Genomic DNA, 56,916 nt, shown 5'->3' with positions numbered 1-56,916 from the left:
TTCCGCATCCTCGTCGAGGCAGACCTTCAGATGCGAGCCCCGGTGGTCGTGCTGCACCTCGACGCCGCCTTTTTCGCCATAGATGCGCAGGCGCAGCTCGTTCAGATGGCCGGTCGCCCAGCGGGTGGCATGGATGACGCCGAGCGCGCCATTGGCGAAGTTTGCCGTCATGGCGAAGCTGTCATTCGCATCAAGCACATATTCGCCGATACGATCACCCTCGGCTTTGTGGAAGGTTCTGAGCCGGCACGACACATCGCTGATCTCCGTCGCCGCGCCATAGGCGGCGAAGTCGAGAATGTGAATGCCGATGTCGCCCAGCGTGCCGTTCGAGCCGTGCGCCTTGGAAAGCCGCCACAGCCACTGCGGCCCCGTGCGCCAGTCGCCCCAGGCCTTGGAGACGAGCCAGCTTTGCAGATACGAGGCTTCGATGTGACGTACGGCGCCGATCCGGCCGGAAAGAACGAGGTCACGCGCGGCGTGGATTTCCGCCACGTTGCGATAGCTCAGATTGACCATGGCCACGACACCCGCTTTTTCCGCGGCATCGGCCATCTCCGCAGCCTCCGCATAGCTGGTGGCAAGCGGCTTTTCGCATAGCACATGCTTTCCTTTGGCAAGGCAGGCCATGGTCGTCGCGTAGTGGACGGCGTCCGGCGTCACGTTCGTAACGGCGTCGAAGTCGTCCCAGGCGAGCGCTTCTTCGGTTGAGGAAAACTGGCGCTCGATCTTGTGCAGCGCGCAGAACTGGCTGAGCCGGTCGGGATCCGTGTCGACGGCTCCTACCAGATGGACACCGGGAATGGCTGCGAAGCGATTGGCATGCTGATTGGCCATCTTGCCGGTGCCGATGATAAGAAGGCGCATGTGGGTCGTTCCTATCTGTAGCCCTGCTCGCCGGGAGCGTGCAGTTTCGGGCCGCGCTCGACGATCTTTTCCGGAGCCTTTTCCACCGGCACGTTGGGTGCTTCGTGAACCGCCGTATAGGCAGGGGCGGGATTATGCGCCCAGCGCACGGCGTTGCGCAGCACCTGGCCGACCGTCGCGTCGTGGTAGGTCGGATAGGTCTCGTGGCCGGGACGGAAATAGAAGATGTTGCCCGCTCCGCGCCGGTAGGTGAGACCGGAGCGGAAGACCTCGCCGCCCTGGAACCAGGAGATGAACACCGTCTCCATCGGCTCCGGTACGGAGAAGGGCTCTCCATACATCTCTTCATATTCCAGCTCGAAGAAGGCGGGCAGCCCCCTCGCGATAGGATGGCCCGGATTGACCACCCAAAGCCGCTCGCGCTCGCCTGCCTCGCGCCACTTCAGCGCGCAGGGCGTGCCCATCAGCCGCTTGAAGATCTTCGAGAAATGTCCGGAATGGAGCACGATGAGGCCCATTCCTTCCCACACGCGCTTTGCCACGCGCTCGACAATCGCGTCATCCACCTGGCGGTGGGCCTTGTGCCCCCACCACACGAGCACGTCGGTTCCGGCGAGCCGCTCTTCGCTGAGCCCATGTTCCGGCTCCTGCAGAACGGCGGTCGAGACCTTCAGATCGCCATCTGCGGCTATCTGGCGGGCAATGGCGGTATGCATTCCTTCGGGATAGATTTCGCGCACGATCTCGTTTTCACGCTCGTGCACATTTTCGCCCCACACCAATACGTTGATGCTCATGGCATCCCTTATTGTCTTGATGGTTGTCGTTTCAGGATTCCCCGCCACTATTTCTCGAGCGCCCCTGCTCGAGCACAGACGCACCAACCGACCGACACTGTATGGAGGGTTTGGGACTGGAACCTCTGACGGCTCTGAAAATATACGCCCATAAGCCTCTTAGCAACGGCGGGCGGCCGTCAATCAACCCTTCTTGAAGAGCGAGCGGCAAAAAATACGCATTCTGCCGCCGGCACCGCAAACAGCGTCGCCGCCGCTCTGATCTTCAGCAAACGCGACGACCTACTGCCAGGGCAGCCGGTCGAGATCGACATTGCCACCGGAGAGGATCACGCCGACGCGCACGCCGGAGAAAGCGGCACGGTTTTTCAGAACGGCCGCGACCGTCACCGCGCTCGAAGGCTCGATGACGAGCTTCATGCGTTCCCACACGAGCAGCATCGCCTCCACGATCTCCTCCTCGGTCGCGGTGAAGATGTCCGTCACGTGCCGCGAGATGAAATGCCAGGTCAGGTCCTTGAGCGATGCCTTCAGCCCGTCGGCGATCGTCTCGGGTGCGTTCTCGGTGATGATATGGCCTGCCTTCAGCGAACGCAGCGCGTCGTCGGCCCTGGCAGGCTCGGCCCCGTAAACGGAGACCCCTGGCGCAATCGCGGCGATGGTGAGACAGGTGCCGGAAATCAGTCCGCCGCCGCCGATCGGGGCGATGAGAGCGTCGAGCGGGCCGCAGTCCTCGATCAGTTCCTTCGCGCACGTTCCCTGGCCAGCGATGACACGCGCGTCGGCATAAGGATGCACGAGGTCGGCGCCTGTTCTGGCCAGTTCCCGGTTCAGCGTCTCCTCACGCGCGTCCATCGATGGGGCACATTCGACAATGGTGCCGCCATAGGCGCGCACGGCCGCCTTCTTGGCGGCGGGCGCGGTGTGCGGCATGACCACCGTGGCCGGAATGCCGCGGCGCCGGGCGGCATAGCAGAGCGCCTGCCCGTGATTGCCCGAGGAATGGGTTGCCACACCTTTCGCGGCTTGCGCCTCCGGCAGGGAGAACACGGCATTGACGGCGCCGCGTGCCTTGAAGGCGCCAGTTTTCTGCAGGTTCTCGCATTTGAAGAAGAGCCGCGCACCGCTCAGCGTGTCGAAATACTCCGACGTGAGCACCGGCGTGCGATGGACATACGGGCGGATGCGTCGTTCCGCGGCTAGCACGTCGTCGTAGGTGGGGACGGGTCCTGAGGTCATGCCGCTTTCGTAGCCGGTGACGGACGAGGAGTCAGCAGGAATCAATCATAAGACAACGCGCCTCCCGCCAAATCGGTCACCCTGCGGGAAGTCCCTTAACAGGCGCCGAACGCTCCACCTTGACAGTTCCATCCTCTCGGTTACTTTCGTAACTATCTGGTTATTTATCGCTCAGCCAGACCGGCCCGCCGCGAAAGCCGGACCGGCGATTAAGGGAGGAAATCGATGGTTTCGAGAGTGAGCAGGCGCACGATTCTCGCCGGAGGGGCGGCAGCGCTGTCGGCTACGGCGATCGGGGCTCCACGCCTGGCCTTCGGTCAGGAGACGCGGTTGCGGCTCATGTGGTGGGGCTCCCAGCCTCGTGCTGAACGCACGTTTGAGGTCACCAAGCTTTATATGGAGCAGAATCCGGGCGTGCAGATCGACGGGGAGACGGTCGGCTGGGACGATTACTGGCCCAGGCTCGCCACGCAGGTGGCCGGGCGCAACGCGCCCGACATCATCCAGATGGATTACCGCTACATCTTCGAATATGCCCGCCGGGATGCGCTGGCCCCGCTCGACGAGTTTGTGCCGGATGTGCTGAATTTGTCTGGCTTCGACCAGGCCGCGCTTGACGGCGGTTCCGTCGACGGGGCGCTCTACGGCATCAGCCTCGGGGCCAACTCCTCCGCCATGATGATCAACAAGGCGGCCTTCGATGAGGTGGGAATCGACATTCCCGACAACTCCCTCACCTTCGATGAGCTGCAGCGCATCGGCATGGAAATCACCAATGCCGGCAAGCGCAGGAATTTCTACGGCATAGCGGACGGCTCGGGTCTCGAGCCCTTCTTCGAGAACTATGTACGCCAGCGCGGCAAGGCGCTCTACACGGAGGACGGGCAGCTCGCTTTCGACGCGGAGGATGTGCGCGAGTGGTTCGAGCTTTGGGCGGCCATGCGCGAGGCGAAGGCCTGCGTGCCGCCCGACGTGCAGGCGCTGGACAAGAACCAGATCGAAACCGGCATGGTTTCGCTTGGTCATGCCGCCGTCTCCTATGGCCACTCCAATCAGCTCGTGGGCTATCAGGCGCTGAACAAGGACCCGATCGTCATGCACGCCTATCCGCGCATCGCGGCCGGGGTGGGCGGCGGCCATTACCGCAAGCCTTCCATGTTCTTCTCGATTTCCTCGCAGAGCCAGAATCCGGAAGCGGCGGCGGCCTACATCTCCTTCTTCGTCAACGATCCGAAGGCGGCGGAAATCCTGGACGTCGAACGTGGCGTGCCTGAGTCGTCCGCGGTACGGGAATCGCTGGCCCCCAAGCTCGACGATACGGGCCGCGCGGCGGTCGAATATATCGGCGGGCTTGGCGACCTCGCCGGCCCCCTGCCGCCTCCGCCGCCGCTGGGCGCGGGCGAGATCGACAGGATGCTGTTGCGGGTCAGCCAGGAAGTGGCCTTCGGGCAGCACACGCCGCAGTCGGGCGCCGAGGCCTTCATCGCCGAGGCGGAATCCATTCTCGCACGGGGCTAAGGCTTTCGCCTTGCTCCATCGGCGCGTTCGGGACGGGGGTCCTGCAAGGGCATGTCGCGTACCGTGCTTAGACGGGAGGGCGGGGACAGGTTCCTGCCATGTCCTGCTCCGCCCCGAGCGGCTGCCCGGCATGCCCCGCGCTGAGGCAGAGTAGGGAGGGCAGGGCGCTTCCGTGCATCACCCAATGCGAAACCGCAGCTCATGACAACCATCGCCACTTCCGGGCCGATCAGTGCTCAATCCCGCGGCTGGCTCGCGCGCGCCTGGACGCGCAATGGTGCGGGGTACATGTTCCTTTTGCCGTGGTTCATCGGCTTCTTCGGGCTCACCGCGGGGCCGGCGCTGGTGTCACTCTATCTTTCCTTCACGAGTTTCGACCTGCTCACTGCGCCGCGATGGATCGGCCTCGACAACTACATCCGCATCGCGACGGCCGATCCGAAATTCATGGCTTCCATGCGGGTGACCTTCTTCTTCGTGCTGGTGTCGGTGCCCCTGAAGCTCATCTTCGCGCTCGCCGTCGCGATGGCACTCAATCGGGGCATTCGCGGGCTTCCCTGGTATCGCGCCATCTTCTACCTGCCCTCGCTGCTCGGCGCCTCCGTGGCGATCTCGGTGCTGTGGCGGCAGCTGTTTGCGGGCGACGGGCTCGTCAATTCCTTCCTCGCCAACTTCGGCATCGAGGGGCCGAGCTGGATCTCGAATCCCAACTATTCGATCTACACGCTCATCGTGCTGGCGGTCTGGCAGTTCGGCTCACCCATGATCATCTTCCTGGCCGGCCTCAGGCAGATTCCGCAGGACATGTACGAGGCGGCCGAGCTGGACGGCGCGTCCAAGTGGCGTCAGTTCTGGAAGATCACGCTGCCGCTCCTCACGCCCGTGGTCTTCTTCAACGCGGTGGTGCAGACCATCGAGGCCTTCAAGGCCTTCACCCCGGCCTTCATCATTTCAGGCGGCACGGGCGGGCCGATCAATTCGACGCTGTTCTACACGCTCTATCTCTATCAGGAGGCGTTCGGCTTTTTCCGCATGGGATATGCCTCCGCGCTCGCCTGGGTCCTCCTGGTGATCATCGCGCTGTTCACCGCCTTCTCCTTCCTCACCGCTCGCTACTGGGTGCACTACGATGACTGACATCGCGGCATTCGACGAGACGCAGCAGCGCGGCCTCACAAAGCGCAAGCTCTGGATGTCCGTCCTCCTGCACGGGCTGCTCATCGGCGGGTCGTTCATCATGCTCTACCCGCTCCTGTGGATGCTTTCCGCCTCGTTCCGGCCCGAGGAGGAGATCTTTTCCTCTACCTCGCTCATTCCGTCTTCGATTTCCTTCGATGCCTATCCGCGAGGCTGGTTCGGCCTGCAGGAAAGCTTCGGCACTTTCTTCTGGAACTCCTTCGTCATCTCGATCCTGTGCGTCATCGGCAATCTGATGGCCTGCTCGCTGGCGGCGTATGCCTTCGCGCGGCTCAATTTCTGGGGGCGCAATTTCTGGTTCGCCATCATGCTGGGCACGCTCATGCTGCCCTATCATGTCACGCTGGTTCCCCAATACGTGCTCTTCCTCAATCTGGGCTGGGTCGGCACGTTCCTGCCCCTCGTGGTGCCGAAATATCTCGCCGTCGATGCGTTCTTCATCTTCCTGATGGTGCAGTTCTTCCGCGGCATCCCGCGAGAGCTCACCGAGGCGGCGATGATGGACGGCTGCAGCGCCTGGCGCATCTACTGGAAGGTGATGCTGCCCCTGTCGCTCCCGGTGCTCGCCACCGCAGCGATTTTCACCTTCATCTGGACCTGGGACGATTTCTTCGGCCCGCTGATCTACCTGACCGACATGCGCGACTATACGGTGCAGCTCGGCCTGCGCTCATTCGTGGATTCCACGGGCCTGTCGGACTGGTCCGGGCTTTTCGCCATGTCCATCCTGTCCCTCGTTCCGGTGTTCTTCTTCTTCCTGTTTTTCCAGCGTCTGCTGATCGAGGGGATCGCCACGACGGGATTGAAGCGCTGAGGCCGAAAGGAAGGTGCCCATGATCCTAAAACTCTGCCATGTCGCGACATGGCGTCGCGAAAACAGGGAAAGCCCATGCCGGAGCGTCTGACGGTCGCCGTCGTGGGATGCGGGATCGGCCGCACCCACATCCTCGAGGGCTACTTGCCCAACAGCGACCGGTACCGCGTGGTCGCGCTCTGCGATGTGAATGCCGAGCGGCTTTCGGCGCTCGCCGGCGAGTTCGATATCGAGCGCCGGTGCACGGCCTTCGATGAAGTCCTCGCCATGGACGACATTGACGTCGTGGATATCTGCACACCGGCCTCGATCCACTACGGGCAGATCATGGCCGCGCTTGCGGCCGGCAAGCACGTGATCTGCGAAAAGCCGCTCGTAGGCTCGCTCAAGGAAATCGACGAGGTGATCGCCGCCGAAAAGCGGTCGAAGGGCAAGCTCATGCCCATCTTCCAGTACCGCTACGGCGACGGCGTGATGAAGGCCAGGAAGATCATCGACGCTGGAATCGCGGGCAAGCCCTATGTGGGTACGGCCGAGACGTTCTGGCAGCGCCTGCCGGAATACTATCAGGTGGCCTGGCGCGGCAAATGGGCGACGGAACTCGGCGGGGTTCTCATGTCTCACTCCATACATATCCACGACATGCTGATGTGGCTCATGGGGCGCCCGGCGGCGCTCTTCGGCCGGGTGGCGACCCGCATCCACGACATCGAGGTGGAGGACTGCGCCTCGGCCACCCTGGAGATGGAAAGCGGCGCGCTCGCCTCGCTCACCGCCACGCTGGGGGCGCGCGAGGAAATCTCGCGCCTGCATCTGGCCTTCGAGAACGTCACCTTCGAGTCGAGCCACTTTCCCTATTCGCTGGGTGACGACCCGTGGCGGATCGTCCCGCGCGACGAGAAGGTGAAAGCCGAGATTGACGCGCTGCTTTCCGGTTGGAAGCCTGTGCCGCGCCGCTTCGCCGGGCAGATGCGCGACTTTCATACGGCAATCGTGGAGGGCAGGGAGCCGCCTGTCACCACTAGCGATGCGCGCGCGGCCCTCGAGCTGGTGGCTGCGTTCTACCACTCGGCACGCACGCGGGAGGAGGCAAGATTCCCCATCGGCTCCGATCATCCCTATTACGAGAGCTGGATTCCGCAGCGCTCGCCATCCGGCTCTGCCTGATCTCGGAGACTTTGCTGATGTCCACCTCCGTCAAGCTCTCGAAGGTTTACAAGCGCTTCGGCAATGTCGAGGTGATCCACGGGATCGACCTCACGGTCGATCCCGGCGAGTTTACCGTCTTTGTCGGCCCCTCCGGCTGCGGGAAATCGACGCTTCTGCGCATGATCGCCGGGCTGGAGCCGATCTCCGGCGGTGAGCTGCTCATCGATGACGAGCTGATGAACGAGGTGCCGCCGGCAAAGCGCGGCATCGCCATGGTGTTCCAGTCCTACGCGCTCTACCCGCACATGACCGTTTACAAGAATCTCGCTTTCGGGCTGGAGACGGCCGGCATGCGCAAGAGCGAGATAGAGGATCGCGTGCGGCGCGCTGCCGAAATCCTGCAGATCGGGCAGCTTCTCGACCGCAAGCCGAAGCAGCTTTCGGGAGGCCAGCGCCAGCGCGTGGCGATCGGCCGCGCCATCGTGCGCGAGCCGCGCATTTTCCTGTTCGACGAGCCGCTTTCCAATCTGGATGCCGAGCTCAGGGTGCAGATGCGCGTCGAGATCGCCAAGCTGCATCGTGATCTCGGCAATACCATGATCTACGTCACCCACGATCAGGTGGAAGCCATGACCATGGCCGACAAGATCGTGGTTCTGCGGATGGGCCACGTGGAGCAGGTGGGTGCGCCGCTCGAGCTCTACAACAGGCCGGCCAATCGTTTCGTGGCGGGCTTCATCGGCAGCCCGAAAATGAACTTCCTGAATGCCGGGATCGAAGGCGCGGACGCCCGTTCAGCCGCCATCCGGGTGGGCGGCGGCAAGATCGCTCTGCCGCGCCCGGCCCGGTCCGCTTCCGCAGGCCAGAAGATAGAGTTCGGCGTGCGCCCGGAGCACATAACCATAGAACAGCGGGACGGGCGCATTCCCTTCGCCGCTGCGAAGGTGGACCTTGTGGAGAATCTGGGCGGGCAGACGCTTCTCTACACCACCCTCGCGGATGGTCAGAGCCTGACGATTTCACTCGACGGGCAGCGCGCCATAGAGGTCGGCGCCACCGTCGAGACCTTCATCGATCCTGCGACATGCCATCTGTTCGACGCGGAGGGCCGGATCATCTAAAGGCTGTCACCGACTTCAAAGGCGAGGCGTCGCCCGCGCGCCGAAGGACAGGAGTGAAATGGTGGATAGCAAGGCGCAACCGATGGTGGGCCGGCAGCGGACGGGCCGCGATCCGGTTCGCACGCAGGCAGTGATCCTGGAGGCGGCGACGGCGGAATTCGCCGAAAAGGGCATCGGCGGCGCGCGCGTGGACACCATCGCCCAGCGCGCGGGCACCAACAAGCGCATGCTCTACCACTATTTCGGTGACAAGATCGGCCTCTATGTCGCCGTTCTGGAGGCGGCCTACGCCGCGATCCGCTCGGCCGAACGGAAGCTGGACATCACCCAGAAGGAGCCGGAGGAAGCCCTGTCGGAGCTCGCGCGGTTCACCTGGCACTATTTCCTCGACCATCCTGAATTCATCAGCCTGCTGAACACGGAGAACCTCCACCGGGCCGTGCATCTGAAGGGATCGCCCCGGCTGAGGGAGATGCACTCCCATCTGGTGACGGAGCTGGAGCAGGTTCTGAAACGGGGGGTGGAGCTTGGCGTGTTCCGCGCGGGCATCGACCCGCTCAACGTCTATCTCACCATCGCCTCGCTCGGCTTCTTCTACCTGTCCAACCGGCACACCCTCTCGGTCATCTTCGGCCGCAACCTCACCGAGCCGGAGCGGCTGGCCGAATGGGAGGAGCATCTGGTCAGGACCGTTCTTGCCTCGGTCAAGGCAGAGTAGTTCCGTCGCCGCCGCAGGCGGCTACCAAATCCGCATATTGAACAGAGTACCGGCACGCTCGATCTGTGTCCGAGCCCGAATAAGCCATGGAAGTACGGCCGTCCCGCTTGACGCGAGCGCTCCGGTCCAGTAGGCAAGTAACTGGATAGTTACAATTCTGATCGGGTGCAGATATGGCAGAGCGCCGCGTCGGTATCATCATGCACGGCATCACCGGACGGATGGGCTACAACCAGCATCTGGTGCGCTCCATCCTCGCTATCCGCGACCAGGGCGGGCTCACGCTCTCCAATGGCGACAGGTTGCAGGTCGATCCGATCCTGGTGGGGCGCAATCGTGACCGGGTGGCCGCGATCGCCGACAGGCACGGCATCATACGCTTCACCGACGATCTCGATGCGGCACTTGCCAACAGGGACGACGAGATCTTCTTCGACGCCGGCACGACGCAGATGCGCGCCGGCCTCCTGGAAAAGGCGCTAGCGGCCGGCAAGAACGTCTATTGCGAAAAGCCCACCGCCGACAGCCTCGAGGCGGCCGTTGCCATCGCGCGCAAGGCCCGCGCCTCCGGCCTCAAGCACGGGGTCGTGCAGGACAAGCTCTTCCTTCCCGGTCTCATGAAGCTCAGAATGCTGCGCGACGTGGGCTTCTTCGGCCGCATCCTCTCGGTGCGCGGCGAATTCGGCTACTGGGTGTTCGAGGGCGATTGGCAGAAGGCGCAGCGTCCCTCCTGGAACTACCGCAAGGCGGATGGTGGAGGCATCATCCTCGACATGCTGTGCCACTGGCGCTACGTGCTCGACAACACCTTTGCGCCGGTGAAGGCGCTTTCCTGCCTCGGCGCCAACCATATTCCCGAGCGTGTGGACGAGGCCGGAAAGCCCTACAGGGCCGACGCAGACGATGCGGCCTATGCCACGTTCGAGCTGGAAGGCGGCATCGTCGCCCAGATCAATTCGAGCTGGGCCGTGCGCGTGCGCCGTGACGATCTCGTCACCTTCCAGGTGGACGGCACGCACGGCTCTGCCGTCGCGGGTCTGCATAAGTGCTGGACCCAGCACCGCGTGAACACGCCGAAGCCCGTCTGGAATCCCGACCAGCCGCAGACGATGAACTTCTTCGAACATTGGGAGGAGGTGCCGGACAACCAGCCACTCGAAAACGGCTTCAAGGTGCAGTGGGAAGGCTTCCTGCGTCATGTGGCGGAGGATGCGCCCTGGTCTTTCGGCTTGGAGGAGGGGGCCAAGGGCGTGCAGCTTGCCGAACTTGGGCTCAAATCCTGGGCCGAGCGCCGCTGGCTCGATGTGCCGCCGTTGGAGCTCTAGGGGCTGCCGATGCTCTATCTCCCCAACGCGGACCGCACCGTCTCCGCCTATGAGATCAGGAACACGCCGGCCGAGATCGTCAGGCGCGACGCCTCCGCCTTCAATCGCATCGCATACGCGGCGGCCCATGTGGTGGCCGACCCGATGGCCGACAACGATCCATGGCTCAGCCCCGCCATCGACTGGGACCGGACAATGGCCTACCGCCATCATCTCTGGGACCTGGGCCTCGGGGTCGCGGAAGCCATGGATACGGCCCAGCGCGGCATGGGCCTTGGCTGGCCGGAAGCGCGGGAACTGATTGCGCGTGCGCTGAAGGAGGCGCAAAGCCGCCCCGACGTGCGCATCGCCTGCGGGGCGGGCACGGATCATCTTGCTCCCGGCCCGGATGTCAACCTCGACAGCATCATCGCCGCCTATGAGGAACAGATCGAGGCGATCGAGGCTCATGGCGGCCGCATCATCCTGATGGCAAGCCGCGCGCTTGCGGCCGCGGCAGAGGGGCCGGGCGATTACATCCGGGTCTATGACCGCATTCTTTCGCAGGTGAGGGAGCCGGTCATCATTCACTGGCTGGGTGAGATGTTCGACCCGGCGCTCGAAGGCTATTGGGGTGCCGCGGACCACATGGAAGCGATGGAGGTGGCGCTCGAGATCATCGCCACCCATGCGGACAAGGTGGACGGCATCAAGATTTCCCTCCTGTCGAAGGAGAAGGAGATCGTCATGCGCCGCCGCCTGCCTGCTGGCGTGCGCATGTATACGGGCGACGATTTCAACTATGCGGAACTGATCGCCGGCGACGATCAGGGCCATTCCGATGCGCTTCTCGGCATCTTCGATGCCATCGCGCCCGCCGCTTCGGCGGCGCTCGCCGCCCTCGGCACGGGTGAGGAGAACAAGTTCTTCGACCTGCTCGACCCCACCGTCCCGCTCTCGCGTCACATCTTTCGGGCGCCAACGCGCTTTTACAAGACCGGCGTCGTCTTCCTCGCTTATCTCAACGGCCTGCAGGACCATTTCACCATGATCGGCGGGCAGGAGTCGGCCCGCTCGACGCTGCATCTGGCGGAGCTTTTCCGGCTCGCCGATGCTGCGCGCGTTCTGATCGACCCCGATCTTGCGGTCTTTCGCATGCGTCAGGTGATGGCCGTGCGCGGCGTGGAGCAGCCGCGTTGAAAGGCTGGTTTGGAGGCTTTTTGAACGGGGTAGCGCGGGAATGTATTTCTAAGCTACAATTCGAGTAAGCGGCGGGACAGCCGCGAATGGGAGGAGCACCGCAATGGCGGTTCTCGAATTGAGGCAGATTTCCAAAAGCTTCGGCGCGATCCGGGCGCTGGAGAATGTTGACCTCACCATCGAGGCGGGCGAGGTCGTGGGTCTGATGGGCGACAATGGCGCCGGAAAATCGACCCTGGTCAAGATCATCGCCGGCAACTTTCCGCCGACCAGCGGGAAAATTCTCATCGATGGCGAGGAGGTTCACTTCACGAAGCCGGTGGAGGCGCGCCGCAAGGGGATCGAGATCGTCTATCAGGATCTCGCGCTCTGCGACAATCTCACGGCCGCCGCCAACGTGTTCCTCGGGCGCGAGATCAAGCGCAGGGTCGGGCCGATCCGCTATCTGGATCACAAGGCCATGTACGAGCGCGCCGCGGCGATATTTGCCGAGCTCAAGTCGGAAACCCGCCCGCGTGATCTGGTCATGCGCATGTCGGGCGGCCAGCGCCAGGCCGTCGCCATCGCTCGCACGCGCCTCAGCGACCCCAAGCTGGTGCTGATGGACGAGCCGACCGCCGCCATCAGCGTGCGTCAGGTGGCCGAGGTGCTCGATCTCATCCGCCGGCTCAAGGAGACGGGCCACGCGGTCGTGCTGATCTCGCACCGCATGCCCGATGTCTTCGCCGTTTGCGAAAGGGTGGCGGTGCTGCGGCGCGGCCGCAAGGTCGCCGACAAGAAGATCGCCGATTCATCGCCTGAAGAGGTGACCGCGCTGATTACCGGGGCGCTGCAAGAGGCGTGAGAGGGGGAGCGGAATGAGCGAAAGCGCGGAACGCCGGTCAGTGGCCGACATCGCCGATGTGACGGGCCTGCAGACGGAGAAAGGCTTCCGGCGCATCATCAACACCCAGCCCTTCTGGGTGCTGGTGGCGCTGGTCCTGATCTGCATCCTCATGGGATCGATCAGCGACACGTTCCTCAGCGAGCGGAACCTCTTCACCACCACGCGCAACTTCGCCTTCATGGCCATCGTGGCGCTCGGCATGACCACCGTCATCGTCACCGGCGGCATAGACCTTTCGGTCGGCTCAATCATGGGGCTCTCCGGCATCATGGCGGGCATCACGCTTGCTGCGGGCTATCCTGTGTGGGCCGGGCTTGCCGCCTGCCTGCTTTCGGCGATGGCGGCCGGTGCGGTGAACGGCTTCCTGATTGCCTATCTGCGCATGTCGCCCTTCGTCGTCACACTGGGAATGCTGGCGATCGCCCGGTCGCTGGCGCTCGTGATCTCCAACAACCGCATGTTCTACGAGTTCGGCCCCGATCAGGCTCTGTTCATCGCCATCGGCGGCGGCAGCACGTTCGGCGTGGCCAATCCCTTCTGGGTGCTGATCATCCTTACGCTCGTTTTCGCCTGGCTCTACCGCTATTCCACCTGGGGCCGCTACGTATTCGCCATTGGCGGCAACTCCGAAGCGGCCAAGCTGAGCGGCGTGCCGGTGGAGCGTGTGCTCATGTCGGTCTATGTGGTTTCCGGGCTCACCGCGGGCATCGCCGCATTCCTGATGGTGGGATGGCTTGGCTCGGTGACGAACGCGCTCGGCCAGACCTATGAGCTTCAGGTCATCGCCGCATCGGTGATCGGAGGGGCCAATCTGATGGGCGGCGTGGGCTATGCCGTGGGCGCGCCGATCGGTGCCGCCCTCGTCGAGGTCATCCGCAACAGCCTTCTCCTGGCAGGCGTTGATCCTTACTGGCAGGGCACCTTCCTTGGCGCCTTCATCATTCTGGCCGTGTTGCTGGAGAAAGTCCGCGGAAGACGGGGGGAATAATCAGGTCAGTCATGACGTAAACCAAAGGGAGGAACATCATGAAACCGAAACACATTCTGCTTGCAGGTGCTGCCGTGCTCATGGCCACGGCAACGGCGGCGATGGCCCAGGATGGCTATCGCTTCGCGCTCGTGCCGAAGGCCATGAATAATCCCTTCTTCGATCTCGCCCGCGACGGCTGCAAGGCTGCCGAGGCGGAAATGGAAGGGATCGAGTGCTACTATATCGGCCCCAGTGAGCACACCGAGCAGGAGCAGATCCAGATCATCCAGGATCTGATCACGCAGGGCGTCGACGGCATCGCCGTCTCGCCGTCGAACGCGCCGGCGGCCGCCCGCGCGCTTGCCGCCGCCAAGGAAGCCGGCATTCCGGTCATGACCTGGGATTCCGATCTTCTGGAGGAGGACAAGGACATCCGCGCCACTTATGTCGGCACGCTCAACTATGACATCGGCGTCAACCTCGCGAAGCTCGCTCAGGAAATGAAGCCCGAGGGGGGCAACATCTGCCTGCAGTCGGGTGGGGCCGCGGCGGCCAACCACAATGAGCGCCTGCAGGGCATCCGCGATACGCTTGCAGGCACCAATGGCACCGAGCCTCCCGGCGAGCGGCTCACTGGCCAGAACGGGTGGACGGAGGTGGACGGCTGCCCGCTGTTCACGGACGACGACAGCGCCAAGGCGGTGCAGCAGCTCTCGGACATCCTCAACCGCTATGACGATCTCGACGTTTTCATCTCCACCGGCGCGTTCACGCAATGGTCGGACAACGCCTACCGTCAGGCGGTCGAGCCTTACAAGTCCAAGCTCGACGCGGGCGAGCTCATCGTCCTGGTGGCCGACACGCTGCCCATGCAGATGCAGCAGCTCAAGGACGGGCTGAGCCATGGTCAGGTCGGCCAGCGGCCCTACGAGATGGGCTACAAGGCTATGGAAATCCTGCAGGCTCTGGCCGAGGGCAAGGAGGTGGAGGACCCGATCTATACGGGTCTCGACGTGTGCACGCAGGAAAACGCCGACTCCTGCCTGCAGCAATAGGCGCTTTTTCCTGATCCTCGAAGGCTCCGGCGAAGCGCGCGCCGGAGCCTTTCTTTCGCGGAAGCGAAGGCGGCGTGTAGTGCTTTAAGCCGGGATTGAAGCTGCTCGCCTGAATCGGCTGGACTTGTACGGCAAAATCGGTTTGCTCGGGAAGGACAAGCGGCAGAAGGGAAGGACTTAAACTTATGGTGAAATTCGCGGCCGTCGGAATCGACCATACCCACATATTCGATCACATCAAGGGCCTCACCGCCGCTGGTGCCGAGTTCGCCGGCTATTGCCCGCAAACCACGGTGCCTGCCATTCTGGAGAGGATGCGGGACACCTATCCGCAGGCAAAGGCGCTCGACCGCGAAGCGATCTTCGCCGACCCCTCGATCGACATCGTGTGCATCGCCGCCGTGCCGCGCGACCGGGCCGACCTGGCCATCCGCGCGATGGAAGCGGGCAAGGATGTGATGGTCGACAAGCCGGGCGTCACCACCTTCGAGCAGCTTGAGCGGGTGAAGGAGGCGGTCAGCCGAACCGGGCGTATCTTCTCCGTCTTCTTTTCCGAGCGGCTGGGCGTACGCTCAGCCGTGGTCGCCGGCAAGCTGGTTGCCGACGGCGCGATCGGAACCGTAGTGCAAACGCTCGGAATGGGGCCGCACAAGAAGCAGCTTGTCTCGCGGCCCGACTGGTTCCTGAAGCCCGAGGCCTATGGCGGCGTCATCAACGACATCGCCTCGCACCAGATCGACCAGTTCCTCTATTACACGGGGTCGGAAACCGCCGAGGTGGTGGCAAGCTCCATCGGGAATTTCGGCACGCCGCAATCGGCCGAGTTCCAGGATTTCGGGGAAGTGCTTCTGCGCAGCGACCGTGCTTCGGGCTATCACCGCGTCGACTGGTTCACGCCGGACGGCTTGCCCACCTGGGGCGACGGCCGGCTCACTATCCTCGGCACCGAAGGCTATATCGAGCTCAGGAAATACATCGATATCGCCGGCCGCCCGGGAAAGGATCATCTCTTTATCGTGGACGGCAAAGGTGTGCGCCACATGGATTGCTCCGGCGAGCCGCTGGATTACTTCCCGGCTTTCCTTAATGACGTGCGCGAGCGCACCGAGACGGCTTTGAGCCAGCGCCACGTCTTCGAGGTCTGCCGCCTGGCGCTGGAGGCGCAGGCGAAAGCAGCCGTCATCACTCGCGCAGGCGCCTCCCGCTGAGGCGCCTTCGCGGCATCCGCCGGCATGACCTTCTTTGCCTATATCTTCCGGGTGACTGGCATAGCCGAAGGGACGCGCCGGAGACGGGATCGTCACGAGAATTGATCCGCAGGAAAGGCGCGAGCCCAACGCCCGGCTCGAAATCGGGATGAAGCCATCCTATTTCGCCGGGCAAAGAAACAGCATGGCGATCCCACATGAAGAAAACGGCCAGGAAGCGCGCGCTTCTCCTTCTCAACTCCAAGGCAAGGCGCGGGCAGGAATCGGTCACACCCGTTCTTGAAAAGCTCGCAGAGGGCAACCTCGCGGTCACTGTAGAGCCGTTCGAGGCACTGCCCGAGATCGCGCGCGACATCGTTCGCCTTCGCAACACCGCTGACCTCGTGGTCGTGTGCGGCGGCGACGGGACGGTTTCGTCAGCCGCGCTCGCGGCCATGGAGAGCGGGCTGCCCATGGGCATCATCCCGATGGGTACGGCCAACGATCTGGCGCGCACCCTCCACATACCGCTCGATCTGGTCGAGGCGGCGGAAGTGATCGTCAGTGGCAAGACGCGCCTCATCGATGTCGGCACCGTCAACGGTCATGCCTTCTTCAACGTCGCCAGCATCGGATTGAGCGTAGAGCTTGCGAACGGGCTCGTTCCCGCCCTGAAGAAGCGTTTCGGCAGAATGGGCTACGCGCTGGCGGCCTTGAAGGTGCTCGCGCGGGTTGCCCCCTTCAAGGCCCGCATCACGGAGAAGGGGCGGACCACATCCGTTGAAACCTATCAGATCGCCGTTGGCAACGGCCGCCATTACGGCGGCGGCAATGTCGTCGAGGAGACGGCGTCGATCGACGATGGCCGCCTCGATCTCTACAGCCTCGAGATGAGGAATGTCTGGAAGCTGGCGCTGATGCTGCGTTCGTTCCGCTCAGGTACGCACGGCGCCTGGAGCGAGGTGCGCACGGCCCGCAGCGTGGAATTCGATATCGAGACCAAGAGGCCGATGCCGGTGAACGCCGATGGCGAGATCGTCACCTCGACTCCGGCGCACTTCAAGGTTCACCCGAAAGCCATCTCCGTTCTCGCACCATAGGGGCGGGCACACCGCTTTTATCGGAGCCGGCAGGAGGATGCCGAAAGCCAAACACTGCCCTTCCATCCCCATGCTTGGTCCAGCCGGGGATAATGACTGTTCCTGGTCTTCCCCTGCCGCAAAACTGGCCTATAAGACGGCGGTACACTTGAATCGTTTAGTGGCGTGCGCTCGAACCGCGATTCCCTGACGGCGGGTCGCTCAGGGTTGCCGGGCGGGGCAAAACTTCAGTCTGGATGTTCCATTGAGCAGCGATGCCATCGGCAGCGCGATGAAGCCGCGAAATTCGCTCGCACATGTGGAGGCGGCCGGATGGGGCCGGGGCCTCGGCACCCTGATGCGCATCACTCGCATGACATTGCGCCATCCCTGGCAGGTCGCCATAGCCATCGTGTCGACCGTGATCGCCGCAACGCTGCAGCTTCTCATTCCACAGCTTCTGGGCCAGGCCGTGGACCAGACCCAGATCGCCTTCGCGGGAGGCGAGGCGGGGGCTGCCGCCGAACGCGCGCTGATGATCTCGGCTCTCCTTCTTCTGGGCGTCAGCACGCTGCGCGGCCTTTTCACCATGGCGCAGAACTACTTTGCCGAAGCGGTGGGGCACCACATCGCCTATGAGCTGAGGCTCGCCTGCTACGAGAAGATCCAGCGCCTTTCCTTCTCCTTCCACGATCAGGTGCATTCGGGCGACCTGATCACGATCGGCATGCTGGACCTCGAAGGGGTGCGCATGTTCTTCTCCACCGGCCTGGTGCGTGCCGTCCTGCTTTCCATGCTGATCGGCATTGGGGCCTATCTGCTCATCTCGACGGATGTCGTGCTGGGTCTGCTCGCGCTGAGTTTCGCCCCCTTCGTCGCCTGGCGGTCCTCGGTCACGCGGCTGCGCCTTCGCGCCACCTGGCTTGAGCTTCAGGAGCGGCTGTCGGTGCTCTCCCGCGTGATGGAGGAAAATCTCGGCGGGATCCGGGTCGTCCGTGCCTTCGCCGCGCAAGCCTATGAAATGCTGAAGTTCGACCGCGCCTCGAAGAGCGCTCTCGAGCTTGCCCATGAGCGCGTGGGACTGCGCGTGCGCAACACCTCGGCCATGACCTTCTCGTTCTTCCTGGCGATGGGGCTCGTGCTGCTGGTGGGCGGCAACAAGGTGATTGCAGGCGAGATCAGCGTCGGCCGGCTGACCACGTTCCTCACTTTCATGACGATCTTGCAGATGCCGGTGCGTCAGATCGGCCTGATGGTCAATTCCTTTGCCCGCGCCTCTACCTGTGGTTCGCGGTTGTTCGGCCTGCTCGACCTCGATGTCGCCATCAAGGACGCGCCGGACGCCAAGCCGCTTGAAATCACCGATGGCACCTTGCGGTTCGAAAACGTCTCCTTTGCCTATCCCGGAGCAGAGGAGCGGCCGATCCTCAGGAACATCAGCTTCGAGGCGAGAAAGGGCGAGACTATCGGTATCGTCGGCCCGCCCGGGTCGGGCAAATCGACGCTGGCTCATCTGATACCGCGCTTCTACGACGTCACCGGCGGGCGGATCACGCTTGACGGGCAGGATTTGCGCAAGGTTACGCTGGCTTCCCTGCGCAAGGCAGTGGCCGTGGTGCAGCAGGACGCCTTCCTCTTCACCACCACCATCGAGAACAACATCGCCTATGGCGACCCCTGGGCGCATGAGCGGCGCATCGAGCGGGCAAGCGAATCCGCACAGCTTCATAACTACGTGCTTGGCCTGCCTGCCGGCTACAAGACCGTGGTGGGCGAGCGCGGCGTGTCGCTCTCGGGCGGTCAGCGCCAGCGGCTCGCCATCGCGCGCACCATGATGCTGCGTCCCTCAGTGATTGTGTTCGACGATTCCACCGCAGCGATAGACGCGGCGACGGAGCAGCGCATCCGTGCGGCCACGCGCCAGTTTGCGAAGGACCGGGTGACGATCATCATCGCCCATCGCTTGAGTTCGCTCATGCACGCCGACCAGATCCTCTTCATCGAAGGCGGCGAGGTGGTCGAGCGCGGCACGCACGAGGAGCTTCTGGCCAAGGGCGGACGCTACAAGGCGCTCTATGATCTGCAGGTCCGCCCGGGCGAGGAGCCGCTCGAGCAGGTTGGAGAGGCCGGCTGATGGCGCAGGATCACATAGCGGAGCTCGAGGCGGAACGCGTGGATGTGCGCGCGGACTTGCGCCGCCCGCCGCGCGCCACGGTGGGCTCCCACCGCATCGAAGAGGAGATGTTCGGCCGCGCCTTCGACAAGAACATCGTAAGGCGCATCTGGGGCTTCGTGCGGCCCTATCGTACCAAGGTCTACATCTCGGTCGCGGCGGTGCTGATCTTCACCGGGACGCAGCTTCTGATCCCTCTCATCATCCGCTATGCCATCGACCATGGCATCGCGCCGGGTCAGGCCGACCGGTCGGCCCTCATGTGGTCCGCCGCCTTGTTCCTGTTGACGATCATCGTCAATTACGCTGCCAGCTACGTCCAGGAAACGGTGGTCGGCAAGATGGCGGAGAACGTGCTCTTCGACATCCGCCGCGCCATGTTCGGCCATCTGCAGAAGGTCTCGCTCTCCTTCATGGACAAGACCGAGGTGGGCCGGCTGATGTCCCGGCTTCAGGGCGACGTCAACTCCATGCAGGAGTTCCTGGAGACATCGGTGCTCTCGGTGGGCGACATCGCGCTCCTGTTCGGCATCGTCTTCGTCATGCTGTGGCTCGATTTCCGCCTCGGGCTGCTCACGCTTTCTGTCATGCCCGTGCTCTTCATCGTGCGCATCTTCTGGCTACCGCGCGCCAGGAACGCCTTCATGGCCGCGCACGAGACGAATTCGGTCGCCAACGGCGCATTGGCCGAGGCGATCCACGGCGTGCGCGCCATCCAGTCGATGGACCGCCAGCAGGTCAACTTCACGCTCTACGACGACAAGGCCTTTGCCAACCTTCAGACCCATCTGAGGGCCGCGCGGTTTGCGCAGGTCATGGTGCCGATCGTCGATGCGCTTACCGGCCTCGCCATGGCGGTGGTGATTGTCGTCGGCGGCTCCATGGTCCTGAATGAGCGGCTCGACATCGGCGTGATGGTCGCCTTCCTGTTCTACGTCCAGCGCTTCTTCGATCCGATTCGCTCGCTCACGCTGCAATACTCGGTCATGCAGCGCGCCATGGCCTCGGGCAAGCGGCTGACGGACGTGCTGGACGTGAAGATCGACGTGCAGGACAAGCCGGACGCCAAGGTGTTGTCACCAGACATGGACGGCTCCGTCGAGTTCCGGAATGTCGTTTTCGGCTACGACCCCAGGCATCCGGTGCTGAAGGACGTCTCCTTCCGCGTCAATCCGGGTGAGACGGTTGCGCTCGTCGGCCCCACCGGTTCGGGCAAGTCGTCCGCGATGGCGCTCGTCCACCGCTTCTATGACGTCCAGCAGGGCCAGGTTCTGGTGGGCGGCCACGACGTGCGGGACCTGACGCAGGAGTCGCTTGGCAGGCAGGTCGCGATGGTCCTGCAGGAGCCGTTCCTCTTTACCGGAACGGTCTTCGAAAACATCCGCTACAACAAGACCGACGCGACGCGCGAGGAGGTGATCGAGGCGTCGAAGGCGGTAGGCGCGCACGACTTCATCATGAGCCTGCCCGACGGCTACGATACGGAGCTCGGCGAGCGCGGCGGCAATCTCTCCCTCGGCCAGCGACAGCTCATCAGCTTCGCCCGGGCGCTGGTGGCCGATGCCAAGATCCTCGTGCTCGATGAGGCAACCGCCAACATCGACAGCTACACCGAAAGGCAGATCCAGAAGGCTCTGGTCAGGCTGCTCCAGGGGCGCACCGGCCTCGTCATTGCCCATCGCCTCGCCACCATCCGCGGCGCCGACCGCATCATCGTGCTCCAGGCAGGGCAGGTGGTGGAGATGGGCACGCACGCCGAACTGATGGCGCAGGGCGGCCTTTATTCGAGGCTCTACAACCTCAACTACGCTTCCTTTGATGATATCCCCGAGGCGGAACTGGAAGCCTCGCTCCAGGGCGCCTCACAGACCTGAGGCGCGGGTCGCGCGCGAAATGCGGTCTCAGTCGGGATCGAAGGCGCCGCGAAGCCAGCGTTCGATCAGTTCGACTTTTTCTGCGTCCGTCAACTTTCTCTTCTCGTCGAGGTCAGACCAAGTGGAGAATGCGATCGCATGACCGATCGTCGCCTCCACTCTTTCGCGGGCCTTGCCGGTTGCGCCGAAACGCGCCGAAAGATCGTTTGCGACGGAAGCGAGAAAATTCGCGAACGCCTCCAAACGGTCTGCGATAACATCGTGTGCCGCGGCTTTCCGGGTTTCACGATTAAAGACCGTGAAAGCTACAAAGACTTCTTCCGCACTTTTCGCCGGTCATTCTCCGGCATGGAGTGGAAAATCCATGCTCTCGTTGCGGATGAGCGCTATGTGGCGGCCCGCTGGGAAATCCAGGCAACTCACAGCGGGGACTTCGCCGGCATGAAGGCCGATGGCCGGCGCATCACTTTCAACGGTATGGTGCTTTACCGAATGGAGAACGGCCTGATCGCGGAGACGTGGCTGCACATCAACGAGATGATGCTGCTGTCTCAGATCGGCGCTCTTCCGGCGATGGCGGCATGATCTCACGGGGAAGGCTGTGGGCATGAGTGTCAGGCCCGCTCCCGGCGAGAAGCCGGGGAGCGGGCAACTGGCGTCTGCTGGATGCACGAGGGCTATCGGGAAACTCAGCGCCCGAGCGGGTGGGGCATGTAGCCCACGAAGCCTGTGATCTTCCAGCGGCCGTCAAGCCGCGCGCAGAAATAGAGCGTCTGCCAGTTGAGACGGTCCACGGTTCCGTCGGCCCTCAAAACCGTGCCGTTGAACTTTTTGTGCAGCACCGCGCGGTCGCCGTCCACGTCGATGTCGCGCATGTTGGTGATGCGGAAGAGGGCGTCACGCAGAGGCTCGGCATATTCGGTCTTCGCCGTCTCGGCCGCCTGACGAAGCCACTCGTCGCGGTAAATCTCCAGCCTTGGAAACTGCAGCCGCCAGGAATCGGCATCATTCAGGAAGTGGGCGTGCATACCGAAGAACCGGTCCGCGGCGAAATCGTCCTCCACCATGGACCAGTCCTGCGCCAGGAAGGCATCGATGTCGCGCCGCACCAGCATCTCCCACAGGAAGTGCCGGTCGGGATCGCCTTCGGGAAACGGGTTCTTGTCGTAGATCATTCCTCAACTCTCCGGTTGGTGCGGGATGCGGCCTCAGTCTCCGATGGGCAGGCTAGGGTCGCGGATGTTCTGGCTTGCCAGGCTGTGGCGCACGCGCCTGAGCGGCTCGAGCACGGCCGGTCCGATCGCTTCGGCCGTGGCGAGCGCAAGGATGTCGACGGCAGCGAGCAGCGCGTAGCGTATCGAGGAGGGCTTGTAGAGGTTCGTGTCCTCCTTGAAGGTGAGAGGTAGGACCGCGTCTCCAAGGGCAGCAAGCGGAGAGCCCGCACGCGTGACGACGAGCGCGCCAGCGCCGTATTGGCGCGCGATTGTCACCGCGTCGAGCACGGAAGAGGCCTGGCCCGAAATGGAAAAGCCGATGACGAGCGAGCCCGGGCCGAGGACGGACGCGCTCATGCGCTGCAGTTGCGGGTCCGTATGGGCAGTCACATGTAAACCTAAGCGGAAGAGCCGGTTCTGAAGCTCGACCGCCGCCATGGAGGATGACCCGCCCGTGCCATAGACCAGGATCTGGCTGGCGCGGCTGATGTCCCGCGCCATGGATTCCACATCCACCTCGCCAAGCGCTGTCGTCATCAGGTCGAGGGCGGCATGCGCCCCGCTGGCGATCTTGGCGATGATCTGCCCGGAGGGCGGCAGGTCCGCCGTCACGGCTGCCGGCGCCCTGAGATAGGCGCCGCCGATTGCCAGAGCCTGCGCCAGGTGAAAGCGCATGTCGCGCGTGCCCGGAAAGCCGAGAGCGCGGGCAAGCCGCGTAATGGTCGGCTCGCTCACGCCGGCGCGCTCAGCAATTTGCGCAATGGGTGCATGAGCAGCGAAATGCAGGTCGGCAAGGATGCACTCCACAAGGCGCCGCTCCGCCTCCCGCCCGTGCTTCAGGCGATGCTGCAGGCGGGCGATGATGTCCATCGTGCGCTCGTAAGCGCGGGGAGCCTTCCTGCTGCGGCGGGCGGTGCTCATGGCCCCAGTCTCTCGCCGGTGTCCGGCGCAAACAGGTGCACGTCCTCGACCGGCACCGAAAGCCGTATTTCCTCGCCGGGTGCGGGCAGCACGCGATCGCGGAAGATCACGCGCACCTCCGCATCGGCGATACGGCCGAAGACGTGGATTTCCGGCCCGGTCGGCTCGACCACCTCGACAGAGAGGGCAAGCGGACCCTCGGGATCGCGGCGGTAGCATTCCGGGCGAATGCCGAGGGTGACGGGGCCGTCCGCCCTGGTGCCCGGCGCCACTGGAAGCCGCGCGCCGTCGGAAAGCACAGCCGCGCCGCCGTCAAGCCGGGCGTCGAGAAAGCTCATGGCCGGGGAACCGATGAAGCTTGCCACGAAGCGGTTGCCCGGCCGGTCGTAAAGCTCGAGCGGCGTGCCCACCTGCTCGATGCGCCCGCCATTCATGACGACGATGCGGTCGGCCATGGTCATGGCTTCGATCTGGTCGTGCGTGACATAGACGATGGTGGTGCCCAGCTTCTGGTGCAGGGCCTTGATCTCGGTGCGCATTTCGCCGCGCAGCTTGGCATCGAGGTTCGACAGCGGTTCGTCGAACAGAAACACTTTGGGATCGCGCACGATCGCCCTGCCCATCGCCACGCGCTGGCGCTGTCCGCCGGAAAGCTGCGCCGGACGGCGGTCGAGATATTCGCTCAGGTTCAGGATTTCCGAGGCCCTGCGGATCCGACGCTCGGTCTCCGCCTTGTCCTCTCCGCGCACCTCCGGGCCGAAGCTGATGTTCTCGCGCACGGTCATGTGCGGAAAGAGGGCATAGGACTGGAACACCATGGAGATGTCGCGCTTCTGCGGAGGGATGTCGTTGGCCCGCGTGCCGCCGATGATCAGGTCGCCCTCGGTGATCTCCTCGAGCCCGGCGATCATGCGCAGCAGGGTGGATTTGCCGCAGCCGGAAGGCCCAACGAGCACGACGAATTCTCCATTGGCGATCGACAGCGACAGGTCCTTGACCACCGTTACGGCGCCGAACCGCTTCGTGATGCCGACCAGCTCCAACTCCGCCATCGAAACCTCCTGGACTAGCGCGCGATCTGTTCGAGGAAGGGCAGGTTGCCGGAAAGAATGCCGCCGTCGACCGGGAGCGTGACGCCCGTGATGCCGCTCGCGGCGGGGGAGGCGAGAAACGCCGCCGCGCGGGCGACCTCCTGCGGCTCCACAAGCCGCCCGAGCGGATAGAGCCGGGCGACATTCTCGGCAATCTGAGGCTCGCGCTCCAGGCGATGATCCCAGGCGGGTGTGCGAACCGAGCCCGGCGCGATCGCATTAGCGCGGATGCCATTCCGCGCTTCCTCGACGGCAAGCGCGCGCATCCAGGCGTTCAGCCCGGCCTTCGCCGCCGCATAGGCCGGATTGCCGAAATGGGCGAGCGCATTGACGGATGATATGAAGACGAAGGCGGCGCCCTTGTCCTGCCCGCGCATGGCCGGCAGCAGCGCCTTAGAGAGGACGGCGGCGCTGCGCAGGTTCAGGTCAAGTTCGCGCGACAGCGCTTCCGGCGTCACGTGATCCAGCGTTTCAGCCCGCGTCCAGCCCGCATTGGAAATGACAGCCGCAAGCGGCCCGGCAGCCGCAATCGCCCGGGCGGCCTGAAGCACGGCATCATCGTCGAGCAGATCGAAGCGGTGCGCTTCGGCGATATCCGGAGAGGAAAGGTCGGTTCCCTCCAGATCGCATGCCACCACAGCGGCTCCGCAGCGGGCGAAGGTCTCCACCATCGCCTGCCCGATGCCGCCCGCGGCACCCGTGATGACCACCCTGCGCCTTTCGAAGTCGATCATGAATTCCTCATCCCGCTGCTCCTGCACCCTCAGAGAAGCGAATAACTCGTAATTTAGCAACATGAAAATCCGAAAAAGCTTGCTTTTCGCCAGTTTCTGTAAAAAAGTTACGCTCAGCAGCCCTCGCCCATCGGTGCGGTGCCGCCAGAACATATTAGGAGGAGAGCATCATGAGGAAGCATTGGTTCAAGGCCGCAGCCACTCTGGCCGCGTTGCTGTCTGCGACCGCCCTTTCGCAGGCGCAGACGCTGCGCGTGACGGTCGCGGAATACAGCTCGAAGACCGGTCCATATTTCGAGAAGGCGGCTACTGAATTCGAGGCAGCCAATCCGGGTGTGGACGTGCAGATCGAGGTAGTGCCGTGGGACGTGCTTCTGCAGAAGCTGACCACGGACATTTCCGGCGGCGCGAACGCGGATTTGTCGATCATCGGCACGCGTTGGCTGATCGATTTCGTGGACCAGGGCATCGCCGCGCCGCTTGACGAGTACATGACCGACGAGTTCAAGGCGCGCTTCTTCCCCGTCTTCCTCGAACCCTCGGTTCTGGAAGGAAAGACCTATGGCCTGCCCATCGCGGCCTCCGCGCGCGCCATGTACTACAACAAGGATCTGTTCGAGCAGGCTGGCGTGGAGACGGTGCCCGACACCTGGGAGGAACTGGCAGAAGCCGCAAAGAAGATCAGCGCGCTGGGCGACGACATTGCCGGCTTCGGCATGCAGGGCAAGGAAATCGAGACCGACGTCTATTTCTACTATGCCTTCTGGGCCTATGGCGGCGACCTTGTGGAGGAGGACGGTACCTCCGGCCTCGATACGGAGGCGGGCTACCAGGCGGCCGCTCTCTACAAGTCGCTTATCGATGAGGGCGCCACGCAGCCGGGCGTCACCTCCTACAACCGCGAGGACGTGCAGAACCTGTTCAAGCAGGGCAAGGTGGGCATGATGATCACCGCGCCCTTCCTTTCGAGTCAGATCAAGGAGGAGGCGCCCGACCTGAACTACGGCGTGGCCGCCATTCCCGCCGGGCCGGGCGGCGAGCGCGGCACCTATGGCGTGACCGACTCCATCATCATGTTCGAGAACTCCGAAAACAAGGAGCTTGCCTGGTCCTTCCTCGACATGATCTTCACCACGGAATGGCGTAAGGAGTTCACCTCCGGGGAAGGCTTCCTGCCGGTCAACAAGGAAGTGGCGGCGATGCCCGAATTCGCGGAGAATGAAGACCTCAAGGAGTTCACCGCGCTGCTGCCGGAAGCGCGGTTCGCGCCGGTCATTCCCGGCTGGGAGGAGATCGCCGAGATCACGTCCAACGCCGTGCAGACCATCTATCTGGGCGATGCAGAGCCGAAGGAGGCGCTTGACGCCGCCGCCGAGGAAATCAACGGCATTCTCGGCCAATAGTCCGGTCACGGCGGGCGCGGTGATATCGCGCCCGCCGGTAACGAGCCAAGAGTAAAAGACCCCTCACCAAACCAGGCTCGGAAAGGGGGAGGGAGGGGTGCGACCACGCAGAGGCTTCAAGGGGCCGCGCTTCTCATCATGACGCGATCGCCGGTTACCAATCCCTATCTCCTGGTCCTGCCGGGCTTTCTGCTCGCCGCCTTCATCATCCTGTGGCCGCTTTACCAGCTCGGCGTCATCTCGCTCAGCGAGGTCAACCGTTTCGGCCAGCTCCGGGGTTTTGCGGGCTTCGACAACTATGTCGCGGTGTTCACCGACCGCGAGTTTCTGGGCGCGTTGTGGCGCACCTTCATCTGGACCTTCGGCATCGTCTTCGGTGCGCTGATCGTGTCGGTGCCGGTGGCGCTCGTGCTCAACGAGGATTTTTACGGCCGCTCGATCGCCCGCGTCATCGTCATGCTGCCCTGGGCCGTGTCGCTCACCATGACGGCGATCGTCTGGCGCTGGGCTCTCAACGGCGAAAGCGGCATGCTGAACTCCGGCCTGCGGGCCCTCGGCCTGATCGATACCAACATCCAGTGGCTTGCGCGCGCCTCCACCGCCTTTCCAATGCAGATCCTGATCGGCATTCTGGTGACCATTCCCTTCACCACGACGATCTTTCTCGGCGGGCTTTCCTCCATTCCCGACGATCTTTACGAGGCCGCGCGGCTCGAGGGCGCCAATCGCTGGCAGACCTTCCGCCGCATCACCCTGCCGCTCATGCGGCCCTTTCTCAACATCGCCCTCGTGCTCAACATGATCTATGTCTTCAACTCGTTTCCCATCATCTGGGCGACGACGCAGGGCGGCCCCGCGAATTCGACTGACATTCTCGTAACTTACCTCTACAAGCTCGGATTCAGATTCGGGAAGCTCGGAGAGGCTTCAGCCTTGTCCATCATGATGTTCGCGCTGTTGCTGGCCTTCACCATCGCCTATGTGGCGCTGGCGATGCGGAGCGAGCGGCGATGAGCGCGAAGCTGAAGCGGACGATCGTGGCCTGGGCGGTGCTTTCGCCGCTCATCGTGCTCATCCTCTTTCCCTTCGCGGTCATGTTCATCACCGCGATCAAGCCGCAGCAGGAGGTGCTGCGGCCGACCTGGTGGCCGAGCCGGATCGCCTGGCAGAATTTCATCGACATGTGGTCGGTCACCAATTTCGGACCGGCGCTCTGGAACTCGGTCTATGTGGCCGTGCTGTCCACCCTGCTGGCGCTGGTCGTCTCCATACCGGCCGCCTATGCCTTGAACAGGTACCGGTTCGCGGGGCAGGGTTTCTTCCGGCAGTTTCTGCTTGTTTCGCAGATGCTCTCGCCCATGGTGCTTGTCATCGGGCTGTTCCGCCTCGTCGTGTGGCTCGGCCTGCTCGACAACGTCAATTCGGTCGTCTTCGTCTACGGCGCCTTTGCCGTGGCCTTCACCGTTCTGATGCTTCAGAGCTATTTCGCCACCATACCGCGCGATCTGGAGGAGGCTGCCTGGGTGGAAGGCGCAAGCGCATGGAAGGCGCTCATCCGCGTGTTCCTGCCATTGGCCCTGCCTGCGATCACGGTCACGGCCATTTTTGCCTTCATCAATTCCTGGAACGAGTTCGTGATTGCGCTCACCATGCTGCGCCGGCAGGAGAGCTACACGCTGCCGATCCAGATTTTCTCTCTGGTGGCGGGGCGCTATACGGTCGAGTGGCATCACGTGATGGCAGCCACATTCGTGGCCACGATTCCCGTCGCCATCGTCTTCGCCTGGCTCCAGCGCTATCTGGTGCGTGGCCTGGCGATCGGCGCGGTAAAATGAACGGTCCCAATCAAGGAGTAGACAATGCCCAAGCAGGTTTTCGGCAAGTCCCATGTGCCGCTTTCGCCCGCCGTGCGCGCCGGCGATTTCGTCTTCGTTTCCGGCCAGGTGCCGGTCGGGCCGGATGGCGTTGTCGTCAAGGGCGGGATTGCCGAGCAGACCGAACAGGTTCTTGAAAATCTCAAGGCGGCGCTGGAGCTTGCCGGCTGCACGCTGGACGACGTGGTCAAGACCACCGTCTGGCTTGAGGACGCGCGCGATTTCGGCACGTTCAACGCCGTCTACGCGAAGTATTTTCCGAAGGACCCACCGGCGCGGACGACGGTCGAGTCGCGCCTCATGATCGACATCAAGATCGAGGTCGAAGCGGTTGCGTACAAACCCGTTTGACGCAGCCATCCATGGACCATTGGTGAGGCGGCTCCGCGCGGGAACGCCTCACCCGCGTTGAGAGATACGGCCGCGGAAGGCGCTCCGGCGGCAAGGAATGGAGAAGGCGAATGCCATATGATCTTCTATTGCGGGGCGGACGCGTCATCGATCCCGCAGCCGGCATCGACGGCAAGCGCGACATCGCCTTTTCCAACGGCCGTGTGATGGCGGTGGAGCCTGAGATTCCGGCCGAGAACGCCAGGCAGGTCGTCGATGCCACGGACTGCCTCGTCACGCCGGGCCTGATCGACCTGCACAGCCACGTCTATTGGGGCGGCACGCCGCTTGGCGTCTGTGCCGACCAGCTGGCACCGCGCAGCGGTACCACCACCTTCGTTGACGCGGGCAGCGCCGGTGCGGGCAACTTTCTCGGTTTCCGCCGGCATGTCATTGAGCGTTCCCGTGCGCGCATCCTTGCCTTCGTCAACATCTCCTTCCCTGGGATTTTCGGTTTCTCAAGCCGCATCATGGTGGGCGAATGCGGGGATTTGCGCCTGCTCGATCCGCGCGAGGCGGTTGCCGCGATCCGCGACAACAGAGATCTCGTGGTGGGCGTCAAGGTGCGTTCCGGGCGTATTGCCGGGGGCAACAGCGGTATCGCGCCGGTCGAGATGGCGGTGGAGGCGGCCGACAGGGCGCAACTTCCCCTGATGGCGCATATCGACGAGCCGCCGCCCGGCCGGCTGGAGGTGCTGCGGTGCATGCGCCCGGGTGACGTGCTGACCCACTGCTACCGGCCATTCCCCAATGCGGCGATCGACGGAGCAGGGCGCATCCGTGCCGACATGCTGGCGGCGCGCGAGCGGGGGATCATTTTCGACATCGGCCACGGCATGGGCTCGTTCGATTTCTCCGTGGCGCGGACCATGATCGCGGAAGGTTTCGCGCCGGATGTCATCAGCAGCGACCTGCATCTGTTCTGTGCCGACGGTCCGGCCTTCGATCTTCTGACCTGCATGTCGAAGCTGCTTGTGCTCGGCATGCCGCTTGTGGATGTGGTGCGCGCGGTCACAGAACGCCCCGCCGCCGCCATCGGCCGATCGGAACTCGGCACCCTCACCGTCGGCTCGCCGGGCGATGCTGCCGTGCTGAAGCTCAAGCCGGGCCGCTTCACCTATATGGACGTAAACGGAGAAATCGTGGAGGGCAAGGAACGGCTCGTCTCCCAGGGCATCGTCGTCGGCGGCTCATGGTGGCCGAACGAACCCGCCGGAAGCGCTCCTGATCTCGGCAGCTTCACGCACCATCACCCCGAAATGCACGCCGATGTGGTCGCCCGGCATTTCGGGCCGATGCACCGCGGCGACTGTTGATCTGCCATAACCCCATCGGTGTGCCCCTAGACGAAGCCTGCCGAATGTCTTGACTGTGCTCTGATCCGGCATGAAAATTCTACCGGCAGGGGAAGGAGGAGCCCCTGGGGAGGAAACGATGTCGAGCGCCATCAAGCTCTTTCGGGGCGAGTTCGGCCACGTCTCGATTCTGACCGTGGCGAACGATCTCGTCAGCCACGCCCATGAGGAAGTGCATATTATCATCTGGCTGGCGGGTTCCGCCGGCGAGATGACCGTCGGCGGCGAGCGCGTGCGTCCCGGCCCTCGCGTGGCGGTCGGCGTGAACGCGCTTCAGCCGCACCGGCACGATTTCCCGTCCGGCGGGGAAGGGCAGTTTCTCGCTTTCTACATCGATCCGGACTGGATCGTCCGGCGGCGTGGAAACCTTCATGCGCAAAGGGTGTTTGCGACGAGCGCCATTCCCATGGATGCGGGCCTGAACACGTCCGCCGTCCAGCTCTTGAACAGCCTCAAGGATGGCGACGCGCCTCCGCATCTTGCGGCATACGAGACGAAGCGCCTCATCGACCGCATCCTCGACGCTTCGGACGCGCAGAGGCGCCATGCGGAGGCGCCGCCCGCTGGCGTGCGCGACCACCGGGTGCGCAAGGCCGCGGCACTGATGAAAAGCCGCATCGCGGACCGGGCCTGTCTCGACAAGGTCGCGCGCAGCGTGGGGCTCTCGCGCCCCCACTTCTTCGCCCTGTTCAAGGAGCAGATGGGGCTCACGCCCAATGTCTACTGGAACTCCATGCGCATGGCAGAGGCGGCGCGGCGGCTGCGGATGTCGGAGCAGCCGCTGATCGACATCGCCTGCGGGCTCGGCTTTTCCACGCAGGGCAATTTTTCGCGCTTCTTCCGCGATCATTTTGGCGTGCCGCCCAACGTCTACCGGTCCGCGGCGCGGGAGCTGCGGCAGTAGCATCAGCGCTGCGATTTTCAGACGGATTGATACGGCCGCCAGACGCAATGATAAGCATCGCCTGCCATGGCGGTTATCCTTCCCTGGGGCGCAATTCCAGGAACAGGTGATCCGGTTTCCGTCTGGAACTGCGCAACAATAACTTGGCGATCCCTTCTGCATTTCCGCGAAAAGCAGAGGGGTTCTCGAGGAGCATCCGCAGGGAGGGAGCCTGGTATGGCGAGCGTCACTGTCTCCAGCGTTATAGACGCGCCGGTGGAAAAGGTCTGGGCGGTGATCCGCGATTTCAACGCACTGCCCGACTGGCATCCGCGCATGGTGAAAAGCGAGATCGAGGATGGCCGCCCGTCCTGCGAGATCGGCTGCGTGCGCCGGTTCCAGATCGTGAGCGGCGCCACGCTGAGGGAGAAGCTGCTCGCCCTTTCCGATCACGACCATTCGGTGACCTATACGATCCTGGAGACGCCGCAACCGATCACGAACCACGTGGCGACGCTCAGGCTCATTCCGGTCACCGACGGCGACCGCACCTTCGCCATCTGGAGCGCCACCTTCGATGCCCCGCCCGAGGAAGCTGACAAGATCGCCGAAGGCATGGGCGCGAACGTGTTCCAGGGCGGTTTCGATGCTCTGAAGAAGCTCTTCGCGGGAGAAAAATAGGAGGGTGCGATGGGCCTGACCCTTCAGACCTGTGCGACGGTGGCGGAAGCCCGGTCCGCGCTCAAGACTGCCGGGTCCCGCTATATGGGCGGCGGCACGCTGGTGGTGCGGGCTGCCAATGAAGGGGATTTGACCTTCTCCACCGTCGTGCGCGCGGTGGACCCCGCCCTTTCAGGGGTCGAGGTCAGGGATGGCCGGGCTCGGATCGGGGCTTCCGTTACCATGAGCGCGATCCTTGCCCATCCTGAGCTCCAGGTTCTTGCCCCGGCGGCCCGTGCTGTGGGCGGCCCGGCCGTGCGCAATATGGCCACGGTCGGCGGCAATCTGTTCGCGCACGCGCCCTATGGCGATTTTGCGGCCGCGCTTCTGGCGCTCGACGCGGTGGTTTCGACGGAGGAGGGGGAACTCCCGCTCGATGCGTTCTTCGAAAGGCGCGACCGCCTGGAGGGCACGGCCATCGTGACGTCTGTGGCGTTCACGTTGCCGTCGCCCGAAAGCTTCCGCTTCCTGAAGGTCAGCCGCGTTCATCCAAAGGGGGCTGCCGTGCTGACCATTGCCGCCGATCTGCGCGAGGAGGCGGGCGTGATCGCCTCGGCCCGGATAGCGCTTGGCGCGATGGCCGCGCATCCGGTTCGTGCCCGCGCGGCCGAGGCTGCGCTTGCTGGACGGCCGCGGACTCGGGAAGGCGTCGCCGATGCGCTTGCGGTCGCGCTGGAGGGAACGGACCCGCCCACGGACGCGATCGCCAGCGCGTGGTACCGGCGCGAGGTTCTGCCGGTGCATCTCGGCAGGCTGCTTCTGAGCTGAGGAGGCGAGGCCGCATAACCATCGGTTTTGGGAGGAGGCGATGGCGAAGATTGCAGTACAGTTCACGCTCAACGGCAGCGAAAGGGCGGAGTTTGTGGAAAGCGGCTCCACCCTGCTTTCCGTGTTGCGCGACAAGATGGGGGATACTTCACCCAAGGCCGGCTGCCGCCAGGGCAGTTGCGGCGCCTGTTCAGTGATTGTGGACGGGGAGCTGACCCTTGCCTGCCTGACGCTGGCGGAGACCAGCAATGGAAAGGACGTCCGTACCGCTGCGGGCCTGTCCTCCGGCGACGTGCTTCATCCTCTGCAGCGTGCCTTCGAGGAGGAGTTCGCCGCGCAATGCGGCTTCTGCACACCGGGCATGATCATGGCAGCTACGGTCCTGCTTGAGCGCAATCCCAATCCCAGCCGCGAGGACGTGATCGAGGCCATCTCCGGCAATATCTGCCGCTGCACGGGCTATGAGCCGATCATCCGGGCGGTGCTTGCGGCGGCGCGCTCCAATTCGGTGGCGGCGTGAGGAGGCAGGAATGAAGCTCGCCAAGACCTATTTCGCGGACGAACGCAACGACGATTTCTCCGAGATCGGCCAGCCGCTCCCGCGTACCGATCTGCGCGGCCATGTCACCGGCCGTACAGTCTATTTCGCAGACCGCACCTTTCCCGGAATGCTGTATCTCAAGATGGTGCGCAGCCCGCACCACCACGCCCGCATTCTGAGCATCGATACCAGCGAAGCGGAGAAGCATCCGGGCGTCGTGCGCATTCTAACGGCCAAGGACGTGCCGCAGAATCTCTACACGATTCTCATCCTCATCCAGGTCGGGCCGGAAGATGAGCATGTGCTCGCGGAAGACAAGGTGCGCTGGAAGGGCGAGGCTGTGGTGGCGGTGCTTGCCGAGACCGAGCGCGCCGCACAGGAGGCCGCGGCCAAGGTCAAGGTCGAATATGAGGTGCTTGAACCCGTTCTCAGCATCGAGGATGCGCTGAAGCCCGACGCCCCGATCGTCAACGAGCATCACGGCCGCAACTACTACCTCTACGACAGCGGCGAATGCCGCAAGATCCGCTTCGGCGACGTCGAGGAGGGCTTTGCCGCCGCCGATCACATCCTCGAAGAGACGTATCAATCGAGCCCCATCGAGCATGCGCCCGTCGAGACCACCGGCTGCATCGTGGTGCCGGAGGCGAACGGCCGCTTTACCTGCTACACCAACACACAGGCGATGTTCTTTACGCTCGACAACGCATCCATCATCCTGCAGATGCCCGGTCACCGGCTGCACATGGTGGGCGGCACCGTCGGCGGCGGCTTCGGCGGCAAGGTGGACGTCATCGTCGAGCCGATTGCCATTCTTGCGGCCAAACTCACCGGCCGCCCGGTCTCCTTCATCTACACGCGGGAGGAGGAGATGCAGATTTCCTCGCCGCGCGCGGCCGAGAAGATCGTCATCAAGGATGGCGTGATGCGCGACGGGCGCATCGTTGCGCGCAAGGTCACAGCCTATGTCGATGCCGGCGCCTATTCCCGCCATTCGCCCTACGGCGCGCAGAAGGCGGCGGCGCATTTCCCGGGGCCTTACACGATCCCGAATGTGTGGATCGACAGCTACTGCGTCTACACCAACCGCACGCCTTCCAGCGCGATGCGCGGTTTCGGTGTGACCATCGCGGATTTCGCACTCGAAGTGCAGATGGACAAGCTCGCCCGGCTCATCGGGATGGACCCGCTCGAATTCCGCTTCATCAACGCTTATCGGGACGGCGACATGAAAGCCCACCGGCAGCCGACCGAAGGGGCTGCTCTCATCGAATGCATGCAGGAAGCCTCGATCGTGGCGGATTGGCCGGTGGACGAGCGTTTCATGGCGATGTCGTCGCGGGTGAGGGAGGGCTGAGACATGGCTTGGAAACGCGGTCGCGGCGTGGCGGCGATCAACTATCCCACCGGCATGAATTTGGGCGGAGACCCCACCCAGGCTCTGGTCCACTCCACCCCCACCGGCAACTTCATGGTCACGCTTTCGAGCGTCGATCTCGGGCAGGGGCTGAGGCAGGTGATCGCGCAGATATGCGCCGAAACCATCGGCGTGCCCACCGAATGGGTCACGGTCGACACGGCGGACACCGACACCGGGCCGCACTGCATGGGCACCTTCGCCTCGCGCGGCACGCACCGCGTGGGGAACGCCGTTATCCGCGCCGCTCAGGAGGCGCGCCAGGTCATGCTGGAGGTGGCCGCAGAAGAACTGGAGGCCGATGCCGCCGATCTCGAGACGGATGGCAAGGGCAACATCCATGTAAAGGGCGCCCCGTCGCTCTCGATCTCCATCTTTGAGACCGCGCTTGCAGCGCATTTCAAGCACGGTCGTTCCATTTCCGGCCGCGGCATGTTCCTTGTCCCCCGCTCCTATCCTGAGACGGAGACCGGGGCGATGAAACCCTCGACCTGCTATGCACATGCCTGCACGGTGGCCGAGGTGGAGGTGGACGACGAGACCGGCGAAGTCCGCGTGCTTTCCATAAAGAACGTCTTCGAGATCGGTCGCGCGCTAAACCCGAAGATGGTCGAGCAGCAGCTCATCGGCGGATCGTGGATGGGAATGAGCCACGCGCTCTACGAGACGACTGAGCCCTATTATCCCGTACGCGATCATGGCGCGCGCGACTTCAACGAATATCTCATGCCCGGCCCGGGCGACATTGCCGAAACCGAGATCGTCGTGCTCGAACGGCCGTCCGGCGACGGACCGTTCGGCGCCAAGGGGCCGGGCGAGATGTGCGCCAATCCGCAAATCCCGGCCATTGCGAACGCCATCTACGACGCCGTCGGTGTGCGCGTGGACACGCTGCCGATCACGCCGGAGCGCGTGTTGAGAGCGTTGCGCGCGCAGCAGGCTGCGGCCTGAGCGGGGCATTTCTGATGCAGGATGTGATCGACGCCCATTTCCACATTTGGCGGCAGGCCGACCTTCCCTGGCTCAACGGCCCGATGGTGCCGCGCATCTTCGGCCCCTACGAGCCGATCCGGCGGGATTACCCGATCGAGGAATTTCTGGACGACCAGAAGGCGTCCGGCGTCGCGAAGGCAGTCTATGTGCAGACCAATTGGGCCAAGGAGCGTTTCGAGGACGAGGTTGCCTGGGTCCAGAGAACGGCGGAGGAGACGGGCTGGCCCCATGCCATCGTCGGCTATGCGGACGTGACCGCCGAGGATGTGCGCCCGCAACTGGACCGGCTCAAGCGCTATCCGCTGGTGCGCGGCGTGCGCATGCAGCTCCATTGGCATGAGGTTCCCGAGTACCGCTTCGCGCCGTCACCCCGGCAGGTGATCGAGCCAAGGGTGCGCGCCAACGTCGCCCGGCTCAAGGATTACGGCTTCTCCTTCGATCTCCAGCTTTTCCCTGCGCAGATGCGCGACGGGGCGGAACTGGTGCGCGAAAACCCGGAAACCGCCTTTATCCTCACGCATTGCGGCATGTTGACGGACATGGCGGCCGAAACCGTTGCCGCCTGGGAGGAGGGGTTGCGCATCCTCTCCGAGCTGCCCAACCTCTTCGCAAAGCTGTCCGGGCTCGGCACCTTCGTGCACCGGAACGACCCGGAGCTGATCGCATTCGTCATCGGCCGGGCGGTGGAAATTTTCGGCAGCGACAGGCTGATGTTCGGATCCAATTTTCCCATCGAGAAGCTGTGGACCGACCACCTGACGATGATGACCGCCTATCGCGACGCCACGGCCTCCCTTTCCGAGGCGGATCGGCAGAACATTTTCCGGAACACGGCCCAGCGGGTCTATCGGCCGGTCTAGACGGCGACGGTCCGATCGTCGCTTCGGTTTGAAAACCATCGTCCAGTCGGGAATGTCTCTCTCCATTCGTCCTTAGAAAGACCCCTCGTGGGGTCTTCGGCCGGATGGCCGGCCAAATGGAGGCGTCGATGAAGGTCATACAGCACTTATGGTTCGAAAAGGACATGGAAGCGGCGGTCCGCTTCTACACTTCTCTCATTCCCGGTTCATCGGTGGACTGGGCGTCAGCGGTCCCGGCTGAAACCCCGAGCGGTCCTCCCGGCAGCGTCAAGATCATGGGCTTCACCCTCGGCGACCAGAACTACATGGCGATCGAGGCAGGGCCGTTAGATCCCTTCAACCACAGCTTCTCGATCATGGTCGAATGCGAAACGCAGGAGGAGATCGACCGGCTCTGGGATGCGCTGAAGGAAGGCGGTTCGGTCGAGCAATGCGGCTGGCTCCGCGACCGCTGGGGCCTCTGCTGGCAGATCGTTCCGAAGCGGCTTGGCGAACTGATGAACGACCCGGATGCCGAGAAGGCCAAGCGCGTGACGGAGGCCATGCTGAAGATGATAAAGCTCGACATTGCAGGTCTTGAGGCCGCGGCAAGAGGCGAGGCTTCCTGAAGGACGGCCTTACTCCCCCTACCGCCGCGATAGGCCCTATTGCCGGGAGAGCGTGCGCCGGACTGCGTCTGCCCAGCCCGCGAGCCTGGCTTTTCGCAGCCTGGCGTCCATCTGTGGCTCGAAGCGGCGCTCAAGCGCCCAGGCCTTGGCAAATTCGGCCTGGCCAGGCCACACGCCCGCTCTTGATCCGGCAAGCCATGCCGCGCCGAGCGCGGTTGTCTCCAGAATGGTCGGGCGGTCAATAGGCGCGTTGAGAATGTCCGCAAGGCACTGCATCGTCCAGTCGGACGCGACCATGCCGCCGTCAACACGCAGCACGGTGCTTTCAAAGGCACCCCGGCAGTCCTTCTCCATCGCCACGAGAAGGTCGTAGGTCTGATAGGCCACGGATTCGAGCGCGGCGCGGGCGAATTCCGCCGGGCCTGAATTCCGGGTCAGCCCGTAAATGGCGCCGCGTGCCTCTGCGTCCCAATGCGGGGCGCCGAGGCCCACAAAGGCCGGCACCAGATAGACCTGCTGGCTGTCGTCCGCGCTTGCTGCAAGCGTGCCGCTTTCGGCGGCCTTGCTGATGATGCGCAGGCCGTCGCGCAGCCATTGCACCGCCGCTCCGGCGACGAAGATCGACCCTTCCAGCGCGTAGGTCGTCTTGCCATCCAGCCGGTAGGCGATGGTGGAAAGGAGCCTGTTCCTGGAGCGGACCAGCTTCCCGCCGGTGTTCAGCACGGCGAAGCATCCAGTGCCGTAGGTGGATTTAACCATGCCCGGCTCGAAACAGGCCTGGCCTATGGTGGCTGCCTGCTGGTCTCCCGCCACGCCCAGGATGGGGATTTCGGTTCCGAAAAGCCGCTTTTCGGTCACGCCGAAATCGGCGGCGCAGTCCTTCACCTCCGGCAGGAGGGCTTCGGGAACGTCGAGGATCTTCAGAAGCTCCGCATCCCACGCGTTCTTCTCGATATTGTAGAGCAGGGTGCGCGAAGCGTTCGTGGCGTCGGTGACATGAGCCTTGCCGCCCGTCAGCCGCCAGATGAGGAAGGTGTCGATGGTTCCGGCCAGGAGCTCGCCCTTCTCGGCGCGGCGCCGCGCGCCCTTCACATGATCGAGCAGCCACGCGAATTTCGTGCCGGAGAAATAGGGGTCGAGCAGCAGCCCGGTCTTGCGGGTGAATTTCGGCTCCAGCCCCTCTTTCTTGAGCCGCGCGCAGAGGGGCGCCGTGCGCCGGTCCTGCCAGACGATGGCGTTGTGGATCGGCTTTCCCGTGTCCTTTTCCCAGATGACCACGGTTTCGCGCTGGTTGGTGATGCCTATGGCCGCTATATCCGAAGCAGAAAGCTTGGCCTTCCTGAGCGCCGCGCGGATGGTGGAGACGACGCTTTTCCAGATTTCTTCAGGATCGTGCTCGACCCAGCCCGAAGCTGGATAGTGCTGGGTGAACTCCTTCTGCCCGATGGCGACGATCTTCATCTGGCGATCAAAGATAATGGCACGGCTCGACGTGGTGCCCTGATCGATCGCAAGTATGTAGCCGGTCATACTGCCCTCCCGAATCGGTGCAATTCTATTCAGCTGCCGTGAGCGGGTCACGGCCGGCAGCCTCCATTCGCCCGAAATCCCCGGGTGAAGGCATGCTCGCCACCCTCAGGTACGAGCGTGCTCTACGGTCGCCTCGGCGTCGTAGCCGTAGAGCCAGTCGAGGTCCGAGGCGAGGCTTTCGCTGCTTTTCAGCCGCAGAACGAGGTTGCGGGCGAATGCGAGTGGGCCTGCGGCGTGCCAGACCATGCGGTTGAAATCGCCTCGCGCGGCAACCCGCTCAACACGCGGCTTGCGGATGCGCTCGAAGCTGCGCAGCATCGCCGCCATATCGTTCTCGCGCGCGGCAAGGGCGGCAAGGGCGGCGGCGTCCTCAATCGCCATGGCTGCCCCCTGCGCGGCATAGGGTGTCACGGCGTGGGCGGCGTCGCCCACCAGAGCCAGCCCGCCCGGATGAATCCATGGGCTGTTGCGGCTCACCGCGTGCACGGACCATGCCGTCCACGGGGTGGCCTCGCGCAAAAGGGCGGCAAGGGCAGGGGCTCCGCTCTCCGCCTGTTTCAGGAGCAGGGCCGTATCGGCTTTGCCCGCCCAGCCGCGCGGGATGTCCGGCCCCTTCGTCACCGCGACGAGATTGATCTCCGCGCCCGCCCGCAGCGGATAGGCCACAAGATGGAAGCCCGGAGCCAGAAAGGCGGTGACAGTTTTCCGGGACAGAATGTCTCCGCCGATCCTTCCGGCGGCGTCTCCGCGCAGAACCGTCCGAAAGGCCACATGGCCGGTAAAGCGGCTGAGGCCGCCGCCTGCCAAAGGCCTCAGGCCCGACCAGACGCCGTCCGCGCCGATGAGAAGGCGGCACGGCACCTCGTGTTCGTGCCCGCCCTCCTTGATGCGGACGGCCACACCGGACCCGAAAGTGACGCCGTGCACCTCAACGCCCGTCTTGAGGGTGATAGAAGGCTCATCGGTTATGCTGGAAAGCAGCGCCTTCTGAAGATCGGCGCGGTGTGCGACGATATAGGAGTCACCCCAGCGGCTTGCGGCGGTTTGTGAAAGTGGAACGCGAGCAAGGATTGAGAGGCTTGCCGCGTCCTTCAGAACCACAGCTTCGGGCTTTACGGCATCCTTCTCCAGCCGGTCCAGTACGCCCAGCGAGCGCAGGATGCGGGTGGCGTTGGGTGAGAGCTGCAGGCCGGCACCGATCTCCTCCAGCCGTTCGGCCCGCTCGAATATCGTGACGGAGAAGCCCTTTCGGGCGAGCGCCAGTGCGGCCGTCAGGCCGGCGATCCCCGCACCGGCGACGGCGATCCTATCGCCGGCCATCGCGCAGGCGCCGCCCTACGCGATGTCCTCCTGCGCGAGACAGCCTTCAGGTACCGTCTGGTCGGGCTTCAGCTTCGGATTGTAGCGATACAGCGTCGAGCAGTAGGGACAGATGCGCTCCTCGTCATCGCCCATGTCGAGGAAAACATGCGGATGGTCGAAAGGCGGCAGCGCACCCATACACATGAATTCCCGCACGCCGATTTCGATCGAGCGATGGCCGTCCGTGTTGTGGAAATGGGGTGTTTCGTGGCCCGCCATTTCTGCTCTCCCGCGATGCACTGTTTGCGCAGCGTTTGGAGCATAAATACCTTCTTTGCAAGCCTGTGATATGAAACTGTCGTAAAACCGTGTCACGACATATTAGCGTGGATTGTCGCGAGCATTCGGTCATGAATGAGCTGAAGCCGGTCAAGAGCGAATTTACACCGCAGTCGGGTATGGCGGGCGAAGTGGCGCTCACCAGCCCCGACCGCTTTGTGAATAGGGAGTTTTCCTGGCTTCAGTTCAACCGACGTGTGCTGGAGGAGTCGCAGAACCCCTGCCACCCGCTTCTTGAGCGCGTGCGCTTCCTGTCGATCTCGGCGGACAATCTGGACGAGTTCTTCATGGTTCGCGTGGCCGGCCTTGCCGGTCAGGTGCGCGAAGGCATCAAGACCCGCAGCGCCGATGGCCGCACGCCGGAAGAGCAGCTTGAGCAGGTGCTGCGCGAGGTGAGCCGCCTCCAAGTCGAACAGCATGAGAGCCTTGCCCGCCTGCTCGAGCTGCTGAAGAAGGAAGGCATCGAGATCGTGCGCCCGGATGCGCTGTCGAAGGACGACAGGGAATGGGTCGAGCAGCATTTCCTCGAATCCATCTACCCGGTGCTCACGCCGTTATCGATCGATCCGGCCCATCCTTTCCCCTTCATCCCGAATCTCGGCTTTTCGATCGCGCTGACGCTCGAGCACCTGTCGAACAAGGAGGTCATGACGGCGCTCCTGCGCCTGCCGGTGACGCTGCAGCGGTTCGTCGCGCTGCCGGAAAGGCTGAAGGTGGTGCGCTTCATCGCGCTGGAAGACGTGGTGGAGATGTTCATCGGTAAGCTGTTCCCCGGCTACAAGGTCGTGGGCTCGGGCACCTTCCGCATCATCCGGGACAGCGACATCGAGGTGGAGGAGGAGGCGGAGGATCTCGTCCGCTTCTTCGAATCCGCGCTCAAGCGGCGGCGCCGCGGGTCGGTCATCCGCATCGAGTTCGAGAGCTCCATGCCCGAAAGCTTGCGCGAGTTTGTCGCCTTCGAGCTGGGCGTGTCGGGCTCGCGCATCAGCGTGCTCGACGGGCCGCTTGCCATCAGCCAGATTTCCGAGATCGTGGACCTGCCGCGCGACGATCTGAAATTCCCGCCCTATAATCCCCGCTTCCCTGAGCGCATCCGCGATCACGGGGGTGATTGCTTCGCGGCCATCCGTGAGAAGGACATCATCGTCCACCATCCCTATGAGAGCTTCGACGTGGTGGTGCAGTTCCTGCGTCAGGCCGCGAACGATCCGGATGTGATCGCCATAAAGCAGACGCTTTACCGCACCTCCAACGACAGCCCCATCGTGCGCGCGCTCATCGACGCCTCGGAGGCCGGAAAGTCGGTGACGGCGCTGGTCGAGCTGAAGGCGCGCTTCGACGAGGAGGCCAACATCCGCTGGGCGCGGGACCTCGAACGCGCGGGCGTGCAGGTGGTGTTCGGCTTCGTGGAGCTGAAGACGCATGCCAAGATGTCGCTGGTTGTGCGCCGCGAGGACGGAAAACTGCGCAACTACGTGCACTTGGGCACGGGCAACTACCACCCGATCACCGCCCGCATATACACCGATCTGTCCTATTTCACGGTGGATCCGGCGATCGCGCACGACGTGGCGAAGGTCTTCAACTTCATCACCGGCTATGCCGAGCCGGACGTGAACATGAAGCTCGCGGTTTCGCCCTTCACGCTGCGCAACCGCATCCTGGGTCACATCCGCGATGAAATGGAACATGCGAAGGCGGGCCGTCCGGCGCAAATCTGGATGAAGATGAACGCGCTTGTCGATCCCGAAGTCATCGACGCGCTTTACGAGGCGGGGCGCGCGGGCGTGGAGATCGACCTCGTGGTGCGGGGCATCTGCTGCCTGAGGCCGCGGGTGCCGGGCCTTTCGGAAAACATCCGCGTGAAGTCCATCGTCGGCCGCTTCCTGGAACATGGCCGCATCTACTGCTTCGGCAACGGCCACGGCCTGCCCTCCGACGAGGCGATCGTCTACATCTCTTCCGCCGACATGATGCCGCGCAATCTCGACCGGCGCGTGGAATGCATGGTGCCCATTACCAATCCAACCGTGCACGAGCAGGTGCTGGGCCAGATCATGCTGGGAAATCTCATGGACAATCAGCAGAGTTTCGAAGTATTGCCCGACGGCACGTCGCGGCGCATTGTGCCCGAGGACGGAGAGGAAGCGTTCAACGCCCAGGAATATTTCATGACCAATCCCAGCCTTTCCGGCCGCGGCGATGCACTGAAATCTCACGCGCCCAAGAGAATTGCCGCCTTCCGCCGGCGCAAGAAGGCGGCTGCCGGCTGATCCTGTGAGTATCGAGGCTTCCCAGGGACGGCTCCGCGACCGGCGGCCGGTTTCCGTCATCGACATCGGCTCGAACTCGATCCGGCTGGTCATCTACGAAGGCGTTGCACGCGCGCCGACCTTCCTGTTCAACGAGAAGATGCTGGCCGGTCTCGGCCGGGGCATCGTGACCACGGGCGAGCTCGATCCGGAGGGCGTCGAGCGGGCCGTCGCGGAATTCCGCCGCTTCCGCGCGCTCTCCGAGCAGGCGGGGGCCGAGTCCATGCACGTGCTCGCCACCGCCGCCGCCCGCGAGGCAAAGAACGGCCCCGAGTTCATCAGGCGTGCCGAGGAAATCCTCGGCACGCCCATCCGCGTGCTGTCGGGCCGGCAGGAAGCCTATTACTCCGCGCTCGGCGTGATCTCCTCCATCCACAAGGCCAACGGGGTCGTGGGCGATCTCGGCGGCGGCAGCCTTGAGCTGGTGGACGTCAAAGACGAGGAAATGGGCGAGGGGATCACACTGCCCCTCGGCGGACTGAAGCTGCAGGATCTCGCGAGCGGCTCCCTTGAAGCGGCGTCTCGGATCGTCAGCGCCGAGCTTGCCCGCGCCACATGGCTCAGGCAGTGCGGGGGCCGCAGCTTCTACTGCGTGGGCGGCACCTGGCGAAATCTCGCCCGCCTGCACATGGCCTCCCGGCGCTACCCGCTGGAGGTCATGCACCAGTACGAGATGGACCCGGCGCAATGCGTTCCGTTCCTGAAGCGGGTGGCAAGCGGCGACATCGGCAAGATGAAGGGGATCGAGCGCATATCGAAGAACCGCCGGGCGCTTCTGCCCTATGGCGCCATAGTCCTCCTCGAAATCATCCGCACGGCCCGCCCGGCCAAGCTTGTCATCTCGGCCAATGGCGTGCGTGAAGGCTATCTTTACTCGTTGCTGCCGGAAGCCGAGCGTAAGACCGACCCGTTAATATCGGCCGCGGAGGAACTAGCGATATTGCGGTCCCGGTCCGTCACCCATGTGCGAGAGCTTGCAGAATGGACGGGCGAGGCATTCGCCGTCCTCGGCATAGAGGAGACGGAGGACCAGGCGCGCTATCGCCGCGCGGCCTGCCTGCTGGCCGACATCGGCTGGCGGGCGCATCCCGAATACCGTGGCACGCAATCGCTCAACGTCATCGCGCACGGTTCCTTCATCGGCATCGACCATCCGGGGCGCGCCTTCATCGCGCTCACTAGCCTCTTCCGGCACGAGGGCCTGTTTGACGATGCCCTGTCGCCAAAGATGCGCGAACTCGCCACACCGCTCTATGCGGAGCGTGCGCGCATTCTGGGCGGGCTGATGCGGGTCGTCTATCTGCTGACGGCCTCCATGCCGGGCGTGATCCCGAAACTGAAATGGGACAAGAGGCCGGACGGTTCGCTGGTCTTGCTTGTACCACGCTCCCATGCTGCCTTGATGGGCGAGCGCCCGCAGGGCCGCATGAAGCAGCTGGCAAAGCTTCTGGGACGGAAGCTGACGCTCGAGGTTGCGCCGGAGTAGCGATTTCAGGAAAGCGGCTGCCCGTTTTCCTTCCGGGATTGCGGAATGTTATTCCGCAGCGCTTATGATGCGCTCTTCCAGCGTGAACGTTTCGACGCGCCGGCCGGTGAAGCGCAGCGCGATCTCGCCGCGCAGGAGCTTCAGCGCCTCTTCGCCGAAGACCTCGCGCCGCCAGCCCGAAAGCGCGGGCACCGCGGCATTCTCGCCCTGGGCGGTGATGCGGTCGATATCGTCGGATGAGGCGAGCATCTTCGGTGCCACGCCTTCCCGTTCCGCGACAAGCTTCAGGAGCACCTTGATCAGTTCGGCGGCCGCGGCGGCGCCCTCCGGCGCGTGCTGCGGTTTGGGCAGTTTGGGCAACTCGTCCTTCGGAAGGGCGAGCGCTTCGTTCACCGCCTTGAGCAGCCCGCTTGCGGCGGCCGAGCGTTCCCAGCCCTTGGGCATGCTTCTTAGCCGCCCCAGAGCCTCCGCGTCGCGCGGCTGCTGCTGCGCGATCTCATAGATCGCGTCGTCCTTGAGCACCCGGCCGCGCGGCACGTTGCGCTCCCGCGCTTCGCGCTCGCGCCAGGCTGCCACCCGCTGAAGCACCGCCAGTTCCACCGGCTTGCGGACGCGCAGCTTGAGCCGCTTCCAAGCATCTTCCGGATGCACGTCATAGGTCTCGCGCGCCGTGAGCACGTCCATTTCCTCTTTCAGCCAGTGCGCGCGGCCTTCTCTTTCGAGTTGGGCGCGGAGGTTCTGGAAGACGGGAATGAGGTGCGTGACATCGGCGATCGCATAGCGAAGCTGCTTTTCCGAAAGCGGGCGGTGTCGCCAATCCGTGAAGCGGGACGCCTTGTCGATATGCTCTCCGGTGATGCGGAAGACGAGCTGCTCGTAGGAGACGCTGTCGCCGAACCCGCACACCATCGCTGCCACCTGCGTATCGAAGATGGGGTGAGGGATCAGCCCGCCGCGATGATAGATGATCTCGATATCCTGCCTGGCCGCATGAAAGACCTTGATCACCCGTTCGTTCGCCATGAGGCGGAAGAAGGGCTCAAGGTCCATGCCCTCGGCCAGCGGGTCCACCAGCGCAGTCACACCGGGCGCGGCCATCTGGATCAGGCAGAGCTCGGGCCAGAAGGTGGTCTCACGGATGAATTCGGTGTCGATCGTGATGAAATCGGATTGCTCGAGGGCGGCGACTGCCTTTTCCAGCTGTGAGGGCGTTTTGATCAGTTCCATGTGCCATTCTTAGGCGCTGGCAGCCGAAATGTGAAGAATATGAATCTGCCGCGCGCCCTTCGCAGCCTGCCCTGCCTTGACAAAACCGGGTGGTCATGCGCTTTTCGCGCCGGTTTTCGGGCCTTCACCTTTCTGGATACGGAAGACAGTCGATGCACCGCTATCGCAGCCACACCTGCGCAGAACTGAGAAAATCCGATGTCGGCCAGACGGTCCGTCTTTCCGGCTGGGTCCACCGCGTGCGCGACCATGGGGGCCTGCTTTTCATCGACCTGCGCGACCATTACGGCATCACCCAAATCGTCGCCGATCCGGATTCGCCCGCTTTCGCGACGGCGGAAAGCGTGCGCGGCGAATGGGTGATCCGCGTGGACGGCGAGGTGAAGGCGCGTACGGAAGATACGGTGAACCCGAATCTTCCCACCGGCGAGGTCGAGGTTTTCGCGCGCGAGATCGAAGTGCTTTCCCGGGCCAAGGAACTGCCGCTGCCTGTCTTCGGCGAGCCTGACTATCCGGAGGACATCCGCCTCAGATACCGTTTCCTCGACCTGCGCCGCGAGACGCTGCACAAGAACATTGTCGCGCGCACGAGGATCATCGCTGAAATGCGCAGGCGCATGACGGAAGCAGGCTTCACGGAGTTTTCGACGCCCATCCTGACGGCTTCCTCGCCCGAGGGCGCGCGCGACTTCCTCGTGCCCTCGCGCCTGCATCCGGGCAAGTTCTATGCCCTGCCGCAGGCGCCGCAGATGTACAAGCAGCTCATCATGGTCGCGGGCTTCGACCGCTATTTCCAAATCGCGCCCTGCTTCCGCGACGAGGACCCGCGCGCCGACCGGCTGCCCGGCGAGTTCTACCAGCTCGACCTGGAGATGAGCTTCGTGGAGCAGGAGGACGTGTTCTCCACCATGGAGCCCGTCATGCGCTCCATCTTCGAGACTTTCGCCGGCGGCAAGCCGGTCACGCAGATCTTCCCGCGCATCCCCTATGACGAGGCAATGCGCAAATACGGCTCCGACAAGCCGGACCTGCGCAACCCCATCGTCATGGAGGACGTGTCGGAGCACTTCCGCGGCTCGGGCTTCAAGGTCTTCGCCAACATTCTGGCCAATGACCCGAACGCCGAGGTCTGGGCAATACCGGCCAAGACGGGCGGCTCCAGAGCCTTCTGCGACCGCATGAACTCCTGGGCGCAGGGGGAGGGCCAGCCGGGCCTCGGCTACATCTTCTGGCGCAGCGAGGGAGGCGCGCTGGAAGGCGCGGGCCCCATCGCCAAGAACATCGGCCCGGAGCGCACCGAGGCGATCCGCACCCAACTCGGCCTCGATGATGGCGATGCCTGCTTCTTCGTTGCCGGCGACCCGAAGAAATTCGCGGCCTTTGCCGGTGCTGCCCGCACGCGGGTCGGCGAGGAGCTGAACCTCGTTGATCGCGACCGCTTCGAACTCGCCTGGATCGTCGATTTTCCGTTCTATGAGTGGAACGAGGACGAGAAGAAGATCGAGTTCGGCCACAACCCCTTCACCATGCCGCAGGGCGGCCTCAAGGCGCTGGAGAGCGAGGAGCCGCTGTCAATCAAGGCCTTCCAGTACGATCTCGTCTGCAATGGCTACGAGATCGCCTCCGGCGGCATCCGCAACCACCTGCCGGACGTGATGGTGAAGGCGTTCGAGATTGTCGGCTTCAGCCAGAAGGATGTGGAGGAGCGCTTTGGCGGCCTCTACCGCGCCTTCCAGTATGGCGCGCCGCCCCATGGCGGCATGGCTGCGGGCATCGACCGCATCGTGATGCTCTTGGTGGGCGCGAAGAACCTGCGCGAAGTGACCATGTTCCCCATGAACCAGCAGGCCGTGGACCTCTTGATGGGCGCGCCCTCCGAAGCCACGCCGCAGCAGCTTCGCGAGCTGCATCTGCGGCTGGCGCCCATCAAGGAGTGATGCCGTGGCGGCCGGCCCGGATGCGTTCCGGCCGCGCCGCCCGCGCCTGCTCGTGACGGGCTTCGGCCCCTTTCCCGGTGTGCCGGTCAATCCCACCGAAGCCCTGGTGGAGGAGCTTGCGGCGCAGAAAGAGCGTTTTGCTCACCTGTGCGATCTCCGCACGGAGGTCTTCCCGGTCGATTACCGCGCGCTGCCGGGCCGCCTTGAAGATATCGGAACCGGGTTCGGGCCGGACATCGCTATTCATTTCGGGCTGAGCCTCAGGGCCACCGGCATCCAGCTTGAGCGAAAGGCACGGAACGTCATCGCCGAGGGCAAGCCGGACGATACCGGCCACATACCTCAAAGCAGGCATATCCGCGCGGATGCGGGTGACGTTGACTCCTCGCTGCCACTCGAGGAAATTTCCGATGCCCTTCAGGCCGAAGGGCTGCCCGTTGGCTTCTCCGACGATGCCGGAGCCTATCTCTGCAACTACCTGTTCTATCTGTCAGGAGCGCATTTCTGCACGGGTTTCGCGCCGTCCATGTCGGGCTTCATCCACATGCCGCCGTCTGCCGTGCTCGGCATCGAGAAAATGGCCTCCGCCGCAAGCACCATAGTGGATGTCTGCTGTCGCGCCTGGTCTCGGCAGGCGGTTCTCAGCGATTGACGTCTATGTCCACCTCTTCGACGCAGGATTGCCTCGCCTTGTGGCTTCCGCCGGTATGCCACGGGCCATCATAACGGCGGGCATTGTGCACCTCCGCCAGAAAGAAGCAGCGCCACTCGCCCTTGCCGATAGGCCGCGACGTGCTTTCTCCGCCGAACTGAAAGGCGAGCACTTTCTCCTTTCCTTCCGTGTGGCCGAGAATGTGCGGGCAGACCTTGCGGTCCCGCCCGCGATAGACGAACGCCACCTGCTGGCGCCGGAGAATGGCTTCGCGAAAGACCCGGTAGATGGCGCTCGTCATGGCGAAGCCATCGGCCGCTTCCGCCTATTCGTTGGCCACCACGCTAAGCCCGATCTGCTTCGCCAGCATCTCGGGCGAAACCATCGCTGCTCCCATCAGTATGGCGAAGGGCAGGGGGCTCGCAGGCTTCGCGCTGATCTCGATGCTGCCGGGGCTTTCCAGAAATGTCCCTACCGCTTCCGCGATCTGGCCTGCAAGCTCGTCACCCAGGAAGGACGACAGCTGCTGCGGGATGGCCGCTTTCACCTGAGAAACGATATCCTCCGGGCTGCTGCCCTGTTCCTGTGCGGCGTGTGCCAGCCCCTTTTCCGCCAGCCCGTCATCCACGAAGCGGACCGACGCGCCGTGAAAGGTGAGTTGCTGCATGCCAAGCATGGCCATGCCCCGCATCGGATCATCACCGCTCTCTTCCAACTGTCGGAAGAATTCCGGCGTGTAACCCGCCAGATCGAGCATCAAGATCAGCGTGCCTGCGCTATCTATGGCGGCCTCGTAGCGCGACAGCGTCACGCGGCCATCGGATGCCCGCCAGTTTCCCTCCATAACGGCACTACCGGTGACTTCCTGATAGCCGAGTGCCTCCACAGTCCTGAGCGCCTTTTCGCCTTCGAGCATGACGCCCAGATCGAGCCAGAACGACCCGATGGCGCCGTTCATGTCGATGGTCTGCTTGTCTGCTGAAACAGCTGAATTGCTGTAGAGATTTTCGGCCGTGGCAATCGGTCCATCTGCGTTCGTAACGTCGAGCCGGGCCGCTTCCATCCTGTCGAAACGCAGGAATCCGCCGAAGGGATCGTCGCTAACGTCCGGTGGCAGCACAAGGCCGGAAACGGCAAGATCGGTCATGGAGACCGTGATGCCGTCTTTCTGATGTTTGAAGCTTTCCAGCTCCACTGTCTCGATGCGATAGCTGCCGTCCTCGCGCTCACGCACATCTTCCAGAACCAGCGTGCCGAGCGGAAGGCTCTCCCCGGCTTCCGCGCTTTTGAGCGTAACGCCCTCGAGCGTGACATCGCTGCCCTCCAGCGTGGCGCTGTCGTAGTCAAGCTCGATCTTCTGCCTTGACAGCACCTCCTTCAGGCGCGCGCCCACGGCGCCTGCTTCCAGGGCGAAGGCGTTGGGCATGCCCGCCATGAGACCGGCGAGCAGAATGGGAACAAGGCGCTTCGGATGGCTATTCATGTGATGAATCCCGGACAAGAGAAAGAGCAAAATCCTGGTCTCAGAGACGTGACTGGTTCTTCCTAGTTCCTTCGAAGATGGCTACCGCCGTTCCGGCTGTCAAATTCACTTGCAGCGATCGGCTTGCTTACACGCGCTCTCTCGTCATGCATTTGACGCTTGCATTGCAGTGCGAATGCACGGCGCACTTGCCGCGAATCGCCTCCTCCGCTAACCCGGAAGCATGGGAAAAGAGCTTCTTCCGCCTGGCAGTGGTGAGTCCGCTGCGCCGGTTGATCTGAAAAAGGCGCTCGAGGAGCGCTACCTCGCCTACGCGCTGTCTACCATCATGCACCGGGCCTTGCCCGATGTGCGCGATGGGCTGAAGCCAGTGCACCGGCGCATCATGCACACCATGCGGCTCCTGCGGCTCAACCCGGACCAGGGCTTTGCCAAATGCGCCCGCATCGTGGGCGACGTGATGGGTAAGTTCCATCCCCATGGCGACCAGTCCATCTACGATGCGCTGGTGCGCCTCGCACAGCCCTTCGCCATGCGCTATCCGCTGGTGGATGGACAGGGAAACTTCGGCAACATCGACGGCGACAACGCCGCCGCCATGCGCTACACCGAGGCGCGTATGACGGAGGTGGCGGTCGAGCTTCTCGCCGGCATCACCGAGGATGCTGTCGACTTTCGTCCCACCTACAACGAGGAGGACGAGGAGCCGGTCGTTCTCCCCGGCGCCTTCCCGAACCTCCTCTGCAACGGCTCCTCCGGCATCGCCGTCGGCATGGCGACCTCCATCCCGCCGCACAATGCGGCGGAGGTTTGCGACGCCGCACTGGCCCTGATCGACGATCCGGAAACGCCCGTTGAGCGGCTGCTCGATTTCGTCAAAGGGCCGGATTTCCCGACCGGCGGCATCATTGTCGAGGACAAGGCTTCGATTCGCGAGGCCTATGAGACAGGCCGCGGCGGCTTCCGGCTGCGCGCGCGCTGGCATAAGGAAGATCAGGGCCGCGGCATGTGGAATGCCGTCGTCACCGAAATTCCTTACGGTATCCAGAAGTCGAAGCTGATCGAGAAGATCGCCGAGCTCATCCTTTCGCGCAAGCTGCCGCTTCTGGAGGATGTGCGCGACGAGAGCGCGGAGGACATCCGCATCGTGCTGGTGCCCAAGAGCCGCACGGTCGAGCCCGAGCTTTTGATGGAATCGCTCTTCCGCCTTACGGATCTGGAGACGCGCTTCCCGCTCAACATGAACGTGCTGTCGCGCGGGCGCGTGCCAGGCGTCCTGTCGCTCAGGCAGGTCCTGCGCGAATGGCTCGACCATCGGCGGGAGGTGCTTCTCCGCCGCTCCCGCCACCGCCTGGCTGAGATCGAGAAACGGCTTGAAATCCTCGCCGGCTATCTCATCGCCTATCTCAACATCGATGAGGTCATCCGCATCATCCGCGAGGAGGATGAGCCGAAGCCCGTGATGATGGCTCGCTTCAACCTGACGGACACGCAGGCGGAAGCGATCCTCAACATGCGCCTGCGCGCCTTGCGCAAGCTGGAAGAATTCGAAATCCGCACCGAGTTCGAGAAACTTTCGGAGGAAAAGACCCAGATCGAGGCCCTGCTCGCTTCCGAGGAGCGCCAGTGGAAGACGGTGCGCTGGGAAGTGGCCAAGGTGCGCCAGACCTTCGATCCGGAGAAGAACCCGGTGCTCGGCCGCCGCCGCACCACCTTCGGCGAGGCCCCCGCGCACGATCTGGAGGACGTGCAGCAGGCGATGATCGAGCGCGAGCCGATCACCGTCATCCTGTCCGAGAAGGGCTGGATCCGGGCGATGAAGGGGCACATCTCGGACCTTTCGGGCGTGTCGTTCAAGGAGGGCGACTCGCTCAAGCTCTCCTTCCATGCGCAGACGACCGACAAGATCCTGCTGTTCACCACCGGCGGCAAGTTCTACACGCTGGGGGCGGACCGGCTGCCCGGCGGGCGCGGCCACGGCGAGCCGGTGCGCATCATGATCGATATGGAAAACGACCAGGCGATCGTGACCGCCTTCGCCCACGACCCCGAGCGCAAGCTGCTACTCGCCTCCTATGCCGGCAACGGCTTCGTCGTGCCGGAGAAGGACGTGGTGGCCAACACCCGCAAGGGCAAGCAGATCATGAACGTCAAGGCGCCGGACGAGGCGCGGCTCTGCATGCCCGTCACCGGGGATCACGTTGCCGTGGTTGGCGAAAACCGCAAGCTGCTAGTCTTCCCGCTGGCGCAGGTTCCGGAAATGGTGCGCGGCAAGGGGGTGCGCCTGCAGCGCTACCGCGATGGCGGCATCGCCGACATCAAAACCTTTGCGCTGGCTGATGGGCTCACCTGGCAAGATTCCGCCGAACGGACCTTTACCCGCTCGCGCGAGGATCTTCTGGAGTGGATGGGTGACCGCGCGGCCGCCGGGCGCATGGCCCCTAAGGGCTTCCCGAGGTCGGGCAAGTTCTCGGCCTGACGTCGGGGGCAAGCCTTCATCAGGCGCATCCGGACAGGCGCTCCGTCTACAACTCACGGAAGCTCCGGGATTTCCTTTACCTACGGCGGCGTCCTGGCGCAAAACCGTGGGACATGTTTTAAAAACCGGCTTAAGCTTGGGCTAAGTCTCAGGAGTATCGAATGGCCACGAATGTTGCCCTGATCGGGCTCGCACGCGATCTCGCAGAGCGCGAGGCTTCCGGCAAGCCGATACGCATCGGGCTCATCGGTTCGGGCGAGATGGGCACCGATATCGTCACGCGCGTGACGCATATGCGCGGGATCGTGGTGGGCGGCATCGCGGAGATCAAGCCCGAGGCCGCCCTGAAGGCGGTCGAGATCGCCTATGGCGAGCCGGGACATGCGCGGCAGGCAGGCAGCGCCGCGGCGGTCACGCAGGCCATGGAGTCGGGCAGGATCGCCGTGACAGAGGATGCCGGCCTTCTCATCGAAAGCGGCCTGATCGACGTGGTGATCGATGCCACGGGCGTGCCTGCAGTCGGCGCGGAGATCGGTCTTCGCGCCATGGAGCACGGGAAGCACCTCGTCATGATGAATGTCGAGGCGGACGTCACCATCGGCGCATATCTCAAGAGCGAGGCCGAGCGGCTGGGCGTCGTCTATTCGCTGGGTGCGGGCGACGAACCCTCCGCCTGCATGGAACTGATCGAATTCGTCTCGGCCATGGGGCACCCGATCGTGGCCGCCGGCAAGGGAAAGAACAACCCGCTCAATGTGGACGCCACGCCCGACCTCTACGAGGAGGAGGCACGCCGCCGCAACATGAACCCGCGCATGCTGGTCGAGTTTGTGGACGGCTCGAAGACCATGGTGGAGATGGCGGCGATCGCAAACGCCACCGGGCTCGTGCCGGACAAGCCGGGCATGCACGGCCCCGCGGCCACACTGGATCAGCTTTCCTCCACGCTGATCCCCGAAAAGGATGGCGGGGTGCTCGGCCGCATCGGCGTTGTCGATTACTCCATCGGCAAGGGGGTGGCCCCAGGCGTCTTCGTCATCGCCGACATGTCGCATCCGCGGATCACCGAGCGCATGGAAGACCTGAAAATGGGGAAGGGGCCCTATTTCACTTTCCATCGGCCGTATCACCTGACCTCGCTGGAGGTGCCGCTCACCTGTGCGCGCGCCGTGCTTTACGGAAAGGCCGATATGGTGCCGCTTTCAAGACCCGTGGCGGATGTTTGCGCGGTGGCCAAGAAAGATCTGAAACCGGGCGACACGCTCGATGCCATGGGCGAATATTGCTACCGCGCCTGGATCATGCAGGTGGAGGATGCGCGTGCGGCCCGGGCAATCCCCTGCGGGCTGCTGCAGGGCGGCACGGTGACCCGGCCGATCGCCAAGGGCATGCTGATCACATACGACAACGCCGCTCCGCCTCCCGGCTCGCGCATCGCAGAGCTGCGCGCCCGGCAGGACGCGCTCGTTTTTGGTGGCACGGCAAATCCGACGTGAGCCCGTACCGCGGGTGCGGCGGCGCGGCGCTTCGCCTTCCTTGGCGCACTGCGCTCAGCGCCTGGATTCCATCGCCATCCTGACCGCCAGACCGGCAAGCACAGTACCCATCAGCCAGCGCTGCACGAGCAGCCAGAACGGATTGCGGGCCAGGAACAGCGAGATGCCGCCCGCGGCGAGCGCGATCGCGGCATTGACGGTGACGCTGATGGCAATCTGCGTGGAGCCAAGAACGATGGATTGGGTAAGCACGCTGCCGCGTGAGGGATCGACGAACTGCGGCAGCAGGGAGAGATAGACCATCGCGATCTTGGGGTTGAGCAGGTTGGTGAGAAGGCCCATCAGGAACAGCTTCTTCGGCCTGTCCCTGGGCAGCTCCTTCACCTCGAAGGGCGAGCGCCCGCCGGGCCTGACCGCCTGCCAGGCAAGCCACAGGAGATAGGCCGCGCCCGCAAGCCTGAGGACGTCATAGGCAAAGGGCACCGCCAGAAGAAGTGCCGTGATTCCGAAGGCGGCCGCGAGCATGTAGAAGACGAAGCCCGTCGCCACTCCGGCGAGCGAGATGAACCCCGCCTTAGGCCCCTGCGTAATCGACCGGGAGATCAGATAGATCATGTTCGGGCCGGGCGTGAGCACCATTCCCAGCGCCACCAGAGCGAAGGCGATCAGACTGATGGTGTCCGGCACGGAGAGGATCTCCGGATGTGATGGATGAAACGCATGAAGAATGCGCACATTCCATCATACCGGCCGGGATGCCAGCAAGAGGAAACCGTTGAACCAGTCTGGCTGCGGCCAGAGGCTCAGTGACGATATTGCTGGATGCGTGTGGTTCTGAGACCCTGAAGTCCGTATTCGTCGATAGAGGCCTGCCAGGACAGGAACTCCTCCACGGTGAGGCGATAGCGCTGACAGGCTTCCTCCAGGCTCAGCAGCCCGCCGCGCACGGCGGCCACAACTTCCGCCTTGCGCCGGATGACCCAGCGGCGCGTGTTGGAGGGAGGCAGATCGGCAACCGTCAGCGGGCTGCCATCCGGCCCGATGACATATTTGACGCGCGGGCGCACGAGATCGGTCATCGTACTCTCTATACTTCACCAGACCCAATCGCCGCGACGATAGCGCCGCAGCTTTAAGATTTGCCTAAACGCCCGGTAAGACTAGCGTAACAGAAATGAATCCGGCGTTAGGGATTGGCCTCGAAATTGATTCAAACTGGCCTTAAAGCTCGGCTCGGTTCGCGCGGCCGCCGGGTTGACCTGAGGGCAGAGCGTTGCCATGTAGCGCGCATTGAAATGGAAGCGAAAGCGATGAACAGCCTGGACCTGCCCCGTCGCCCCGAGGATACGCGCGTGGTCGTGGCCATGTCGGGAGGCGTGGATTCCTCCGTCGTGGCCGGGCTTCTGGCCCGCGAAGGCTATCAGGTGATCGGGGTCACCCTGCAGCTCTACGATCATGGTGCGGCGGTGCACCGCGCCGGTTCCTGTTGCGCCGGCCAGGATATCGACGATGCGCGCCGCGTCGCCGAGACGCTGGGCATTGCGCATTACGTGCTCGATTACGAGGAGCGGTTCCGCAAGGCCGTCATCGATCCTTTTGCCGAAAGCTATGTGGCCGGCCAGACGCCCATCCCCTGCGTGGCATGCAATCAGACCGTGAAGTTCTCGGACCTTCTGGAGACGGCGCGCGAGCTTGAGGCCGATGCGCTCGCCACCGGCCATTACGTCCGCTCGCGGCCGAATGGCGCGCACCGGGCGCTTTACCGGCCCGTCGATACAGACCGGGACCAGAGCTATTTCCTCTTTGCCACCACGCAGGAGCAGATCGACTATCTGCGCTTTCCGCTGGGCGGCATGTCGAAGCCTGAAGTGCGCAAGATCGCCGAGGAGATGGGCCTGTCGGTCGCGGCCAAGCACGACAGCCAGGACATCTGCTTCGTCCCTCAGGGGCGGTATTCCGACGTGATCGCCAAGCTGAGGCCCGAGGCGGCCACGCCGGGCGACATCGTGCATATAGACGGCCGCGTGCTCGGCCGGCATGAGGGCATCCTGCATTATACGATCGGACAGCGCCGCGGCCTGCGCATCGCGACCGGGGAGCCGCTTTACGTGGTGCATCTCGACGCGGAGCGGGCGCGGGTTGTGGTGGGGCCGCGTTCGGCACTGGAGACGCGCCGGGTCTTCCTGCGCCAGGTAAACTGGCTGGGCGATGAGCCTCTTTTGGACCTTCCGGCCGAAGGCATGGAGGTTTTCGCTAAGGTGCGCTCCACCCGGCCGCCTGTGCCCGCCACCCTTCATAATGACGGTGGCACGGTTTTCGTCGACCTTCACGAAGGGGAAGCGGGTGTCGCGCCCGGTCAGGCCTGCGTGCTCTATGATGACGACGGCGACGAGGCGCGCGTTCTTGGCGGCGGCTTCATCGAGCGCTCGCAGCGCGGCGCGCAGGCGGAGGCCCAGCTCGCGCGTCTCGAAGGCCGGCCGGCAGCTTAGGCAGGAAAAGTAGGTACGGCTTTCCGCCCTGGAACTGCCGAAAATCAAAAGCTTGGATTCCGCAGCGGCAGCTCGGTGCGGAATTGATGCGCCGGCGCCTCAGTCGTGCGTCACCGTGCCGGCGGTGAGGATGCGCAATACCTCTATCGCCTCTTCGCCCGAGGTGCGGGGCTCGCTTCCGTTCTGCACGCATTCGAGGAAATGCTCGAGCTCCCGCGTGAGCGGCATGCCTTCCTCCACGCTCACATAGGTCGGCTCGTTGGCGGTGAAGGCCCACTGGCCGCTGTCCCGCCACACGGCGTGGCGATAGACCGCCAGCTTGCGTTCCCACGGCTCCACGTCGTCAAAGACGGCCATGGCCTTGTTGCCCACGACCGTGAGGCGACGCTCGCGATAGGGATTGAGGCGCGAGGCGAACAGATGGCTCCTCAGCCCGTTCGCAAACCGCATGTGCAGATGGGCGAAGTCGCTCAGATGGTCGAGCAGCGCCGCCCCTTCGCCGCGCACTTCCACCGGGGCGGTGCCGGTGATCGCGAGAATCATGGAAAGATCGTGCGGCGCCAGGTCCCACAGCGCATCGTTCTCGGTGTGGAACTTGCCGAGACCGAGCCGGTGGGAATGGATGTATCGCACCTCGCCCAGCTCGTTGGCGTCAATCAGCGCCTTCAGCTTCTCGAAGGCGGGATGGAAGCGCAGCACATGGCCCACCATGTAGAGCCGGCCTGCATCCTTGGCCGCTTGCACCGCCCTTTCGGCATCGGCGACGTTTAGCGCCACGGGTTTCTCCACCAGCACATGCTTGCCCGCCTGCACGGCTCTGATGGAATATTCGGCGTGAAACTGCGGCGGCAGCGCCAGGACGATCGCGTCGATCTCGTCATCCTCGAACAGATCGTCGGGGTCGACCACGCGGCAGTCATGCTCGCTGGCGAAACCCTCCGCGCGAGCGCGGTTCGCATCCGACACGGCGCTGAGCGCGCCGAGCGATTTGAGCGTGCGGATGTGGTTCGACCCCCAATACCCACATCCCAGGACAGCGATACGCGGCTTCATTCAGTCTTCACTTGATTGACCTGCGACACATATCGGCGCGAAGGCCGCAACTCAAGTCCGCTCTCTCAAACTCTCTGAACCCGTTCATAGCGATATCTCTCTGAACGCCGATAGCGATTCTGAACACGCTCATACTGAACCGCGCCGGGTTTGCCGGAGGCTGATTTGGTTTAGTTACGCGGCCATGGCTTCAGTTTCCAGAGCCGCGTAG

The 56,916-nt window shown here is 63.8% G+C and carries 53 protein-coding genes (1 of these 53 only partly in view); 36 read left to right on the top strand and 17 right to left on the bottom strand.

Annotation, left to right across the window (positions count from 1 at the left end; genetic code table 11):
- The 3 genes from NYR54_RS13615 to bhcB all read right to left on the bottom strand — a co-directional run.
- On the bottom strand, positions 1 to 867 hold the 5' portion of the coding sequence (locus tag NYR54_RS13615; protein ID WP_261516236.1) for a Gfo/Idh/MocA family protein. Its footprint begins 174 nt before the window's first position; 867 of the gene's 1,041 nt are visible here — the first part of the coding sequence; its start codon is at positions 865 to 867; its stop codon lies off the left edge, out of view.
- 11 nt (positions 868 to 878) lie between these two features.
- The gene (locus NYR54_RS13610) at positions 879 to 1,664 is read right to left on the bottom strand and encodes a ThuA domain-containing protein (RefSeq protein ID WP_261516235.1); all 786 of its coding nucleotides are present in this window, start codon (positions 1,662 to 1,664) and stop codon (positions 879 to 881) included.
- Between the two features lie 282 nt (positions 1,665 to 1,946).
- Complete coding sequence (gene bhcB, locus NYR54_RS13605) at positions 1,947 to 2,903, bottom strand: beta-hydroxyaspartate dehydratase BhcB (RefSeq protein ID WP_261516234.1); 957 nt, start codon at positions 2,901 to 2,903, stop codon at positions 1,947 to 1,949.
- Between the two features lie 225 nt (positions 2,904 to 3,128).
- Between bhcB and NYR54_RS13600 the strand changes: the two genes are divergently transcribed.
- The 15 genes from NYR54_RS13600 (at position 3,129) to NYR54_RS13530 (ending at position 21,148) form a co-directional block, all read left to right on the top strand.
- Positions 3,129 to 4,421 carry an ABC transporter substrate-binding protein gene (locus NYR54_RS13600; protein ID WP_261516233.1) on the top strand — a complete coding sequence of 431 codons (1,293 nt, stop codon included), beginning with the start codon at positions 3,129 to 3,131 and terminating at the stop codon, positions 4,419 to 4,421.
- Between the two features lie 288 nt (positions 4,422 to 4,709).
- Positions 4,710 to 5,558: a carbohydrate ABC transporter permease gene (locus NYR54_RS13595; RefSeq protein ID WP_261516280.1), complete on the top strand. Its 849-nt coding sequence runs from the start codon at positions 4,710 to 4,712 to the stop codon at positions 5,556 to 5,558.
- Between the two features lie 55 nt (positions 5,559 to 5,613).
- A complete protein-coding gene (locus NYR54_RS13590) occupies positions 5,614 to 6,432 on the top strand; it encodes a carbohydrate ABC transporter permease (RefSeq protein WP_261516279.1) in 819 nt (272 codons plus the stop codon).
- Positions 6,433 to 6,507: 75 nt separating this feature from the next.
- On the top strand, positions 6,508 to 7,599 hold the full coding sequence (locus tag NYR54_RS13585; protein ID WP_261516232.1) for a Gfo/Idh/MocA family protein: 1,092 nt from the start codon (positions 6,508 to 6,510) through the stop codon (positions 7,597 to 7,599).
- 17 nt (positions 7,600 to 7,616) lie between these two features.
- Entirely contained in the window at positions 7,617 to 8,702 is a 1,086-nt protein-coding gene (locus NYR54_RS13580) for an ABC transporter ATP-binding protein (RefSeq protein ID WP_261516231.1), read from the top strand.
- A 58-nt stretch (positions 8,703 to 8,760) separates the two neighbouring features.
- The gene (locus NYR54_RS13575; protein ID WP_261516230.1) at positions 8,761 to 9,420 is read left to right on the top strand and encodes a TetR/AcrR family transcriptional regulator; all 660 of its coding nucleotides are present in this window, start codon (positions 8,761 to 8,763) and stop codon (positions 9,418 to 9,420) included.
- A gap of 173 nt (positions 9,421 to 9,593) precedes the next feature.
- Complete coding sequence (locus NYR54_RS13570; RefSeq protein WP_261516229.1) at positions 9,594 to 10,745, top strand: Gfo/Idh/MocA family protein; 1,152 nt, start codon at positions 9,594 to 9,596, stop codon at positions 10,743 to 10,745.
- Between the two features lie 9 nt (positions 10,746 to 10,754).
- Complete coding sequence (locus tag NYR54_RS13565) at positions 10,755 to 11,924, top strand: dihydrodipicolinate synthase family protein (RefSeq protein WP_261516228.1); 1,170 nt, start codon at positions 10,755 to 10,757, stop codon at positions 11,922 to 11,924.
- Positions 11,925 to 12,027: 103 nt separating this feature from the next.
- Positions 12,028 to 12,768: an ATP-binding cassette domain-containing protein gene (locus NYR54_RS13560; protein WP_261516227.1), complete on the top strand. Its 741-nt coding sequence runs from the start codon at positions 12,028 to 12,030 to the stop codon at positions 12,766 to 12,768.
- A gap of 40 nt (positions 12,769 to 12,808) precedes the next feature.
- Positions 12,809 to 13,798: an ABC transporter permease gene (locus tag NYR54_RS13555; RefSeq protein ID WP_423738618.1), complete on the top strand. Its 990-nt coding sequence runs from the start codon at positions 12,809 to 12,811 to the stop codon at positions 13,796 to 13,798.
- Between the two features lie 38 nt (positions 13,799 to 13,836).
- Complete coding sequence (locus NYR54_RS13550) at positions 13,837 to 14,835, top strand: sugar-binding protein (protein WP_261516225.1); 999 nt, start codon at positions 13,837 to 13,839, stop codon at positions 14,833 to 14,835.
- 185 nt (positions 14,836 to 15,020) lie between these two features.
- Positions 15,021 to 16,043, top strand: a complete 1,023-nt coding sequence (locus NYR54_RS13545; RefSeq protein WP_261516224.1) for a Gfo/Idh/MocA family protein — start codon at positions 15,021 to 15,023, stop codon at positions 16,041 to 16,043.
- A gap of 197 nt (positions 16,044 to 16,240) precedes the next feature.
- A complete protein-coding gene (locus NYR54_RS13540) occupies positions 16,241 to 17,122 on the top strand; it encodes a lipid kinase (protein WP_261516223.1) in 882 nt (293 codons plus the stop codon).
- Between the two features lie 244 nt (positions 17,123 to 17,366).
- Positions 17,367 to 19,235 (top strand): ABC transporter ATP-binding protein, encoded by a 1,869-nt coding sequence (locus NYR54_RS13535; RefSeq protein ID WP_261516222.1) that lies wholly within the window; start codon positions 17,367 to 17,369, stop codon positions 19,233 to 19,235.
- On the top strand, positions 19,235 to 21,148 hold the full coding sequence (locus NYR54_RS13530; protein WP_261516221.1) for an ABC transporter ATP-binding protein: 1,914 nt from the start codon (positions 19,235 to 19,237) through the stop codon (positions 21,146 to 21,148). The genes NYR54_RS13535 and NYR54_RS13530 overlap by 1 nt, the downstream gene beginning before the upstream one ends.
- 27 nt (positions 21,149 to 21,175) lie before the next feature.
- On the opposite strand, the gene NYR54_RS13525 is transcribed toward NYR54_RS13530, so the two are convergent.
- On the bottom strand, positions 21,176 to 21,391 hold the full coding sequence (locus NYR54_RS13525) for a hypothetical protein (RefSeq protein ID WP_261516281.1): 216 nt from the start codon (positions 21,389 to 21,391) through the stop codon (positions 21,176 to 21,178).
- Here NYR54_RS13525 and NYR54_RS13520 point away from each other — a divergent pair.
- Positions 21,287 to 21,733 carry an ester cyclase gene (locus NYR54_RS13520; RefSeq protein WP_261516220.1) on the top strand — a complete coding sequence of 149 codons (447 nt, stop codon included), beginning with the start codon at positions 21,287 to 21,289 and terminating at the stop codon, positions 21,731 to 21,733. The two genes, NYR54_RS13525 and NYR54_RS13520, sit on opposite strands and share 105 nt — an antisense overlap.
- A gap of 104 nt (positions 21,734 to 21,837) precedes the next feature.
- Here NYR54_RS13520 and NYR54_RS13515 read toward each other — a convergent pair whose 3' ends face one another.
- Genes NYR54_RS13515 through NYR54_RS13500 form a run of 4 tightly spaced genes read right to left on the bottom strand, consistent with a single transcriptional unit; the run spans position 21,838 to position 25,108 of the window.
- Positions 21,838 to 22,323, bottom strand: a complete 486-nt coding sequence (locus NYR54_RS13515; RefSeq protein ID WP_261516219.1) for a hypothetical protein — start codon at positions 22,321 to 22,323, stop codon at positions 21,838 to 21,840.
- Between the two features lie 33 nt (positions 22,324 to 22,356).
- Complete coding sequence (locus tag NYR54_RS13510) at positions 22,357 to 23,283, bottom strand: MurR/RpiR family transcriptional regulator (protein ID WP_423738614.1); 927 nt, start codon at positions 23,281 to 23,283, stop codon at positions 22,357 to 22,359.
- A complete protein-coding gene (locus NYR54_RS13505) occupies positions 23,280 to 24,335 on the bottom strand; it encodes an ABC transporter ATP-binding protein (RefSeq protein ID WP_261516218.1) in 1,056 nt (351 codons plus the stop codon). The genes NYR54_RS13510 and NYR54_RS13505 overlap by 4 nt, the downstream gene beginning before the upstream one ends.
- Positions 24,336 to 24,349: 14 nt before the next feature.
- Positions 24,350 to 25,108: an SDR family oxidoreductase gene (locus tag NYR54_RS13500; RefSeq protein WP_261516217.1), complete on the bottom strand. Its 759-nt coding sequence runs from the start codon at positions 25,106 to 25,108 to the stop codon at positions 24,350 to 24,352.
- Between the two features lie 167 nt (positions 25,109 to 25,275).
- Between NYR54_RS13500 and NYR54_RS13495 the strand changes: the two genes are divergently transcribed.
- The 13 genes from NYR54_RS13495 (at position 25,276) to NYR54_RS13435 (ending at position 36,920) form a co-directional block, all read left to right on the top strand.
- A complete protein-coding gene (locus tag NYR54_RS13495) occupies positions 25,276 to 26,511 on the top strand; it encodes an ABC transporter substrate-binding protein (RefSeq protein WP_423738617.1) in 1,236 nt (411 codons plus the stop codon).
- Between the two features lie 138 nt (positions 26,512 to 26,649).
- On the top strand, positions 26,650 to 27,525 hold the full coding sequence (locus tag NYR54_RS13490; protein ID WP_261516215.1) for a carbohydrate ABC transporter permease: 876 nt from the start codon (positions 26,650 to 26,652) through the stop codon (positions 27,523 to 27,525).
- Positions 27,522 to 28,346, top strand: a complete 825-nt coding sequence (locus tag NYR54_RS13485; RefSeq protein ID WP_261516214.1) for a carbohydrate ABC transporter permease — start codon at positions 27,522 to 27,524, stop codon at positions 28,344 to 28,346. The genes NYR54_RS13490 and NYR54_RS13485 overlap by 4 nt, the downstream gene beginning before the upstream one ends.
- Positions 28,347 to 28,370: 24 nt before the next feature.
- Positions 28,371 to 28,736, top strand: a complete 366-nt coding sequence (locus NYR54_RS13480; protein ID WP_261516213.1) for a RidA family protein — start codon at positions 28,371 to 28,373, stop codon at positions 28,734 to 28,736.
- A gap of 110 nt (positions 28,737 to 28,846) precedes the next feature.
- Positions 28,847 to 30,091: an amidohydrolase/deacetylase family metallohydrolase gene (locus NYR54_RS13475; RefSeq protein ID WP_261516212.1), complete on the top strand. Its 1,245-nt coding sequence runs from the start codon at positions 28,847 to 28,849 to the stop codon at positions 30,089 to 30,091.
- 118 nt (positions 30,092 to 30,209) lie between these two features.
- The gene (locus tag NYR54_RS13470) at positions 30,210 to 31,034 is read left to right on the top strand and encodes an AraC family transcriptional regulator (protein ID WP_261516211.1); all 825 of its coding nucleotides are present in this window, start codon (positions 30,210 to 30,212) and stop codon (positions 31,032 to 31,034) included.
- Positions 31,035 to 31,250: 216 nt separating this feature from the next.
- Entirely contained in the window at positions 31,251 to 31,694 is a 444-nt protein-coding gene (locus tag NYR54_RS13465; protein WP_261516210.1) for an SRPBCC family protein, read from the top strand.
- Between the two features lie 9 nt (positions 31,695 to 31,703).
- Positions 31,704 to 32,501, top strand: coding sequence for an FAD binding domain-containing protein (locus NYR54_RS13460; protein ID WP_261516209.1), 798 nt, complete (start codon positions 31,704 to 31,706; stop codon positions 32,499 to 32,501).
- A 40-nt stretch (positions 32,502 to 32,541) separates the two neighbouring features.
- The gene (locus tag NYR54_RS13455; RefSeq protein ID WP_261516208.1) at positions 32,542 to 33,021 is read left to right on the top strand and encodes a (2Fe-2S)-binding protein; all 480 of its coding nucleotides are present in this window, start codon (positions 32,542 to 32,544) and stop codon (positions 33,019 to 33,021) included.
- A 10-nt stretch (positions 33,022 to 33,031) separates the two neighbouring features.
- Positions 33,032 to 34,399 carry a xanthine dehydrogenase family protein molybdopterin-binding subunit gene (locus NYR54_RS19295; protein WP_341484309.1) on the top strand — a complete coding sequence of 456 codons (1,368 nt, stop codon included), beginning with the start codon at positions 33,032 to 33,034 and terminating at the stop codon, positions 34,397 to 34,399.
- A gap of 3 nt (positions 34,400 to 34,402) precedes the next feature.
- Positions 34,403 to 35,410: a xanthine dehydrogenase family protein molybdopterin-binding subunit gene (locus tag NYR54_RS19290; protein WP_341484308.1), complete on the top strand. Its 1,008-nt coding sequence runs from the start codon at positions 34,403 to 34,405 to the stop codon at positions 35,408 to 35,410.
- A 14-nt stretch (positions 35,411 to 35,424) separates the two neighbouring features.
- Positions 35,425 to 36,312 carry an amidohydrolase family protein gene (locus tag NYR54_RS13440; protein WP_261516207.1) on the top strand — a complete coding sequence of 296 codons (888 nt, stop codon included), beginning with the start codon at positions 35,425 to 35,427 and terminating at the stop codon, positions 36,310 to 36,312.
- 128 nt (positions 36,313 to 36,440) lie between these two features.
- Complete coding sequence (locus NYR54_RS13435) at positions 36,441 to 36,920, top strand: VOC family protein (protein ID WP_261516206.1); 480 nt, start codon at positions 36,441 to 36,443, stop codon at positions 36,918 to 36,920.
- Positions 36,921 to 36,956: 36 nt separating this feature from the next.
- On the opposite strand, the gene glpK is transcribed toward NYR54_RS13435, so the two are convergent.
- The 3 genes from glpK to NYR54_RS13420 form a co-directional block, all read right to left on the bottom strand.
- On the bottom strand, positions 36,957 to 38,450 hold the full coding sequence (gene glpK / locus NYR54_RS13430; protein WP_261516204.1) for a glycerol kinase GlpK: 1,494 nt from the start codon (positions 38,448 to 38,450) through the stop codon (positions 36,957 to 36,959).
- A 105-nt stretch (positions 38,451 to 38,555) separates the two neighbouring features.
- Complete coding sequence (locus tag NYR54_RS13425) at positions 38,556 to 39,770, bottom strand: FAD-dependent monooxygenase (RefSeq protein ID WP_261516203.1); 1,215 nt, start codon at positions 39,768 to 39,770, stop codon at positions 38,556 to 38,558.
- Positions 39,771 to 39,785: 15 nt separating this feature from the next.
- Positions 39,786 to 40,031: a zinc-finger domain-containing protein gene (locus tag NYR54_RS13420; RefSeq protein ID WP_261516202.1), complete on the bottom strand. Its 246-nt coding sequence runs from the start codon at positions 40,029 to 40,031 to the stop codon at positions 39,786 to 39,788.
- Positions 40,032 to 40,162: 131 nt separating this feature from the next.
- Here NYR54_RS13420 and NYR54_RS13415 point away from each other — a divergent pair, with 131 nt between their 5' ends.
- Complete coding sequence (locus NYR54_RS13415; RefSeq protein ID WP_261516201.1) at positions 40,163 to 42,364, top strand: RNA degradosome polyphosphate kinase; 2,202 nt, start codon at positions 40,163 to 40,165, stop codon at positions 42,362 to 42,364.
- A gap of 4 nt (positions 42,365 to 42,368) precedes the next feature.
- A complete protein-coding gene (gene ppx, locus NYR54_RS13410; protein WP_261516200.1) occupies positions 42,369 to 43,889 on the top strand; it encodes an exopolyphosphatase in 1,521 nt (506 codons plus the stop codon).
- A gap of 48 nt (positions 43,890 to 43,937) precedes the next feature.
- On the opposite strand, the gene rnd is transcribed toward ppx, so the two are convergent.
- Positions 43,938 to 45,116 (bottom strand): ribonuclease D, encoded by a 1,179-nt coding sequence (gene rnd, locus NYR54_RS13405; protein ID WP_261516199.1) that lies wholly within the window; start codon positions 45,114 to 45,116, stop codon positions 43,938 to 43,940.
- 152 nt (positions 45,117 to 45,268) lie between these two features.
- Between rnd and aspS the strand changes: the two genes are divergently transcribed.
- Together aspS and NYR54_RS13395 are read left to right on the top strand one after the other, a co-directional pair.
- Positions 45,269 to 47,053 (top strand): aspartate--tRNA ligase, encoded by a 1,785-nt coding sequence (aspS, locus tag NYR54_RS13400; RefSeq protein ID WP_261516198.1) that lies wholly within the window; start codon positions 45,269 to 45,271, stop codon positions 47,051 to 47,053.
- 4 nt (positions 47,054 to 47,057) lie between these two features.
- Positions 47,058 to 47,705, top strand: coding sequence for a pyroglutamyl-peptidase I (locus tag NYR54_RS13395; protein WP_261516197.1), 648 nt, complete (start codon positions 47,058 to 47,060; stop codon positions 47,703 to 47,705).
- Here the strand turns inward: NYR54_RS13395 and NYR54_RS13390 are convergent.
- Positions 47,695 to 48,006 carry a hypothetical protein gene (locus NYR54_RS13390; protein ID WP_261516196.1) on the bottom strand — a complete coding sequence of 104 codons (312 nt, stop codon included), beginning with the start codon at positions 48,004 to 48,006 and terminating at the stop codon, positions 47,695 to 47,697. The two genes, NYR54_RS13395 and NYR54_RS13390, sit on opposite strands and share 11 nt — an antisense overlap.
- A 24-nt stretch (positions 48,007 to 48,030) precedes the next feature.
- Positions 48,031 to 49,188 carry a hypothetical protein gene (locus NYR54_RS13385; protein ID WP_261516195.1) on the bottom strand — a complete coding sequence of 386 codons (1,158 nt, stop codon included), beginning with the start codon at positions 49,186 to 49,188 and terminating at the stop codon, positions 48,031 to 48,033.
- A 223-nt stretch (positions 49,189 to 49,411) separates the two neighbouring features.
- Between NYR54_RS13385 and parC the strand changes: the two genes are divergently transcribed.
- Positions 49,412 to 51,667 (top strand): DNA topoisomerase IV subunit A, encoded by a 2,256-nt coding sequence (parC, locus tag NYR54_RS13380; protein WP_261516194.1) that lies wholly within the window; start codon positions 49,412 to 49,414, stop codon positions 51,665 to 51,667.
- Between the two features lie 161 nt (positions 51,668 to 51,828).
- The gene (locus tag NYR54_RS13375; RefSeq protein ID WP_261516193.1) at positions 51,829 to 53,163 is read left to right on the top strand and encodes an NAD(P)H-dependent oxidoreductase; all 1,335 of its coding nucleotides are present in this window, start codon (positions 51,829 to 51,831) and stop codon (positions 53,161 to 53,163) included.
- A 54-nt stretch (positions 53,164 to 53,217) separates the two neighbouring features.
- Here NYR54_RS13375 and NYR54_RS13370 read toward each other — a convergent pair whose 3' ends face one another.
- Together NYR54_RS13370 and sciP are read right to left on the bottom strand one after the other, a co-directional pair.
- The gene (locus NYR54_RS13370; RefSeq protein ID WP_279327536.1) at positions 53,218 to 53,802 is read right to left on the bottom strand and encodes a LysE family translocator; all 585 of its coding nucleotides are present in this window, start codon (positions 53,800 to 53,802) and stop codon (positions 53,218 to 53,220) included.
- A 164-nt stretch (positions 53,803 to 53,966) separates the two neighbouring features.
- Entirely contained in the window at positions 53,967 to 54,242 is a 276-nt protein-coding gene (gene sciP, locus NYR54_RS13365; RefSeq protein WP_261516191.1) for a CtrA inhibitor SciP, read from the bottom strand.
- 231 nt (positions 54,243 to 54,473) lie between these two features.
- On the opposite strand from sciP, the gene mnmA reads away from it, so the two are divergent.
- Entirely contained in the window at positions 54,474 to 55,652 is a 1,179-nt protein-coding gene (mnmA, locus tag NYR54_RS13360) for a tRNA 2-thiouridine(34) synthase MnmA (RefSeq protein WP_261516190.1), read from the top strand.
- Positions 55,653 to 55,751: 99 nt separating this feature from the next.
- Here mnmA and NYR54_RS13355 read toward each other — a convergent pair whose 3' ends face one another.
- A complete protein-coding gene (locus tag NYR54_RS13355) occupies positions 55,752 to 56,705 on the bottom strand; it encodes a Gfo/Idh/MocA family protein (protein WP_261516189.1) in 954 nt (317 codons plus the stop codon).
- Between the last annotated feature and the right edge of the window lie 211 nt (positions 56,706 to 56,916).

The organism is Chelativorans petroleitrophicus (assembly GCF_025398195.1).
Classification (GTDB): Bacteria; Pseudomonadota; Alphaproteobacteria; order Rhizobiales; family Rhizobiaceae; genus Chelativorans; species Chelativorans petroleitrophicus.
The sequence above is the reverse complement of the archived record's forward strand: the minus strand, read 5'-3'. Positions and strand labels throughout refer to the sequence as shown.

Coding starts and splice junctions, on each gene's coding strand:
- NYR54_RS13610 (WP_261516235.1), bottom strand. CDS start 1,664: ATGAGCATCAACGTATTGGTGTGGGGCGAAAATGTGCACGAGCGTGAA.
- bhcB (WP_261516234.1), bottom strand. CDS start 2,903: ATGACCTCAGGACCCGTCCCCACCTACGACGACGTGCTAGCCGCGGAA.
- NYR54_RS13600 (WP_261516233.1), top strand. CDS start 3,129: ATGGTTTCGAGAGTGAGCAGGCGCACGATTCTCGCCGGAGGGGCGGCA.
- NYR54_RS13595 (WP_261516280.1), top strand. CDS start 4,710: ATGTTCCTTTTGCCGTGGTTCATCGGCTTCTTCGGGCTCACCGCGGGG.
- NYR54_RS13590 (WP_261516279.1), top strand. CDS start 5,614: ATGTCCGTCCTCCTGCACGGGCTGCTCATCGGCGGGTCGTTCATCATG.
- NYR54_RS13585 (WP_261516232.1), top strand. CDS start 6,508: ATGCCGGAGCGTCTGACGGTCGCCGTCGTGGGATGCGGGATCGGCCGC.
- NYR54_RS13580 (WP_261516231.1), top strand. CDS start 7,617: ATGTCCACCTCCGTCAAGCTCTCGAAGGTTTACAAGCGCTTCGGCAAT.
- NYR54_RS13575 (WP_261516230.1), top strand. CDS start 8,761: ATGGTGGATAGCAAGGCGCAACCGATGGTGGGCCGGCAGCGGACGGGC.
- NYR54_RS13570 (WP_261516229.1), top strand. CDS start 9,594: ATGGCAGAGCGCCGCGTCGGTATCATCATGCACGGCATCACCGGACGG.
- NYR54_RS13565 (WP_261516228.1), top strand. CDS start 10,755: ATGCTCTATCTCCCCAACGCGGACCGCACCGTCTCCGCCTATGAGATC.
- NYR54_RS13560 (WP_261516227.1), top strand. CDS start 12,028: ATGGCGGTTCTCGAATTGAGGCAGATTTCCAAAAGCTTCGGCGCGATC.
- NYR54_RS13550 (WP_261516225.1), top strand. CDS start 13,837: ATGAAACCGAAACACATTCTGCTTGCAGGTGCTGCCGTGCTCATGGCC.
- NYR54_RS13545 (WP_261516224.1), top strand. CDS start 15,021: ATGGTGAAATTCGCGGCCGTCGGAATCGACCATACCCACATATTCGAT.
- NYR54_RS13540 (WP_261516223.1), top strand. CDS start 16,241: ATGAAGAAAACGGCCAGGAAGCGCGCGCTTCTCCTTCTCAACTCCAAG.
- NYR54_RS13530 (WP_261516221.1), top strand. CDS start 19,235: ATGGCGCAGGATCACATAGCGGAGCTCGAGGCGGAACGCGTGGATGTG.
- NYR54_RS13520 (WP_261516220.1), top strand. CDS start 21,287: ATGACCGATCGTCGCCTCCACTCTTTCGCGGGCCTTGCCGGTTGCGCC.
- NYR54_RS13515 (WP_261516219.1), bottom strand. CDS start 22,323: ATGATCTACGACAAGAACCCGTTTCCCGAAGGCGATCCCGACCGGCAC.
- NYR54_RS13510 (WP_423738614.1), bottom strand. CDS start 23,283: ATGAGCACCGCCCGCCGCAGCAGGAAGGCTCCCCGCGCTTACGAGCGC.
- NYR54_RS13505 (WP_261516218.1), bottom strand. CDS start 24,335: ATGGCGGAGTTGGAGCTGGTCGGCATCACGAAGCGGTTCGGCGCCGTA.
- NYR54_RS13500 (WP_261516217.1), bottom strand. CDS start 25,108: ATGATCGACTTCGAAAGGCGCAGGGTGGTCATCACGGGTGCCGCGGGC.
- NYR54_RS13490 (WP_261516215.1), top strand. CDS start 26,650: ATGACGCGATCGCCGGTTACCAATCCCTATCTCCTGGTCCTGCCGGGC.
- NYR54_RS13485 (WP_261516214.1), top strand. CDS start 27,522: ATGAGCGCGAAGCTGAAGCGGACGATCGTGGCCTGGGCGGTGCTTTCG.
- NYR54_RS13480 (WP_261516213.1), top strand. CDS start 28,371: ATGCCCAAGCAGGTTTTCGGCAAGTCCCATGTGCCGCTTTCGCCCGCC.
- NYR54_RS13475 (WP_261516212.1), top strand. CDS start 28,847: ATGCCATATGATCTTCTATTGCGGGGCGGACGCGTCATCGATCCCGCA.
- NYR54_RS13470 (WP_261516211.1), top strand. CDS start 30,210: ATGTCGAGCGCCATCAAGCTCTTTCGGGGCGAGTTCGGCCACGTCTCG.
- NYR54_RS13465 (WP_261516210.1), top strand. CDS start 31,251: ATGGCGAGCGTCACTGTCTCCAGCGTTATAGACGCGCCGGTGGAAAAG.
- NYR54_RS13460 (WP_261516209.1), top strand. CDS start 31,704: ATGGGCCTGACCCTTCAGACCTGTGCGACGGTGGCGGAAGCCCGGTCC.
- NYR54_RS13455 (WP_261516208.1), top strand. CDS start 32,542: ATGGCGAAGATTGCAGTACAGTTCACGCTCAACGGCAGCGAAAGGGCG.
- NYR54_RS19295 (WP_341484309.1), top strand. CDS start 33,032: ATGAAGCTCGCCAAGACCTATTTCGCGGACGAACGCAACGACGATTTC.
- NYR54_RS19290 (WP_341484308.1), top strand. CDS start 34,403: ATGGCTTGGAAACGCGGTCGCGGCGTGGCGGCGATCAACTATCCCACC.
- NYR54_RS13440 (WP_261516207.1), top strand. CDS start 35,425: ATGCAGGATGTGATCGACGCCCATTTCCACATTTGGCGGCAGGCCGAC.
- NYR54_RS13435 (WP_261516206.1), top strand. CDS start 36,441: ATGAAGGTCATACAGCACTTATGGTTCGAAAAGGACATGGAAGCGGCG.
- glpK (WP_261516204.1), bottom strand. CDS start 38,450: ATGACCGGCTACATACTTGCGATCGATCAGGGCACCACGTCGAGCCGT.
- NYR54_RS13425 (WP_261516203.1), bottom strand. CDS start 39,770: ATGGCCGGCGATAGGATCGCCGTCGCCGGTGCGGGGATCGCCGGCCTG.
- NYR54_RS13420 (WP_261516202.1), bottom strand. CDS start 40,031: ATGGCGGGCCACGAAACACCCCATTTCCACAACACGGACGGCCATCGC.
- NYR54_RS13415 (WP_261516201.1), top strand. CDS start 40,163: ATGAATGAGCTGAAGCCGGTCAAGAGCGAATTTACACCGCAGTCGGGT.
- rnd (WP_261516199.1), bottom strand. CDS start 45,116: ATGGAACTGATCAAAACGCCCTCACAGCTGGAAAAGGCAGTCGCCGCC.
- aspS (WP_261516198.1), top strand. CDS start 45,269: ATGCACCGCTATCGCAGCCACACCTGCGCAGAACTGAGAAAATCCGAT.
- NYR54_RS13390 (WP_261516196.1), bottom strand. CDS start 48,006: ATGACGAGCGCCATCTACCGGGTCTTTCGCGAAGCCATTCTCCGGCGC.
- NYR54_RS13385 (WP_261516195.1), bottom strand. CDS start 49,188: ATGAATAGCCATCCGAAGCGCCTTGTTCCCATTCTGCTCGCCGGTCTC.
- parC (WP_261516194.1), top strand. CDS start 49,412: ATGGGAAAAGAGCTTCTTCCGCCTGGCAGTGGTGAGTCCGCTGCGCCG.
- NYR54_RS13375 (WP_261516193.1), top strand. CDS start 51,829: ATGGCCACGAATGTTGCCCTGATCGGGCTCGCACGCGATCTCGCAGAG.
- NYR54_RS13370 (WP_279327536.1), bottom strand. CDS start 53,802: ATGGTGCTCACGCCCGGCCCGAACATGATCTATCTGATCTCCCGGTCG.
- sciP (WP_261516191.1), bottom strand. CDS start 54,242: ATGACCGATCTCGTGCGCCCGCGCGTCAAATATGTCATCGGGCCGGAT.
- mnmA (WP_261516190.1), top strand. CDS start 54,474: ATGAACAGCCTGGACCTGCCCCGTCGCCCCGAGGATACGCGCGTGGTC.
- NYR54_RS13355 (WP_261516189.1), bottom strand. CDS start 56,705: ATGAAGCCGCGTATCGCTGTCCTGGGATGTGGGTATTGGGGGTCGAAC.